This is a genomic window from Neisseria blantyrii (assembly GCF_962747855.1).
Lineage (GTDB): Bacteria > Pseudomonadota > Gammaproteobacteria > Burkholderiales > Neisseriaceae > Neisseria > Neisseria viridiae.
In genome coordinates this window covers 114094-170642 of the sequence record NZ_CAUIZY010000001.1, presented here as the reverse complement: position 1 = coordinate 170642, position 56549 = coordinate 114094, and the positions used below count along the sequence as shown (strand labels likewise).

Annotated in this window: 59 protein-coding genes, 3 tRNA genes and 4 pseudogenes (2 of these 66 only partly in view); 35 read left to right on the top strand and 31 right to left on the bottom strand. The window is 50.2% G+C overall.

Going from position 1 to position 56549, the window contains the following annotated elements:
* Together lepA and lepB are read left to right on the top strand one after the other, a co-directional pair.
* Positions 1-1676: the 3' portion of a translation elongation factor 4 gene (gene lepA, locus Q9J80_RS00950; protein ID WP_036490455.1), read on the top strand. 118 nt of this gene lie to the left of the window's left edge; the window shows 1676 of its 1794 coding nt (coding positions 119-1794); the start codon falls outside the window, past its left edge; it ends in the stop codon at positions 1674-1676.
* A 144-nt stretch (positions 1677-1820) separates the two neighbouring features.
* Positions 1821-2840 (top strand): signal peptidase I, encoded by a 1020-nt coding sequence (gene lepB, locus Q9J80_RS00945; protein WP_301673575.1) that lies wholly within the window; start codon positions 1821-1823, stop codon positions 2838-2840.
* Positions 2841-3098: 258 nt separating this feature from the next.
* Here the strand turns inward: lepB and Q9J80_RS00935 are convergent, their stop codons facing one another.
* The 4 genes from Q9J80_RS00935 to dapF form a co-directional block, all read right to left on the bottom strand.
* Positions 3099-4004, bottom strand: coding sequence for a DMT family transporter (locus Q9J80_RS00935; RefSeq protein ID WP_301673574.1), 906 nt, complete (start codon positions 4002-4004; stop codon positions 3099-3101).
* A 317-nt stretch (positions 4005-4321) separates the two neighbouring features.
* A complete protein-coding gene (cysK, locus tag Q9J80_RS00930; RefSeq protein WP_301673573.1) occupies positions 4322-5254 on the bottom strand; it encodes a cysteine synthase A in 933 nt (310 codons plus the stop codon).
* A 196-nt stretch (positions 5255-5450) separates the two neighbouring features.
* Entirely contained in the window at positions 5451-6056 is a 606-nt protein-coding gene (locus Q9J80_RS00925) for a hypothetical protein (RefSeq protein ID WP_301673572.1), read from the bottom strand.
* The gene (gene dapF / locus Q9J80_RS00920) at positions 6053-6904 is read right to left on the bottom strand and encodes a diaminopimelate epimerase (protein WP_301670090.1); all 852 of its coding nucleotides are present in this window, start codon (positions 6902-6904) and stop codon (positions 6053-6055) included. The genes Q9J80_RS00925 and dapF overlap by 4 nt, the downstream gene beginning before the upstream one ends.
* Before the next feature lie 114 nt (positions 6905-7018).
* On the opposite strand from dapF, the gene Q9J80_RS00915 reads away from it, so the two are divergent.
* The 3 genes from Q9J80_RS00915 to Q9J80_RS00905 all read left to right on the top strand — a co-directional run bounded on the left by Q9J80_RS00915 (position 7019) and on the right by Q9J80_RS00905 (position 8483).
* Positions 7019-7306, top strand: coding sequence for a barstar family protein (locus tag Q9J80_RS00915; protein ID WP_301673571.1), 288 nt, complete (start codon positions 7019-7021; stop codon positions 7304-7306).
* 197 nt (positions 7307-7503) lie between these two features.
* Entirely contained in the window at positions 7504-7818 is a 315-nt protein-coding gene (locus Q9J80_RS00910; protein ID WP_301673570.1) for a hypothetical protein, read from the top strand.
* Entirely contained in the window at positions 7815-8483 is a 669-nt protein-coding gene (locus Q9J80_RS00905; RefSeq protein WP_301673569.1) for a sulfite exporter TauE/SafE family protein, read from the top strand. The genes Q9J80_RS00910 and Q9J80_RS00905 overlap by 4 nt, the downstream gene beginning before the upstream one ends.
* Positions 8484-8555: 72 nt before the next feature.
* Here the strand turns inward: Q9J80_RS00905 and pnp are convergent, their stop codons facing one another.
* Positions 8556-10679: a polyribonucleotide nucleotidyltransferase gene (pnp, locus tag Q9J80_RS00900; protein WP_301673568.1), complete on the bottom strand. Its 2124-nt coding sequence runs from the start codon at positions 10677-10679 to the stop codon at positions 8556-8558.
* 234 nt (positions 10680-10913) lie between these two features.
* Positions 10914-11777 (bottom strand): phosphoribosylaminoimidazolesuccinocarboxamide synthase, encoded by an 864-nt coding sequence (locus tag Q9J80_RS00895; RefSeq protein WP_301673567.1) that lies wholly within the window; start codon positions 11775-11777, stop codon positions 10914-10916.
* Between the two features lie 205 nt (positions 11778-11982).
* On the opposite strand from Q9J80_RS00895, the gene rfbD reads away from it, so the two are divergent.
* A complete protein-coding gene (gene rfbD, locus Q9J80_RS00890) occupies positions 11983-12846 on the top strand; it encodes a dTDP-4-dehydrorhamnose reductase (protein WP_301673566.1) in 864 nt (287 codons plus the stop codon).
* Positions 12847-13219: 373 nt separating this feature from the next.
* Here rfbD and Q9J80_RS00885 read toward each other — a convergent pair whose 3' ends face one another.
* The 5 genes from Q9J80_RS00885 to Q9J80_RS00865 all read right to left on the bottom strand — a co-directional run bounded on the left by Q9J80_RS00885 (position 13220) and on the right by Q9J80_RS00865 (position 15367).
* The gene (locus tag Q9J80_RS00885) at positions 13220-13453 is read right to left on the bottom strand and encodes a glutaredoxin family protein (RefSeq protein ID WP_301673565.1); all 234 of its coding nucleotides are present in this window, start codon (positions 13451-13453) and stop codon (positions 13220-13222) included.
* A 17-nt stretch (positions 13454-13470) separates the two neighbouring features.
* Entirely contained in the window at positions 13471-13605 is a 135-nt protein-coding gene (locus tag Q9J80_RS00880) for a hypothetical protein (RefSeq protein WP_301673564.1), read from the bottom strand.
* 13 nt (positions 13606-13618) lie between these two features.
* Positions 13619-13819, bottom strand: a complete 201-nt coding sequence (locus Q9J80_RS00875) for a (2Fe-2S)-binding protein (RefSeq protein ID WP_003677538.1) — start codon at positions 13817-13819, stop codon at positions 13619-13621.
* 181 nt (positions 13820-14000) lie between these two features.
* A complete protein-coding gene (gene xerD, locus Q9J80_RS00870; RefSeq protein ID WP_301673746.1) occupies positions 14001-14876 on the bottom strand; it encodes a site-specific tyrosine recombinase XerD in 876 nt (291 codons plus the stop codon).
* Positions 14877-14929: 53 nt separating this feature from the next.
* Positions 14930-15367, bottom strand: a complete 438-nt coding sequence (locus Q9J80_RS00865) for a peroxiredoxin (protein ID WP_301673563.1) — start codon at positions 15365-15367, stop codon at positions 14930-14932.
* A gap of 304 nt (positions 15368-15671) precedes the next feature.
* On the opposite strand from Q9J80_RS00865, the gene Q9J80_RS00860 reads away from it, so the two are divergent.
* From Q9J80_RS00860 to folK, 5 genes are all read left to right on the top strand, one after another.
* Positions 15672-16610, top strand: coding sequence for a serine hydrolase (locus Q9J80_RS00860; protein ID WP_196428642.1), 939 nt, complete (start codon positions 15672-15674; stop codon positions 16608-16610).
* A 134-nt stretch (positions 16611-16744) separates the two neighbouring features.
* On the top strand, positions 16745-17038 hold the full coding sequence (gene hfq / locus Q9J80_RS00855) for an RNA chaperone Hfq (RefSeq protein ID WP_118820057.1): 294 nt from the start codon (positions 16745-16747) through the stop codon (positions 17036-17038).
* A gap of 74 nt (positions 17039-17112) precedes the next feature.
* Complete coding sequence (gene mnmM / locus Q9J80_RS00850; protein WP_301673562.1) at positions 17113-17679, top strand: tRNA 5-(aminomethyl)-2-thiouridylate-methyltransferase MnmM; 567 nt, start codon at positions 17113-17115, stop codon at positions 17677-17679.
* A gap of 53 nt (positions 17680-17732) precedes the next feature.
* Positions 17733-18107 carry a SirB2 family protein gene (locus Q9J80_RS00845; protein WP_101131416.1) on the top strand — a complete coding sequence of 125 codons (375 nt, stop codon included), beginning with the start codon at positions 17733-17735 and terminating at the stop codon, positions 18105-18107.
* Positions 18108-18116: 9 nt separating this feature from the next.
* A complete protein-coding gene (gene folK / locus Q9J80_RS00840; RefSeq protein WP_101131417.1) occupies positions 18117-18611 on the top strand; it encodes a 2-amino-4-hydroxy-6-hydroxymethyldihydropteridine diphosphokinase in 495 nt (164 codons plus the stop codon).
* 124 nt (positions 18612-18735) lie between these two features.
* Here the strand turns inward: folK and Q9J80_RS00835 are convergent, their stop codons facing one another.
* The 3 genes from Q9J80_RS00835 to Q9J80_RS00825 all read right to left on the bottom strand — a co-directional run bounded on the left by Q9J80_RS00835 (position 18736) and on the right by Q9J80_RS00825 (position 20583).
* Positions 18736-19215: an NGO0322 family iron-responsive protein gene (locus Q9J80_RS00835; RefSeq protein ID WP_301673561.1), complete on the bottom strand. Its 480-nt coding sequence runs from the start codon at positions 19213-19215 to the stop codon at positions 18736-18738.
* A 219-nt stretch (positions 19216-19434) separates the two neighbouring features.
* A complete protein-coding gene (gene ubiE, locus Q9J80_RS00830) occupies positions 19435-20172 on the bottom strand; it encodes a bifunctional demethylmenaquinone methyltransferase/2-methoxy-6-polyprenyl-1,4-benzoquinol methylase UbiE (RefSeq protein WP_301673560.1) in 738 nt (245 codons plus the stop codon).
* A gap of 42 nt (positions 20173-20214) precedes the next feature.
* Positions 20215-20583, bottom strand: a complete 369-nt coding sequence (locus tag Q9J80_RS00825) for a gamma-butyrobetaine hydroxylase family protein (protein WP_301673559.1) — start codon at positions 20581-20583, stop codon at positions 20215-20217.
* Between the two features lie 119 nt (positions 20584-20702).
* Between Q9J80_RS00825 and mnmC1 the strand changes: the two genes are divergently transcribed.
* From mnmC1 to Q9J80_RS00740, 17 genes and pseudogenes are all read left to right on the top strand, one after another.
* Positions 20703-22322 (top strand): FAD-dependent 5-carboxymethylaminomethyl-2-thiouridine(34) oxidoreductase MnmC1, encoded by a 1620-nt coding sequence (gene mnmC1, locus Q9J80_RS00820; RefSeq protein ID WP_301673558.1) that lies wholly within the window; start codon positions 20703-20705, stop codon positions 22320-22322.
* 761 nt (positions 22323-23083) lie between these two features.
* Positions 23084-23750: pseudogene (locus tag Q9J80_RS00815) on the top strand (IS1595 family transposase).
* 143 nt (positions 23751-23893) lie between these two features.
* Positions 23894-24379: an FxsA family protein gene (locus Q9J80_RS00810; protein WP_301668969.1), complete on the top strand. Its 486-nt coding sequence runs from the start codon at positions 23894-23896 to the stop codon at positions 24377-24379.
* Positions 24380-24765: 386 nt separating this feature from the next.
* A complete protein-coding gene (gene bioA, locus Q9J80_RS00805; RefSeq protein WP_301673557.1) occupies positions 24766-26067 on the top strand; it encodes an adenosylmethionine--8-amino-7-oxononanoate transaminase in 1302 nt (433 codons plus the stop codon).
* Positions 26064-26711 (top strand): dethiobiotin synthase, encoded by a 648-nt coding sequence (gene bioD, locus Q9J80_RS00800; RefSeq protein ID WP_301673556.1) that lies wholly within the window; start codon positions 26064-26066, stop codon positions 26709-26711. The genes bioA and bioD overlap by 4 nt, the downstream gene beginning before the upstream one ends.
* Positions 26712-26725: 14 nt before the next feature.
* Positions 26726-27202 (top strand): chorismate--pyruvate lyase family protein, encoded by a 477-nt coding sequence (locus Q9J80_RS00795; RefSeq protein WP_301673555.1) that lies wholly within the window; start codon positions 26726-26728, stop codon positions 27200-27202.
* A 29-nt stretch (positions 27203-27231) separates the two neighbouring features.
* A complete protein-coding gene (gene ubiA, locus Q9J80_RS00790; RefSeq protein ID WP_301673554.1) occupies positions 27232-28122 on the top strand; it encodes a 4-hydroxybenzoate octaprenyltransferase in 891 nt (296 codons plus the stop codon).
* A 184-nt stretch (positions 28123-28306) separates the two neighbouring features.
* Positions 28307-28756 (top strand): PTS IIA-like nitrogen regulatory protein PtsN, encoded by a 450-nt coding sequence (gene ptsN, locus Q9J80_RS00785; RefSeq protein WP_301673553.1) that lies wholly within the window; start codon positions 28307-28309, stop codon positions 28754-28756.
* A 1-nt stretch (position 28757) separates the two neighbouring features.
* Positions 28758-29720: an HPr(Ser) kinase/phosphatase gene (gene hprK / locus Q9J80_RS00780; protein ID WP_118820066.1), complete on the top strand. Its 963-nt coding sequence runs from the start codon at positions 28758-28760 to the stop codon at positions 29718-29720.
* Complete coding sequence (rapZ, locus tag Q9J80_RS00775; RefSeq protein WP_107819676.1) at positions 29701-30555, top strand: RNase adapter RapZ; 855 nt, start codon at positions 29701-29703, stop codon at positions 30553-30555. Before hprK ends, rapZ begins: the two co-directional genes overlap by 20 nt.
* A gap of 80 nt (positions 30556-30635) precedes the next feature.
* Positions 30636-31577, top strand: coding sequence for a ribosome biogenesis GTPase YlqF (gene ylqF, locus Q9J80_RS00770; RefSeq protein WP_301673552.1), 942 nt, complete (start codon positions 30636-30638; stop codon positions 31575-31577).
* A gap of 3 nt (positions 31578-31580) precedes the next feature.
* Complete coding sequence (locus Q9J80_RS00765; RefSeq protein ID WP_300905493.1) at positions 31581-31712, top strand: hypothetical protein; 132 nt, start codon at positions 31581-31583, stop codon at positions 31710-31712.
* A complete protein-coding gene (gene scpB, locus Q9J80_RS00760) occupies positions 31678-32280 on the top strand; it encodes an SMC-Scp complex subunit ScpB (RefSeq protein WP_301673551.1) in 603 nt (200 codons plus the stop codon). Before Q9J80_RS00765 ends, scpB begins: the two co-directional genes overlap by 35 nt.
* 183 nt (positions 32281-32463) lie before the next feature.
* Positions 32464-34137, top strand: a complete 1674-nt coding sequence (recN, locus tag Q9J80_RS00755) for a DNA repair protein RecN (RefSeq protein WP_304672660.1) — start codon at positions 32464-32466, stop codon at positions 34135-34137.
* A gap of 109 nt (positions 34138-34246) precedes the next feature.
* Positions 34247-34323: transfer RNA gene (locus tag Q9J80_RS00750), tRNA-Arg, on the top strand.
* A gap of 16 nt (positions 34324-34339) precedes the next feature.
* A tRNA-Glu gene (locus tag Q9J80_RS00745) sits at positions 34340-34414 on the top strand.
* A 540-nt stretch (positions 34415-34954) separates the two neighbouring features.
* Positions 34955-35660: pseudogene (locus Q9J80_RS00740) on the top strand (IS1595 family transposase).
* Positions 35661-35731: 71 nt separating this feature from the next.
* On the opposite strand, the gene Q9J80_RS00735 reads toward Q9J80_RS00740, so the two are convergent.
* The 12 genes and pseudogenes from Q9J80_RS00735 to Q9J80_RS00680 form a co-directional block, all read right to left on the bottom strand.
* Entirely contained in the window at positions 35732-36040 is a 309-nt protein-coding gene (locus tag Q9J80_RS00735) for a hypothetical protein (RefSeq protein WP_301673549.1), read from the bottom strand.
* Positions 36024-36326 carry an integration host factor subunit alpha gene (locus Q9J80_RS00730; protein WP_003675494.1) on the bottom strand — a complete coding sequence of 101 codons (303 nt, stop codon included), beginning with the start codon at positions 36324-36326 and terminating at the stop codon, positions 36024-36026. The genes Q9J80_RS00735 and Q9J80_RS00730 overlap by 17 nt, the downstream gene beginning before the upstream one ends.
* 73 nt (positions 36327-36399) lie before the next feature.
* Positions 36400-38763, bottom strand: coding sequence for a phenylalanine--tRNA ligase subunit beta (pheT, locus tag Q9J80_RS00725; RefSeq protein WP_301673548.1), 2364 nt, complete (start codon positions 38761-38763; stop codon positions 36400-36402).
* A gap of 54 nt (positions 38764-38817) precedes the next feature.
* Entirely contained in the window at positions 38818-39873 is a 1056-nt protein-coding gene (locus tag Q9J80_RS00720; RefSeq protein ID WP_500796401.1) for a type II restriction enzyme NmeDI, read from the bottom strand.
* Entirely contained in the window at positions 39845-40939 is a 1095-nt protein-coding gene (locus tag Q9J80_RS00715; protein ID WP_039404921.1) for a DNA cytosine methyltransferase, read from the bottom strand. The genes Q9J80_RS00720 and Q9J80_RS00715 overlap by 29 nt, the downstream gene beginning before the upstream one ends.
* 70 nt (positions 40940-41009) lie before the next feature.
* Positions 41010-41456: pseudogene (locus tag Q9J80_RS00710) on the bottom strand (very short patch repair endonuclease).
* A gap of 56 nt (positions 41457-41512) precedes the next feature.
* Positions 41513-42505: a phenylalanine--tRNA ligase subunit alpha gene (gene pheS, locus Q9J80_RS00705; protein ID WP_301668982.1), complete on the bottom strand. Its 993-nt coding sequence runs from the start codon at positions 42503-42505 to the stop codon at positions 41513-41515.
* Between the two features lie 240 nt (positions 42506-42745).
* Positions 42746-43105 carry a 50S ribosomal protein L20 gene (gene rplT, locus Q9J80_RS00700; RefSeq protein ID WP_002214103.1) on the bottom strand — a complete coding sequence of 120 codons (360 nt, stop codon included), beginning with the start codon at positions 43103-43105 and terminating at the stop codon, positions 42746-42748.
* Between the two features lie 12 nt (positions 43106-43117).
* Complete coding sequence (gene rpmI / locus Q9J80_RS00695; RefSeq protein WP_003675505.1) at positions 43118-43315, bottom strand: 50S ribosomal protein L35; 198 nt, start codon at positions 43313-43315, stop codon at positions 43118-43120.
* A 146-nt stretch (positions 43316-43461) separates the two neighbouring features.
* The gene (gene infC, locus Q9J80_RS00690) at positions 43462-43980 is read right to left on the bottom strand and encodes a translation initiation factor IF-3 (protein WP_256388734.1); all 519 of its coding nucleotides are present in this window, start codon (positions 43978-43980) and stop codon (positions 43462-43464) included.
* A gap of 20 nt (positions 43981-44000) precedes the next feature.
* Positions 44001-45914 (bottom strand): threonine--tRNA ligase, encoded by a 1914-nt coding sequence (gene thrS, locus Q9J80_RS00685; RefSeq protein ID WP_301673546.1) that lies wholly within the window; start codon positions 45912-45914, stop codon positions 44001-44003.
* 53 nt (positions 45915-45967) lie between these two features.
* Positions 45968-46044: transfer RNA gene (locus Q9J80_RS00680), tRNA-Val, on the bottom strand.
* Positions 46045-46222: 178 nt separating this feature from the next.
* On the opposite strand from Q9J80_RS00680, the gene tgt reads away from it, so the two are divergent.
* The 3 genes from tgt to Q9J80_RS00660 all read left to right on the top strand — a co-directional run bounded on the left by tgt (position 46223) and on the right by Q9J80_RS00660 (position 49127).
* Positions 46223-47338: a tRNA guanosine(34) transglycosylase Tgt gene (tgt, locus tag Q9J80_RS00675; protein ID WP_118791880.1), complete on the top strand. Its 1116-nt coding sequence runs from the start codon at positions 46223-46225 to the stop codon at positions 47336-47338.
* Between the two features lie 9 nt (positions 47339-47347).
* The gene (hemH, locus tag Q9J80_RS00670) at positions 47348-48430 is read left to right on the top strand and encodes a ferrochelatase (protein WP_301673544.1); all 1083 of its coding nucleotides are present in this window, start codon (positions 47348-47350) and stop codon (positions 48428-48430) included.
* A gap of 295 nt (positions 48431-48725) precedes the next feature.
* Positions 48726-49127 (top strand): c-type cytochrome, encoded by a 402-nt coding sequence (locus Q9J80_RS00660; RefSeq protein ID WP_308446906.1) that lies wholly within the window; start codon positions 48726-48728, stop codon positions 49125-49127.
* A 62-nt stretch (positions 49128-49189) separates the two neighbouring features.
* Here the strand turns inward: Q9J80_RS00660 and Q9J80_RS00655 are convergent, their stop codons facing one another.
* Positions 49190-50911, bottom strand: coding sequence for a potassium/proton antiporter (locus Q9J80_RS00655; protein ID WP_301668989.1), 1722 nt, complete (start codon positions 50909-50911; stop codon positions 49190-49192).
* 205 nt (positions 50912-51116) lie between these two features.
* Between Q9J80_RS00655 and Q9J80_RS00650 the strand changes: the two are divergent.
* The 3 genes and pseudogenes from Q9J80_RS00650 to rpoH all read left to right on the top strand — a co-directional run bounded on the left by Q9J80_RS00650 (position 51117) and on the right by rpoH (position 54707).
* A pseudogene (locus Q9J80_RS00650) lies at positions 51117-51979 on the top strand (DUF808 domain-containing protein).
* A 68-nt stretch (positions 51980-52047) separates the two neighbouring features.
* Positions 52048-53586 (top strand): apolipoprotein N-acyltransferase, encoded by a 1539-nt coding sequence (gene lnt, locus Q9J80_RS00645; protein WP_301673543.1) that lies wholly within the window; start codon positions 52048-52050, stop codon positions 53584-53586.
* Positions 53587-53843: 257 nt separating this feature from the next.
* Positions 53844-54707, top strand: coding sequence for an RNA polymerase sigma factor RpoH (rpoH, locus tag Q9J80_RS00640; protein WP_301673542.1), 864 nt, complete (start codon positions 53844-53846; stop codon positions 54705-54707).
* A 156-nt stretch (positions 54708-54863) separates the two neighbouring features.
* On the opposite strand, the gene Q9J80_RS00635 is transcribed toward rpoH, so the two are convergent.
* From Q9J80_RS00635 to Q9J80_RS00620, 4 genes are read right to left on the bottom strand one after another with little or no spacing between them, the layout of a single operon-like run.
* On the bottom strand, positions 54864-55304 hold the full coding sequence (locus Q9J80_RS00635) for a YqhA family protein (protein WP_301673541.1): 441 nt from the start codon (positions 55302-55304) through the stop codon (positions 54864-54866).
* Between the two features lie 55 nt (positions 55305-55359).
* Positions 55360-55578, bottom strand: a complete 219-nt coding sequence (locus tag Q9J80_RS00630) for a hemagglutinin repeat-containing protein (RefSeq protein ID WP_301673540.1) — start codon at positions 55576-55578, stop codon at positions 55360-55362.
* Positions 55579-55629: 51 nt separating this feature from the next.
* Positions 55630-56106, bottom strand: a complete 477-nt coding sequence (locus Q9J80_RS00625) for an immunity protein RhsI2 family protein (protein WP_301673539.1) — start codon at positions 56104-56106, stop codon at positions 55630-55632.
* Positions 56103-56387: a hypothetical protein gene (locus Q9J80_RS00620; RefSeq protein WP_304671323.1), complete on the bottom strand. Its 285-nt coding sequence runs from the start codon at positions 56385-56387 to the stop codon at positions 56103-56105. The genes Q9J80_RS00625 and Q9J80_RS00620 overlap by 4 nt, the downstream gene beginning before the upstream one ends.
* On the opposite strand from Q9J80_RS00620, the gene Q9J80_RS00615 reads away from it, so the two are divergent.
* A protein-coding gene (locus Q9J80_RS00615; protein WP_101122177.1) for a YicC/YloC family endoribonuclease crosses the window boundary here: on the top strand, positions 56361-56549 show its 5' portion. Its footprint extends 696 nt past the window's final position; 189 of the gene's 885 nt are visible here — the first part of the coding sequence; the start codon lies at positions 56361-56363; the stop codon falls past the right edge of the window. The genes Q9J80_RS00620 and Q9J80_RS00615 overlap by 27 nt on opposite strands.

The window sequence follows — 56549 nt, the reverse complement described above, 5'->3', positions numbered from 1 at the left end:
TGCTCGACTCTATGGACATCGAAAAAGAGCGCGGCATCACCATTAAAGCGCAAACCGCCGCGCTCAACTACAAAGCGCGCGACGGGCAGGTGTATCAGCTCAACCTGATTGACACGCCGGGACACGTCGACTTCTCTTACGAAGTCTCCCGTTCGCTGTCGGCTTGCGAAGGCGCGCTTTTGGTCGTCGATGCGTCGCAAGGCGTGGAAGCGCAAACCGTGGCGAACTGTTACACCGCGATTGATTTAGGCGTTGAAGTCGTGCCCGTTTTGAACAAAATCGACCTGCCAGCCGCCGACCCCGAACGCGTGGAGCAGGAAATTGAAGACATCATCGGCATTGATGCGGTCGGCGCGGTACAGTGTTCCGCCAAAAGCGGCATCGGCGTGGAAGATGTTTTGGAAGAAATCGTTGCCAAAATCCCCGCGCCGACCGGCGACGAAAACGCGCCGCTGCAAGCCGTTATCGTCGATTCGTGGTTTGACAATTACGTCGGCGTGGTTATGCTGATCCGTGTGAAAAACGGCACCATCAAGCTGAAAGACAAAGTGCGCTTTATGAGCACCAAGGCGGAAACGCAGGTCGAGCAGCTGGGCGTATTCACACCGAAATCGGTTCAGAAACAAGAACTAAAAGCCGGCGAAGTGGGCTTTTTGATTACCGGCGTAAAAGAATTGGGACAGGCGAAAGTCGGCGATACGGTTACTTTGGTTGCCAATCCTGCCTCCGAGCCGCTGCCCGGTTTCCAAGAAGTGCAAAGCCAGGTATTCGCCGGACTTTATCCCGTAGAAAGCCACGACTACGAAGCCTTGCGCGATGCTTTGGAAAAATTGCAGCTGAACGATGCTTCGTTGAAATTCGAGCCTGAAGTTTCCCAAGCATTGGGCTTCGGCTTCCGCTGCGGCTTCTTGGGCCTATTGCACTTGGAAATCGTGCAGGAACGCTTGGAGCGCGAGTTCGACATGGATTTGATTACCACCGCGCCAACGGTGGTTTACGAAGTCGTGTTGAAAAGCGGCGAAAAAATCGAAGTCGAAAATCCGTCCAAACTGCCCGACATCGGCAGCATCGAAACCATTCTCGAGCCGATTATCACCGCGACCATCCTCGTGCCGCAGGAATACGTCGGCAACGTCATGACTTTGTGTAATCAAAAGCGCGGCGTTCAGGTCAATATGCAGTACATGGGCCGTCAAGTTATGCTGACTTATGATTTGCCGATGAACGAAGTCGTAATGGATTTCTTCGACAAGCTTAAATCCACTTCGCGCGGCTATGCCTCGTTGGACTACCATTTCAAAGAGTTCCAACCTTCTGATTTGATTAAGCTTGACATTATGGTCAACGGCGAAAAAGTCGATGCCTTGAGCCTGATTGTGCACCGTCAAAGCGCGGTTCACCGAGGCCGCGAACTGGCAGCGAAAATGCGCGAACTGATACCGCGCCAAATGTTCGACATTGCCGTCCAAGCCGCCATCGGCAGCCAGATTATCGCCCGCGAAAACGTCAAAGCCCTGCGTAAAAACGTCTTGGCGAAATGTTACGGCGGCGATATTACCCGTAAGAAAAAACTGCTTGAAAAACAAAAAGCAGGCAAACGCCGTATGAAACAAGTGGGCAACGTGGAAATCCCGCAAAGCGCGTTCTTGGCGATTTTGCAGGTGAGCGACAAATAATATTTCGGCACACAGGGCGGCGCGTCGGGAACACCCCTCAAACCGCCCTGATTTCAGGGGCACGCGCCCGCAAACAAATTTTACAATTTGCCGCCTTAAAACGGTTGCACGGCCGGGCGGGTTTTTAACCGTTAAGGAACAACAATGAACACAATGCTAATGTCGGGTGCGGCTGCCGCGCTGCTTGCCGGCATCATCCTTTATTTCAAAAGCGACAAGAAGCGGCAGGAAAACGGAGAGTGGAGTTCCAGCCTCGAATACGCCTATATCCTGACGGCGGTCGGCGTGTTTGCCGCTTTGTCCCTGTTTATGAGCTTTACCGCCGTTTTCCTGATTTTCGTTGTATTGTGCGGTACGGCTTGGGGGGTATATAAATACCGCCTGAAGACTCATCCCGAAATCTCGGAAAGCAGCCACTTCGGCGACTATTTCGGCGGTTTCTTCCCTACCGTTTTGGTATTGTTCCTCATCCGGTCGTTTATTGCCGAACCGTTCCAAATCCCGTCCAGCTCCATGCGTCCGGGCCTGATCAAGGGCGATTTCATTTTGGTCAGCAAATTTTCCTACGGATTGCGCGTACCTGTTTTAAACAATGTATTTATCCCCACGGGCAAAATCGAACGGGGCGATGTCGTCGTTTTTAATTATCCTTTGCAGCCGGATATGACCTACATCAAGCGTATTGTCGGCATCCCGGGCGATGTGGTCGAATATCGGGATAAAGTTCTGACGGTAAATGGAAAACCAGCTTCCGATATTCCTGACGGCACATACCGTTATCCCGACGACACCGACCCTTCCGAAATCCACAACCCAGATATGTTCCGCAGCGGTTTGGACGGCAAATCCTTCAATATTCTGAAAAAAGAAGGACAGCCGGCCGTTTCCCTGCCCGTATTGGGCAAATATACCTCCGATATTATGTCTGAAAACGGATATTCCATAGAGCAAAGCGGTTTGGAACACTGCCAATATGCCGACGACGGCAGCGGTTTCGTGTGCAAAGTTCCCGAAGGACGCTATTTCGCTATGGGCGACAACCGCGACAACAGTGCCGATTCTCGCTACTGGGGCTTTGTAGATGACAAGCTGGTTGTCGGCAAGGCAATGTTCATTTTGATGAACTTCGGCGATTTCGGCAGGGCCGGCACGGCAATCCGCTAAACCGGGAAGCCAAGAATGCCGTCTGAAAATAGTTTCAGACGGCATTTGCTATTCCTTACCTTTGCAGGCAGGTCTAACGTTGTCGGATTTTCCTACCTATAGTGAATTAAATTTAAATTAGGACAAGGCGGCGAGCCGCAGACAGTACAAATAGTACGGCAAGGCGAGCCAACGCTGTACCGGTTTAAATTTAATTCACTATATCAGTCCGGTAACGCAGGTTCTGCACGGCGAACTGCCAATATTGCCCTGATGAAATCAATGTGAAGACTGCTGTTTCAACGAACCGAGGTAAATTGCCGAAAGCGTCAGCACCACCCCTGCCCACTGTATACCGTCAATCGGTTTGCCCAACCCAAAATAATCGATGAGCAAGGCGGCAACCGGTTCGGATAAAAGCAACAGCCCCGTCAGCGACAGCGAAAGCAGCGGAATCGCATAGGCAACCATCGCCCACGCGAAGCACTGCATCACCACGCCGTACACAAGCACCAAACCCGCATCTTTCCAAGTGGTCGGATAAAGCGCGCCGCCATCCATCAGCAATGCCGGAACAACCAGCGATACCGCGCCGCCCAAACTCAAAATCATCATTGAAGGGAAAAGTGCCACCTGTTCGACTTCATGAGTCTTGCGGACGAACACCATAGACAGAGCAAGCATCAGTCCCGATACCAAACCGCTGACGAATCCCCAAACCGCATTACCGTTGTAGCCGAATTCCACACCGGCAATCATCGCCACGCCAGCAACTGCCGATATTAAGCCCGCCTTTTTCAGCCCGCTCAAACGTTCGTTAAAAAAGAAAACACCGATTGCGGACAAGAAAAAGATTTGCAGGCTGTTGAGCAGGGTGGAAATACCCGGCCCGACCGCGTGTATGCTTTCGTGCCACAACGCCAAATCGAAAGCAAGAAACACGCCCGCCGTCAGGGCATAGCAGACGGTTTTCCTGTTTTTTGGGAATTTTTGCCCGAAAAACCGTGCCAAAAACCAAAATACGAACACCGAAATCAGCAACCGCCAAAATGCGATTGCATACGGGCCGACGGGGACGGACCTGACAATCAGACTGCCCAGACCGAACACCACGCAACCCAGCACCAGCAATGGTGCGGCATATTTTTTGCCGTTACCGACCACAATATCCCCTCCCTTCCCCATACGGCTGCCGCGCCGCCGGCAAAAATGCCGCCATTCCGAAAATCCGAAAATATGCCGTCTGAAGCCCAAAGCCCCGGCTGCGCCCGGACAAACGGCTGATTTTACGGGCAGACAGGCTATTTTCCGTTGGGGCAAAAAACCGTCCTGCCGGATAAAACCCGAATAAAAAATATTTCCCTCAAGCAATGCGGCGGCACCAAAACCTGATTAAAACACAACCGGCGTTTTCGGCATATATGCAAAAACGCATTTTCCGGCACGGCGTTACACCGATACCGAAAAATGCGTCTGAATGTTTCGACAATCCGATTAAAGCATTATGCCAAATCTGCAAAAAGTGGCGTAGAGAGATAGCGTTCTCCATAAGAAGGCAGCAGCACGACTATCAGCTTGCCTTCGTTTTCAGGCTGTTTGGCAAGCTGCAACGCGCTCCAAACCGCCGCACCGGAAGAAATACCCACCAAAATGCCTTCTTTTTCCGCCATTGCGCGGGCGGTTTCAAAAGCGGCTTCGTTCGGCACTTTGGCAATGCTGTCGTAGATTTTGGTATTCAAAACAGTCGGAATAAAGCCTGCGCCGATGCCTTGAATCGGGTGCGGGCCTTTTTCGCCGCCGCTCAATACGGGGGAAGCCTCAGGCTCGACGGCAACTACCTGAACCTCCGGTTTGTATTTTTTCAACACTTCGCCCACGCCGGTAATCGTACCGCCTGTGCCGACACCGGCAACGAAGACATCGACTTTGCCGTCCGTATCCCGCCAAATTTCCTCGGCGGTTGTTTTGCGGTGGACTTCGGGATTTGCCTCATTGTCGAACTGGCGCGGCATAAAATAAGTGTCTGGATGAGCGTCCACCAAGGATTGCGCTTTGGCAATCGCGCCCGCCATACCTTCGGCGGCGGGGGTCAGAATCAGCTCCGCACCAAACGCGCGCAACAGCATTTTGCGCTCCTTACTCATGCTTTCCGGCATGGTAATCGCCAGTTTGTAGCCGCGTGCGGCACATACCATTGCCAAACCGATACCGGTATTACCGCTGGTTGCTTCGACAATGACGGTATTTTGATTAATCTTACCCGCTTTCTCGGCAGCCTCAATCATTGCTTCGGCAATACGGTCTTTCACACTGCTGCCCGGATTGAAGAATTCAAGCTTCACGGCAACTTCTGCCTTCAGACCTTCGGTCAGACGGTTCAACTTGACCAATGGGGTGTTGCCGATCAATTTGGTGATGTTGTTTGCAATTTTCATCTTTTGCTCCTGAATAATAAGATTTCGATAGTACGGCACGCAATCCCCTGTCAACATCCTGTCCAATTACAGAGTATTCACGCCGAACCATAAACAAATTTCAGATATGGCCGTATCCTAAACCTATGCCGTCTGAAAAACCAATACCCAAAATTTCTTTCTTTATAACTTTTTGTTCCAATACGGCCGCACCGTATTATCTTCCAATTTCTGAAAGCAGCAGCACCAGTACCGAGACCTGCATCAACGCCGCCGTCAACACGCCGAGGCGCAACTGCGAACCACTGAACAGAAAGGAAGGCCGCCCGTCTATACCCCTGCCATGCACATAAGCAACCGCCATCAGCACAAACTGCAACACGAACCAATAAACCGGCTTCAGTGCATAAAGTTTGAGCAGTGCCGCAAACACAAACACTTGAACCGTTCCCGAAAAGCAATAATGCACCAACACGCACACGCCTGCGAAGGCAAGCGTCATCGATACATTACTGACGGCAAAAAGCCCGAGCAGCGGATGCCTGGCATCTGCCTGCCACCCCTCTCCGTTTGCCTTCCTCCGCCAATGCCCGATAAAGAAAAATATACTGCCCAGTGTCAGATAAAAGTGGGGAATGAACAAAGGTGCGGCATGGGTCAATCCCCACATCCCCGGCATCAGCTTCGCCCCCAAAACCGATATTCCCAACCACAGCACGATACTCGCCCAAAACCATTGCAACATTCCTGCGCGGAATATCAGAAACAGAAAAACCGCCGCATACAGTAAGGCAGACAAAAAATCCAAATGCAGCAAAATCATGAATACGCCAACTCGCCTTCAAACACCGTTTCCGCAGGGCCTGTCATCATCACATCGCCGCCGCAGGCCCATTCGATATATAAAGTTCCGCCCGGCAAAACCACCTCTACCGTTTTCCCTTCATCTAACAGCCCCAGACGTATACCCGCCACCACAGCCGCACACGCGCCCGTACCGCAAGCTTGGGTTTCGCCCACGCCGCGCTCGAACACGCGCAAACGGATTGCCGTCCGACCGACAATCTGCATAAAGCCGACGTTGACGCGTTCGGGAAACTGCCTGTGCGCTTCGATACACGAACCGGTTTCGCGCACCGGCGCGCATTCCACGTCATCCACTACAATCACCGCATGGGGATTGCCCATATTGACACAGCTGACCGGCTGAATGCCGGATTCGAGATGCACCCCGTAAATACAGGCATCATCCCCCTCGTCCGATACGGGAACAAACGGTATTTCAGACGGCATGAACTTCGGTTTGCCCATATTGACCGTAACCATGCCGTTATCGGACAATTTCGGAAAAATAATGCCCTTGGCCGTTTCAACACAAATTTCTTTCTTATCGGTCAAACCCTTGTCTGCAACAAAACGGGCAAAACAACGCGCCCCGTTGCCGCATTGCCCGACCTCGCCGCCGTCGGCATTGAAAATACGGTAACGGAAATCCACGCCTTCGGTTTCCGAACGCCCGACCACCAAAAGCTGGTCGAAGCCCACGCCCCGGAAGCGGTCCGCCCATTCCGCAATCGGCGCGTCCTCGGGGGTAAAATCCTGACTGACCGCGTCAATCACCATAAAATCGTTGCCCAAACCGTGCATTTTGGTAAATTTCAAAGTTTTCATATCGAACCAGACTGGTACTAGATTGTTATATTCTAACGATGGATTGCTATATATAACAACTGATCATTATATCTCTGCAACACAAATTGGAACTTGGAAATAGGAGTATAACTTATGCAATTAGAGATTATCGGTAGTAAAATTTATACGGAACAAGATTTTCATAATCAAATTTCAAAAATATTTTCTATACAAGATTATTATGGGAACAATCTTGATGCTTTGTGGGATTTATTGAGCACAAATGTAGAACGACCGATTACTTTGGTATGGAAAGATGCTATGTTCTCAAAAAATCAATTAAAAAGTATATTTATTGAAATAGTAAAGATTCTAGAAAGAGTTAAGAAACAAGATGAGGATTATGGATTCGAAGAAAAATTTAATTATATTTTAGAGTAAGCAAACCCTAATTACATTACTTACACAGGCTTAAAACTCCCTGGAGCCAATTAAGATTGTTCCGAAATCCCGTATTGTCTGTTGCTTCCGAATTCCGAAATCCGAAATCCCCGTGCCGAAGGGAAATGCTTCCATCTCCCGCCGTCGGGAGATTAAAATAAGCATTATACTGTTTGTTACCCATTACAATAAACACCATGTTCCGCATATTACTGTTGCTTTTCCCTTGTGCAATCCTCGCTGCCTGCACCCGAAACATACCTGCAAACCCGGCCGTTTCAAATTGCGCGCATCTTCAAAACCGCACCGTCCTGCATTTCGATGCACACGGCAAACCCGCCGACGACGCGGTAAAAGGCGGATTTTACAAAATTATCGAAACACAGGGCGCAAACCGCATCCTTATTCAAGACTTTAACAGCACGGGGAATGCCCTCGCCAAACCCTATTGGTCGGACTGCCGGAAATTATCCGTTTTCCCCGATAAACATCTGACCATGAGCCGTCCATGAGCCACGACATCACTTTCCTAACCCTGTTCCTGCTCGGTTTCTTCGGAGGAACGCACTGCATCGGCATGTGCGGCGGATTAAGCAGCGCGTTTGCACTCCAACTCCCCCCGCATATCAACCGCTTTTGGCTGATCCTGCTGCTTAACACAGGACGGATAAGCAGCTATACGGCAATCGGTCTGATGCTAGGATTAATCGGACAGGTCGGCGTTTCACTCGACCAAACCCGTGTCCTGCAGAATATTTTATACACAGCCGCCAACCTCCTGCTGCTCTTTTTAGGCTTATACTTGAGCGGTATTTCTTCCTTGGCGGCAAAAATCGAGAAAATCGGCAAACCGATATGGCGGAATCTGAACCCGATACTCAACCGGCTGTTACCCATAAAATCCATACCCGCCTGCCTTGCGGTCGGAATATTATGGGGCTGGCTGCCGTGCGGACTGGTTTACAGCGCGTCGCTTTACGCCTTGGGCAGCGGCAGTGCGACAACCGGCGGACTGTATATGCTTACCTTTGCACTGGGTACGCTGCCCAATCTTTTGGCAATCGGCATTTTTTCCCTGCAACTGAAAAAAATCATGCAAAACCGATATATCCGCCTGTGTACGGGATTATCCGTATCATTATGGGCATTATGGAAACTTGCCGTCCTTTGGCTGTAACCCCCATTCATTCCCGATACCCGTAAAAAATGCCGTCTGAAACCTGTTCAGACGGCATTTTCACCCTAAGCATTACTCGGCGGCATTTTCCTCACGGGCAGGCGCATCCAGCAGGGCTTTGATGGACAGGCGCACACGGCCTCTGTCGTCCACTTCCAATGCTTTCACATTCACCACCTGACCGACTTGCAGGTAATCGCCGACATTGCGTACGCGCTCGTGGGCGATTTGACTGATGTGTACCAAACCGTCTTTGCCCGGCATCACGCTAACAATCGCGCCGACGTTGTTGTCGAGGATTTTCACCACAGTGCCTTCATACACTTTGCCCACTTCCACTTCGGCAGTAATCTGCTCGATGCGTTTTTTCGCCGCATCGCCGGCTTCTTGAGTCGTCGCGGCAATGGTAATCGTACCGTCTTCGGCAATATTGATTTCCGTACCGGTTTCAGCGGTAATCGAACGGATGGTTTCGCCGCCTTTACCGATAACTTCGCGGATTTTGTCTTGGTTGATTTTCATCGTAAACAAACGCGGCGCGTGTGCGGACAACTCTTGCGGGCCCGCAACGGCGGCTTTCATCTGATCCAAGATGTGCAGACGCGCTTCTTTGGCCTGTGCCAAAGCGATCTGCATAATTTCTTTGGTAATGCCTTGGATTTTGATGTCCATTTGCAGTGCGGTAACGCCTTCGGTCGTACCGGCCACTTTAAAGTCCATATCGCCCAAGTGGTCTTCGTCGCCCAAAATGTCGGTCAGAACGGCAAATTTGTTGCCTTCCAGAATCAGACCCATCGCGATACCGGCAACGTGTGCTTTCAAAGGCACGCCGGCAGACAGCAGGCTCAGGCAGCCGCCGCAGACGGAAGCCATAGAGGAAGAGCCGTTGGATTCGGTAATTTCGGAGACCACGCGCATGGTGTAGCTGAAATCTTCAGGTTTCGGCAATACGGCCAACAACGCACGTTTAGCCAAACGGCCGTGACCGATTTCACGGCGTTTCGGCGCACCCATGCGTCCGACTTCGCCGGTAGAGTACGGCGGAAAGTTGTAGTGCAGCATAAAGCGGTCGGTGTATTCGCCGGACAGCGCGTCGATGATTTGCTCGTCGCGCGAAGTACCCAAAGTCGCTACGGCAAGGGCTTGGGTTTCTCCACGGGTAAACAGTGCGGAACCGTGCGTGCGCGGCAATACGCCGGTTTGGATGTTCAGCGGACGGACGGTGCGGGTGTCGCGGCCGTCGATGCGCGGTTGGCCGTCCAAAATTTGGCTGCGGACGACATCGGCTTCCAAGTGTTTGAAAATGCCTTTGATTTCGTTGGCTGCCAGCGTGTCGGTTTCTTCGGTAATCAAGGCTTCTTTTACCGCATTCCAAGCCTCGTCCAATTTTGCGGAACGCGCCTGCTTTTGACGGATTTTGAACGCTTCTTTAATGGTTTCGCCGGCAATCCCGCGTACTTTGGCAACCAGTTCCTCATTGGTTTCAGGTGCTTTCCAATCCCAAACTTCCGGGTTGACTTCGTCGGCAAACTCATTGATGGCGTTAATGGCCACTTGCATTTGATCGTGACCGTAAACAACCGCACCCAGCATCACTTCTTCAGACAAGATGTCGGCTTCGGATTCCACCATCAACACGGCTTTGGAAGTACCGGCAACCACCAAGTCTAATTGTGATTTAGCCAATTCGGCTTTAGTCGGGTTCAAAACGTATACGCCGTTTACATAACCCACGCGTGCAGCACCAATCGGACCGGCAAACGGTACACCGCTCAACACCAGCGCGGCAGATGCGCCCAACATTGCAGGAATGTCGGAATCAATTTCAGGGTCAACAGACACCACCATCGCTACGATTTGGATGTCGTGGTAGAAACCTTCAGGGAAGAGAGGACGAATCGGACGGTCGATCAGACGGCTGGTCAGGATTTCTTTTTCGCTTTGTTTGCCTTCGCGTTTGAAGAAACCGCCAGGGATTTTACCTGCTGCGTAAGTACGCTCGAGGTAATCGACAGTCAGAGGGAAGAAGTCTTGGCCTTCTTTCACTTCTTTGTTGGTGGTAACGGCAACCAAAACAACGGTATCGCCCATGGATACTTTAACGGCAGCGGCGGCTTGGCGGGCAATTTCGCCGGTTTCCAAAGTAACGGTTTGATTACCGTATTGGAAGGTCTTAACGTGTTTATTGAACATCATTGTTCCTTTCAAAATACCGCACTGCTAAAACACTAATAATGCACACTAAAATCCGAATGTGCATAGTTAGGGTTTCAGACCGTGCGGCAGGTTATAAACAAGCTTTCAGACGGCCTTTTCGGACGCTGAAAACAATTGCGGATTATAAAGGCAACCATCCTTAAAATCCAGTATTGATACAATAAAAAGGCCGTCTGAAACATATCTCTTTCAGACGGCCTTCAAACTTAAAAATCAATCCTGAGTCAGCAAAGTCAATGCTTCCCGATACTTCTCGACCGTTTTCCGAATCACATCGGCAGGCACTTTAGGCGCAGGGGCTTTTTTGTTCCAACCGCTTTGTTCCAGCCAGTCGCGGACGAACTGTTTGTCAAAAGACGGCGGATTAGTGCCGACTTTATATTGATCCGCCGGCCAAAAACGGCTTGAATCAGGAGTCAATACCTCATCCATCAGCGTCAGCGTACCGTTTTCATCCAAACCGAATTCAAATTTGGTATCGCAAATGATGATGCCGCGCGATTTGGCATATTCCGCCGCTTCGGTGTAAAGCCGAACCGCCTTGGCGCGCACTTCCGCCGCCAGCTCTTTGCCGATAATGCGTCCGCATTCTTCAAAGCTGATGTTTTCATCGTGATCGCCGACTGCGGCTTTAGTTGAGGGCGTAAAAATCACTTCGGGCAGTTGTTGCGCTTCCCGCATACCTTCGGGCAGCCGAATACCGCAAACCGAGCCGGTTTTCTGATAATCCTTCCAACCGCTGCCTGCCAGATAGCCGCGCACAATCGCCTCAACTTTCACCGGAGTGAGCTTTTTAGCCACGACAGCGCGTTTTTCTAAAACTTTGGCCTCGCCTTCGGGCAAAACATCGTAAACCGTCTGACCAGTAAAGTGGTTAGGCATAATGTGTGCCAGTTTTTTAAACCAAAAATTGGAAATCTGCGTCAGGATTTCGCCCTTACCCGGAATCGGGTCGTCCAAAATCACATCAAACGCGGACAAGCGGTCGGAAGCGACCATCAGCATACGTTTATCGTCAATTTCGTACAAATCGCGGACTTTGCCGGAATAAATTTTTACCAAGCCGGTTACACTCATTTCACATCACCCTGAAAATGCCTTAAAAAATACCGAAACGACACTCGACAATCGGAATCGGAACCGAATCGCGCTATTTTAGCCGAAGTCGGTATAAAACAATACTCTTAACACAAAATACCGGCGCATCGGACACCGGCAAAATTTTGGCACTATAATATCGGCAACAAACCTTACAATACATTTTTATCAAGGAAATTGCCTTATGAGGATTCTACTGACCGGCTCAAAAAGCCAACTTGCCCGCTGCCTGCGCGACCGCATTCCGGAAAGCTGGGAAACCATCGCGACGGATTCCGCATCTTTAAACATTACCGATGCCGATGCCGTCTTCAATATGATAAAGAATTTCCAGCCTGATGCCGTTGTGAATACCGCCGCCTACACCGCCGTCGATAAAGCAGAAGGCGATGCGGCGGCGGCATTTGCCGTCAATGCTTCCGCCGTGTACAACCTCGCTTCGGCGGCGCACCGCGCCCACGCCCGATTCGTCCACATTTCGACCGACTATGTCTTTGACGGCCAAAGCAAAAAACCTTACTTGGAAAGCGACTTTACCAACCCGCTCAATATATATGGGAAATCCAAGGCCGCCGGCGAACTTCTCGCACTGTCCGCCAATCCCGACAGCCTTATCCTGCGGACTTCTTGGCTGTTTAGCGAATACGGGGACAACTTTGTCCGCACCATGCTGAACCTTGCGCGGGAACGTTCTCCGCTGTCCGCCGTACACAACCAAACCGGCTGCCCGACCTACGCTGGCGACCTGGCTGCCGCCATCATCCGCCTTTTTCAGCAAACGTCGCCCGTGCGCGGCATTTACCACTATGCCGGCAAGCAATCCGCTTCTTGGTACGAATTTGCCCGGCACATCTTTCAGACGGCATTGCAGCAGGATGCCTCTTTTCCCGTTCCCGAACTGAAAGCCGTTTCGGATGAAGGTTCTGCGTCCGCCGCCCCAAGGCCCGCATACAGCATTTTGGACTGCCGCAAAATCGAAAGCGGCTTCGGCATCAAACCGTCGGACTGGCAAAAAGCCCTTGCACAGGTCGTTTCCAAGCTGCTCTGATGCCGCCCTCCCCTCCGTTTCCGCCGCCAAGCCCCGACTTGGCGGTTTTTTATAAAATCAGAAAGTAACGCAACCCGCCATCATCTTTACATTGCCATACCCCCGCCCCGTTCAAAAAATGGTATGATTGCCGGCAATAACATCTCACAATGAATTTCATAACCTTTATTGGGAAAATCAATAAATCAAAATCTCCCGACCGGCAAATAAAACGAAAGAAAGGGCCGATATGCAACATCGAAGAAGACTGGCAATTTACCAAGCATTTAAACGCGCCGCCTTTAATGGCAAGTCCTCTGTTCCACAAAAACGCGAAGAACGTTGATTCAAGCTGAAAATGCCGTCTGAAGTCCTGCTTCAGACGGCATTTTTTTTACCGTTCGAGAAACTGTTTCAACCTGTCCTCATCCAAAAACCAGTGGCAGATTTCCTCATCTCCCGCCAACAAAACGGGCACCAGTTCATTGTATTTTTCTTCCAAAGCGGGATCGTCGTCCACATCGAACACAACCAAGCCAAACCCGTATTCATCCTGAAAAGGTTTGAGTTCGTCGCGCATTTTGTGGCACAAGCTGCAATATTCGCGAAACATCAAGGTCAATTTCATCCGCGTTTCCTTATCTGTCAATTTACACACGCCAAAGCCTTAGACGCAGCAGAATCATGGTCTATTTGGGAAAAAACAATGTTTTCGAGGAAGATGATACCCAAGTCCTGCCAAAAACAGCAAAAATGCCGTCTGAACTGTTCAGACGGCATTTTTAAAACCGTTTTACGCTTGAACGCTAATACCTGCCGTAACCGTCGGTTGCGCATTGTGCGCCGTCAAAAACGAAGCAGCAAGCTCCCCGCAACAGCCGCAACAGGTTGCCACGCCCAACTGCGATTGCAAATCACCCATTGTGGTCGCGCCTGCGGCAATAGTTTCTTTGATTTGATGGTCGGTAACGGCATTGCAGATACAGACAAACATTTTATACTCCGTGTGTTCTCAAACTATCATACTGATAGCAGCTTTTATTATCGTACGCAAATATAAATAAAAACAGTTCGTATTGCAAGGTTAAGATACTCGGTTCTCTTGGTATTTTTTTATCGCATTTCTATTTTCGATTGGTTTTTTATTAATATGAAGCAGATGAGGGAACAGAGCCTCAATTTCGGGAATGATGTTCCTTAACCACGCTATGCAGCCGCACATTGGCAACATGGGTATAAATCTGAGTCGTGTTCAAATCGGCATGTCCCAACATATCCTGAACCACGCGCAAATCCAATCCGTGCTGCACCAAGTGTGTGGCGAAAGCATGGCGCAGGCTGTGCGGGCTGATGTGTTCGATACCTGCCTGACTTGCATATTCTTTCACTATCATCCATGCCAGCTGTCGGGAAATGCCTGTTTTTTTCTGACTGACGAACAATGCATCGCAAGACCTGCCCTTTAACAGCAACGGGCGCGCCTCCTTGTAGTAACGTTCCACCCAATATACGGACTCCCGCCCCATCGGCACTATCCTTTGCTTGTTACCCTTGCCCAAGGTAGTGATACACCCCCTGTCCAAATCCAGGTTGCCAAAACTCAGCCTGACCGCTTCGCTAACACGCAAGCCGGTTGCATACATTAATTCAAGCAATGCCTTATCCCGTAAACCGTGCGGAGTATCCGTATCCGGTGCGGAAAGCAGTCGGGAAATCTGCTGCTCGGTAATCAGGGTCGGAATATTCTTGTCGATTTTGGGCGGTTTCAGCAAACGGGTGGGATTGTCCGTCCTCATGCCTTCACGCTCCATCCATATATACAGGCGTTTGCATGCTGATAATGCACGGGCCTGAGAGCTTCGTTTCTCACTGGCAACATAAACCGCCGCTGCCAAATCCGATTCGTCCGCATCCCTCAGGGTTTGACCGCACAAAGACAACCGGCGGGCAATTTTTTCCAAATCCCGCCGGTAGCTGTCCAAGGTATTCCGACTAAGCCGCCGATCCAGCCACAAGGTTTCAAGCAGCCTGTCAATCAAATCTTCTTCCATATTATTCCAAACAAATGCCGTCTGAAACAGGTTAGGAAGCGAAACCCGCATAATCAGGAAAGCGTTTCCAGCACTTCCTGCGCATGACCCGCCACCTTGACCTTCCTCCATTCATGGACGATTTCACCGCTCTTATTCAGAACAAACGTACTGCGCTCGATACCGAACGACTCTTTCCCATACAGTTTCTTCAATTTGATGACATCAAACAGGCGGCACACTGTTTCATCCTTGTCACTCAACAGTTCAAACCGGAAACCCTGTTTCTCGCAAAAGTTCTGATGCGCCTTCACCCCGTCTCGCGAAATGCCGACCACGGTATAACCCAAGTCGCCGAACTGCTCCAATCTCGCATTAAAATCCAGCCCCTCCGTCGTACAGCCGGGCGTACTGTCTTTCGGATAAAAATACACAACCAAAGGCAGATGTTCTGCCGAATGGAAATCCGCACCGCTGCTTGAAGGCAGGGTAAATTCATATTTCAAACCCATTAATCCGTACTCCCAATATTTCAACGATTAAAACAATGCATCAGCACACACCTGTGCATTAGTTTGATATCTAAGCAAACCCCGATTCTACCGCCTCGAGGCGCATAGATTCAACCGACGGCCTCTGTTTCAAATCAAACCGCCGAAATTAAATCACAATAAATGTTTTTAATAAAAACAATATGTTATTAATAAAAACAATCTTACATTACGGATACAAGCAACCTATCTCCCTGACAACATACTTTACATATATCTGTTTTTTCAACAAAATAACGTCAACATTCAATCAATGGAATCAAAAATGTCCGTCCGCACCTTAAAACATCTGCCTTCGTCTCTGCTACTCGGTTTATGCCTGTCCCTGCCTTCGGCATATCTCTTTGCTGAAGACGATATTTTAGGACAATTTTTGGAACATAACCTGTTCACATCCTCCGACCCGATAGAAATATTCGCCGAAAGCACAATACACCCCACCAACACTCAAGCCATTACAGGCGGGCTGATTCTTTCCTCCCAATCCGCACTGGTTGTCAATAATAAAACGGGACAAATACTGTATCAGAAAAACGCCGACAGAATCATGCCTATCGCCTCCATCTCCAAACTCATGAGCGCAATGGTCGTTTTAGATGCAAATTTAAACATGGATGAAACCGTTACCATTACGCCAGACGAAATCGACCGCATCAAAGGAACAGGCAGCCGCCTTGCCATCGGCACGTCCCTTACTCGGAAAGAGCTGCTTCACTTAAGCCTGATGAGCAGCGAAAACCGAGCCACCCACGCGCTTGGGAGGACCTACCCCGGCGGCATGGGCGCATTTGTCGCCGCAATGAACCGTAAAGCACAAAGCCTGGGTATGTACAGCAGCCGATTTTACGAACCGACCGGCCTCAACTACCAAAACGTTTCCACAGCCAAAGACCTAAGCCTTATGGTCAACGCAGCCGTACAATATCCCCAGATACGTATCAACTCGACCTCCAACCATGCCGCCGTACAAACGAAAAATGGACAGCAAAACTATAAAAATTCCAATGCCTTGGTTAGGGAAGGCATGTGGAACATCGAGCTGCAGAAAACAGGCTATATACGCGAGGCGGGCAGGTCTATGGTCGTCAGGGCCAATATTCAAAACCAACCGGTTACCATCATATTGTTAAATTCGCCTACATCCGCCACGCGGGTCAACGACGCACGCAAAATCGAATCATGGATGCTGCAGCAACGTTCTTAATGTATGCAAACAATTAGCGTAGAAATCCGTTTCAAGCACAAAAAAAATTGGTAATTTTTCCTATTAAAGGCTACAATTCTACAAATACAGGGCATTTGCCCGATTTCACAATCATAATAGCGGAGTTAAAAAATATGACAGCTAAAGGACAAATGTTGCAAGATCCCTTCCTGAACGCATTGCGTAAAGAGCATGTTCCGGTTTCGATTTACTTAGTTAACGGTATCAAATTGCAAGGTCAGGTTGAGTCTTTCGATCAATACGTTGTTCTCCTGAGAAACACTTCCGTAACCCAAATGGTTTACAAACACGCCATTTCCACCATCGTACCGGCACGCTCTGTCAACCTTCAACACGAAAACAGACCCCAAACCGCACCTGCATCAACCCTCGTCCAAGTGGAAACCGTCCAACAATCTGCTGAATAATCCGCACAAATCAATATATTCCAATACCTTACCGGCATCGGTAAGGTATTTTTATTTTCTGACAGCATTTAAAAATGTTATTGCAAAACATCATTCCATTCGCCCATTACCTTTTACAGCAAACACTGCCCGAAGGCGGGAACGCCTTGGACGGCACAGCCGGCAACGGACATGACACCCTTTTTCTTGCACAAACAGCAGGCATTCTGGGGAAAGTGTGGGCATTCGATATCCAACCGCAAGCCCTGAGCCGCACCCGATGCCGTCTGAAAGAGGCGAGATACGAGAATGTGCAACTCATCTTAGACGGACACGAAAACCTGAAACAATATGTTTCAGAACCGCTAAATGCCGCCATTTTCAACTTTGGCTGGCTGCCCGGCGGAGACAAAAGCCTTACCACCCATACGGAAACCAGCATTCCCGCCCTTTCTGCCGCCTTATCCCTACTGAAAGAAAACGGTATGCTTATTGCCGTCCTCTACCCCGGGCACGAAAACGGAAAACAGGAAGCGGAAGCAGTCGGACAATGGGCAAAAAACCTGCCTCAAGAACAGTTTGCCGTTTTGCGTTACGGCTTTACCAACCGGAAAAACAACCCGCCCTATCTGTTGGCATTTGAAAAGTTACGTCAAAAATAAATGTTTGCGGTAAAATAAGCCGATTCCAACCCTTATTTTGATAAGAGCCGACCATGCAGTATCTGATTGTCAAATACAGCCATCAAATCTTCGTTACCATCACCATTTTGGTATTCAACATCCGTTTTTTCCTACTTTGGAAAAATCCAGAAAAGCCCTTGGCGGGCTTTTGGAAGGCACTGCCCCACCTCAACGACACGATGCTGCTGTTTACAGGATTGTGGCTGATGAAGATCACCCATTTCTCCCCGTTCAACGCGCCTTGGCTCGGCACAAAAATCCTGCTCCTGCTCGCCTATATCGCATTGGGTATGATGATGATGCGCGCCCGTCCGCGTTCGACCAAGTTCTACACCGTTTACCTGTTCGCTATGTGTTGCGTCGCCTGCATCGTTTACCTTGCCAAAACCAAAGTCCTGCCTTTCTGAAACACTGCCATGAACAACAGACATTTTGCCGTCATCGCCTTGGGCAGCAATCTTGAAAACCCTGCCCAACAGGTACGCGGCGCATTGGACGCACTCTCTTCCCATCCCGACATCCGGCTTGAACAGGCTTCCTCACTGTATATGACCGCGCCCGTCGGTTACGACAATCAGCCCGATTTCGTCAATGCCGTCTGCACCGTTTCCACCACTTTGGACGGCATTGCCCTGCTTGCCGAACTCAACCGTATCGAGGCTGATTTCGGACGCGAACGCAGCTTCCGCAACGCGCCGCGCACATTGGATTTGGACATCATCGACTTTGACGGCATCTCCAGCGACGACCCCCGACTCACCCTGCCGCATCCGCGCGCGCACGAACGCAGTTTCGTCATCCGCCCTTTGGCAGAAATCCTCCCTGATTTTGTTTTAGGAAAACACGGAAAGGTTGCCGAATTGTCAAAACGGCTGGGCAATCAAGGTATCCGTCTTTTACCGGACAGGTAATTCCGCACGCGGATGCCGTCTGAAAGCCTTTCAGACGGCATTTTTCCTTTGCTGCCAACACGCGTGCAAAAAAATCGCCCCTTGGGAAAGGGGCGCAAAAGGAACACAAACCACTACCAAAACTTTAAATCTGCAACACTGCCTGCCGCATACTGTATCCGACAGGATATAAAGCTCTCACTAAATCGTTTTGAGAAACCCAAACCTCTTCATCACCGACAGAAAACCTGCCTTTCTCCGGCACCAGCTCCAACAAAAACGGTTGAACCGCCGTATGCAGCTTGTCTTTACACCGCTCCATCTTTCTGGATAGCGCAGACAAGGCACGCTTATAGACACTATCCTTGCGGTCAAGTTCCCGAGCACTGCCAACCCAGCTCAAACGAAGGTTGCGGCTTTCATCCTCAATCAGCAAAATACCTGTTTTAACTTCCCCTACCTCAGGCTCACACGAAAGCGAAATATAATATTTGCCGTCGATGTTGACATACGCCGCCTCATGCACCTGACAATTGCAGCCGGAAGTGGCAAGCAGGGAATAAACAGAATCACGGTGCAGCCTCAAAATATCGGAGGAAATCTGTTTGAAAATACTTTCCGGCATTTTTCCCTCCTTTCGTCTGCTGCGTTGTTTACTGGATTGGCTGCATTATACAGACATCTCCCAATCTTGCAAATGATAATTGTTCCTATTTTTTAGGAAGTTTATAAATTATTGATATGTATGTGAATTAATTTTTAAGATTTAAAACCTTTGTCTCAAAAAACACAAAAATGCCGTCTGAAACGTGTTCAGACGGCATTGGCTGCACAGGCAATCCGTTTAAAATTTCACGCCTTTATGCAGGGCCACAATCCCCGCACTCATATTGTGATAATCCACGCTGTCGAAGCCCGCATCCAGCATCATCTGTTTCAAAGTTTCCTGATCGGGGTGCATACGGATGGATTCGGCGAGATACTGGTAGCTGTCCGCATCTTTGGCAATCAGCCTGCCCATGACCGGCAGCAGCTTGAACGAATAGAAATCGTATGCGCCTTCGAGCGGCTTGTAGATTTTGGAAAACTCCAACACCAGCAACGTGCCGCCGGGTTTCAAAACACGGTACATCTCTTTCAGCGCGGCATCTTTATGCGTCATATTCCGCAAACCGAACGCCACGGAAACCAAATTGAAATAATTGTCGGGGAAAGGCAGTTTTTCCGCATCGGCAAGCGACACGGGCAAAATCATGCCTTCGTTCAACAGACGGTCGCGCCCGACGGTCAGCATAGAGGAATTAATATCGGTCAGCCAAACCTCGCCTTCCTTGCCAACGCGTTTCGCCCAACCGCGCGACAAATCGCCCGTACCGCCCGCAATGTCCAACACTTTATCGCCTTTTTTCAGGTGTGCCGTGTTGATGGTGAAATGCTTCCACACCCTGTGCAGCCCTGCCGACATCACATCGTTCATAATGTCGTAGTTTTTGGCGACGGAGTGGAATACTTCCGCCACTTTTCCGGCTTTCTCATCTTCGTTGACCGTGCTGAACCCGAAATGCGTTTTTTGTCCGCCCATATTCTAACCACCTCCCTGATGCCGCCCTACGGCATCCCAAACTTAACAATCTGATTGCTTTTCAAAACGCGACGCACCCGCCGCCGCCAATTTGTCCAAATATTCCTGCCACATCGCATCGTATCCGTATGCCAGTCTGTGCAGATACGCCCAATCGTAAAGACCGCTGTCGTACCCGTCCGAAAAACTGATTTTCAGCGCGTACTGACCGACAGGCTGTAAATCCGTAATTTGCACATCCGCCTTACCGGTCTGCAAAACATCCTGTCCCACGCCGTGTCCGCGCACTTCCGCACTCGGCGAATAGACGCGTAAAAATTCGGCAGGCAGATTTTTAGGTTCGTCCCCATAAGTCAAAACCAACACGGTACGGTTTTTCAACAAACGGATTTCAACAGGAATATTATTCAAAAAACACCTCGGTTCGGCATACAATATCCGGCAGGCGTACGCGTGCCTTCAAACGGCGCGTATTTTAACAGCTTTATCCCGATACCGATATTCAAACCCACACTTCAGACGGCATTGATATGGACAATCTCGTATGGGACGGCATTCCCGACATCCGCACACTCGACCAAACCATCCGCAAACACGCACACCCGCTCAACCTGATTGTCTGCCTTCCCGATAATCAGATTCCCGATTTTCAAACCGCACAAGATGCTTCGGACGCGGAATGCCGTCTGAAGCACCGTTTGGATCAGGCAACCCAGTGCCTCCAGTTCGACAGCATCAACCTCATCGAACACATCCTGCCCGATGTTCGTTTCTGGCTGGTTCCACCTTCACGCACCCACCACCTGCACGAACACTTCCACCACATTTCCTGGCAGACCGAAGCCATCCCACAAACCGAAAGCAAGCCCGACAAACCCTGGTTTGCACTTCCACAAACATCCGAACGGCAAAAACCGGAACACATCCTCGTCATCGGTGCAGGCATATCCGGGGCGGCAACCGCCCACGCCTTAGCATCATACGGCATTTCCGTTACCGTATTGGAAGCCCGAAAAGCCGCCCAAGCCGCCAGCGGCAACCGTCAAGGGCTGCTCTACGCCAAAATCTCACCGCACGACACCGAACAGACCGAACTTTTGCTTGCCGGCTACGGCTACACCAAACGCCTGCTCGAACACATCCTACCCGACTCCGACACATGGGGCGGAAACGGCATCATCCACCTCAATTACAGCCGCACCGAACAACAACGCAATCACGAATTGGGGTTACAAAAACACCATGCACACCTCTACCGCAGCATCACGTCTGCAGAAGCCGAAAAAATCGCCGGTATCCCCCTCAGCACCCCCTACACCGAACCATCATGCGGACTCTACTGGCAGCACGGCGTATGGCTCAATCCGCCCGCATTCGTCCACGCCCTCCTCAGCCATCCGCTGATCGGACTGCACGAAGACACACCGTTAACCGACATTTCCCACGACGGGGAAAAGTGGATTGCGACCACGCCAAATGGCATATTTTCCGCCACACACATCATCTATTGCACCGGCGCGCACAGCCCCCGCCTGCCCGAAACCAACCTCGCCGCCCTGCCCCTCAGGCAAATACGCGGACAAACCGGCCTCACACCGTCCACCCCGTTTTCCGAACAACTGCGTTGCGCCGTTTCAGGCGAAAGCTACATCAGCCCGTCGTGGCACGGACTGCACTGCTACGGCGCGAGTTTTATTCCCAACAGCAGCCATACCGGGTGGAACGAAGCCGAAGAAGCCTCAAACCGCCAAGCATTGGCACAACTTAACCCCGCCCTTGCCGAATCATTGTTTGCCGCCAACCCAAACCCCCAAAAACACCAAGGGCACGCCGCCATACGCTGCGACAGCCCCGACCACCTCCCCGTCGTCGGCGCACTCGGCAACATTGCCGCCATGCGGCAGACCTACGCCAAACTCGCGCTGGACAAAAACTACCGCATAGATTCCCCCTGCCCATACCTGCCAAATGCCTACGCCAACACCGCCCACGGCACACGCGGGCTTGCCACCGCACCCATCTGCGCCGCCGCCGTTGCCGCCGAAATCCTAGGCTTGCCCCACCCCTTTTCACAACGCCTGCGCCACGCCCTACACCCCAACCGCACCGTCATCCGCGCCATTGTCAGAAGGCAAAACCTGACTCCTTAAGCCTTTGCCGCATTCTCTTTGAAACTCTAAGCTAATATTCATATCTTAGATAAGGTCTCAATGCTGCGACACATACACAACCTAAAACTTTTATCACTTTCCCACACCGAAATTTCTATAACCATGTAAAAAGATTTTAAAAAATCAGTGAGTATGCGAAAAATCAGTCAATACAACATAATGATATACCCACTAAATTATTCTCTACTCCATTCTGTCCGACCGACCCTCAGATTTGCACGTCTATCGGCGTGCCGCCCACGGCCGCTCCCGTCAGTGATGCAATCACCCAGCTCTTTGATTTGATTTCTTCTTTGATATGTTCCGGCAGCAGGTTGGCATTGAACTCGCCTGTTGCGGATCGATTGCGGTTTTACCATCGTTATACTGTTGACCAAGATGTTCCGCTGCCTTTTCAGCTGCAACTGCTGCCAAGCCGCCGGCAGCAAAATTACCACCGTTGACGCGGGCGATAGCTGCTCCTAAAAGGAAATGTCCGATTGCCCGGGCGGTTTCGTTTTTGTTTTCTCCGTGGCCGAATGTTCTGCCTATTACTTCAGAGGCACAGGGCGCGGCGGCATTACTGACTTAGTGACGTTAAACAAAGGCCGTCTGAAACGTTTTTTCTGTTTTCAGACGGCCTCTTAGCTCAAACCTTGAGAACCGCATGCGTGCGTTCTGCACATATGCTACTTGTTGAGTTTAAGTTAGGGGCTGTCCTAGATAACTAGGGAAATTCAAATTAAGTTAGAATTATCCCTATGAGAAAAAGTCGTCTAAGCCGGTATAAACAAAATAAACTCATTGGGCTATTTGTTGCAGGTGTAACTGCAAGAACAGCAGCAGAGTTAGTAGGCGTTAATAAAAATACCGCAGCCTATTATTTTCATCGTTTACGATTACTTATTTATCAAAACAGTCTGCATTTGGAAATGTTTGATGGCGAAGCAGAAGCAGATGAAAGTTATTTTGGCGGGCAACGCAAAGGCAAACGCGGTGCTGCCGGTAAAGTCGCCGTATTCGGTCTTTTGAAGCGAAATGGTAAGGTTTATACGGTTACTGTACCGAATACTCAAACCGCTACTTTATTTCCTATTATCCGTGAACAGGTGAAACCTGACGGCATTGTTTATACGGATTGTTATCGTAGCTATGATGTATTGGATGTGGGCGAATTTAGCCATTTTAGCTTCGCTGAAACTTCGTTTTCGTATCAATCACAGCACATATTTTGCCGAACGACAAAACCATATCAATGGAATCGAGAACTTTTGGAACCAGGCAAAACGTCATTTACGCAAGTTTAACGGCATTCCCAAAGGGCATTTTGAGCTGTATTTAAAGGAGTGCGAATGGCGTTTTAACAACAGTGAGATAACAGTTCAAATTTCCATTTTAAAACAATTAGTAAAATCGGGTTTATCCTAGTCATCTAGGACAGCCACATAATTATTGCGTGATTTCACATTGTTTCGGCTTGAAGCACATGGTTTTGTAATCATTTACAGGCAGGTCACTTGGAGTCCTGTTCGGGCGGTTTGCTGTTTACTTAAATATAAGGATGACGGTCAATGAGATTTTTCGGTATCGGTTTTTTGGTGCTGCTGTTTTTGGAGATTATGTCGATTGTGTGGGTTGCCGATTGGCTGGGCGGCGGTTGGACGCTGTTTTTGATGGCGGCAGGTTTTGCCGCCGGTGTGCTGATGCTCAGGCATACGGGGCTGTCCGGTCTTTTATTGGCGGGCGCGGCGGTAAAAAGTGGTGGGAAGGTGTCTGTTTATCAGATGTTGTGGCCTATCCGTTATACGGTGGCGGCGGTCTGCCTGATGAGTCCGGGATTCGTATCCTCGGTGTTGGCGGTATTGCTGCTGCTGCCGTTTAAGGGAGGGGCGGTGTTGCAGGCAGGAGGTGCGGAAAATTTTTTCAACATGAACCAATCGGGCAGAAAAGAGGGCTTTTCCCACGATGACGATATTATCGAGGGGGAATATACGGTTGAAGAGCCTTACGGCGGCAATCTTTCCCGAAATGCCATCGAACACAAAAAAGACGAATAAATATGAATGGAATGCCGTCTGAAGGTTCAGACGGCATTTTTCCGGTTTGAAAATATAGTGGATTAACAAAAACCAGTACGGCGTTGCCTCGCCTTGCCGTACTATTTGTACTGTCTGTGGCTTCGTTGCCTTGTCCTGATTTTTGTTAATCCACTATATCTATGACTGATTGAAGCGTTGGGCGGAGGCTGTGTGAAACGGTATTGGACGTTGGGTCGTCTGATTCCAATCAGGCTTGAGGAATGCGAAACGGTGTGCGCTTATGCTGCGGAACGATTTGTTTCGCGGTTTTGCGCCCGAAACGGATGGAAAGGTGTGGGAAGCGGTCTGTCGGAGTAGAATACGCGTTTGCGTTTGAATACAGTAAGAAGAAAAGAGAGAAATTTATGCCGTCTGAACATCAACACACATCATCATTGCTTGATTTCGACCGTACCCATCTGCTTCATCCCTATACTTCCATGACCAATCCGCTTCCCGTTTATCCTGTCAAACGTGCAGAAAGTGTGTTTATTGAATTGGCGGACGGCACGCGGCTGATTGACGGGATGTCGTCTTGGTGGTGTGCGATACACGGGTACAATCATTCCGTTTTGAATCAAGCGGTTGAGAATCAGATGAAACAAATGGCACACGTGATGTTCGGCGGCCTGACGCACGGGCCGGCGGTGGAACTGGGCAAATTATTGGTCGGAATTTTGCCGCAGGGTTTGGACCGTATTTTTTATGCGGATTCGGGTTCGGTTTCGGTGGAAGTCGCGCTGAAAATGGCGGTGCAATATCAGCAGGCGCGGGGTTTGCGTGCAAAACAAAATATGGCGACGGTGCGGCGCGGCTATCACGGCGATACTTGGAACGCGATGTCCGTCTGCGATCCGGAAACGGGGATGCACCATATTTTCGGCAGCGCATTGCCGCAGCGTTATTTTGTCGGTAATCCGAAAAGCCGTTTCGACGATGAATGGGACGAGGCGGATTTGCAACCTGTCCGCGCCTTGTTTGAAGCGCATCATGCGGATATTGCCGCCTTTATTTTGGAGCCGGTCGTGCAGGGCGCGGGCGGCATGTATTTTTATCATCCGCAGTATCTTTGCGGATTGCGCGATTTGTGCGACGAATTTGACATCGTGTTGATTTTTGACGAAATCGCTACCGGATTCGGGCGCACGGGCAAGATGTTTGCCTGCGAACACGCGGAGGTCGTGCCGGATATTATGTGTATCGGCAAGGGCTTGAGCGGCGGTTATATGACGCTGGCGGCGGCGGTTACTTCGCAAAAAGTTACCGAAACGATTTCGCAGGGCGAAGCGGGCGTGTTTATGCACGGCCCGACATTTATGGCGAACCCGCTGGCGTGCGCCGTTGCCTGCGCTTCGGTCAAGCTGCTTTTGTCCCAAGATTGGCAGGCAAATATCCGCCGCATTGAAAGCATCTTAAAATGCCGTCTGAAAGCCGCGTGGGACATTCGCGGCGTGAAAGACGTACGCGTTTTGGGCGCCATCGGGGTGATTGAGTTGGAAAAAGGCGTGGATATGGCGCATTTTCAAGCGGATTGCGTGGCGCAGGGTATTTGGGTGCGCCCCTTCGGCAGGCTGGTGTACCTCATGCCGCCTTACATTATTTCAGACGGCCTCTTGACCGAACTTGCCGATAAAACCGTACACATTTTGAAGGAACACAACAAATGAAAGGCGTTTACTTCGTCAGCGGCATTGATACGGACATCGGCAAAACCGTCGCCACCGGCGTATTGGCAAAACAATTGTTGCAGCAAGGCAAAAGTGTGATCACGCAAAAGCTCGTGCAAACCGGTTGCCAAAATATCGCCGACGACATCGCCGTCCACCGCAAAATCATGGGCATACCCATGCAGGAAGCCGACAAACAAGGGCTGACCATGCCCGAAATCTTCAGCTATCCCGCCTCGCCCCATCTCGCCGCCCGTCTGGACGGCAGGGTTTTGGACTTGGACAAAATCCGCACCGCCACGCAAGAATTGGCGGCGCAATACGAAATCGTGTTGGTCGAAGGCGCAGGCGGATTAATGGTTCCTCTGACGGAAAACCTGTTAACTATTGATTATATTCAGCAACAGGCTTATCCCGTCATCCTCGTTACCAGCGGACGGCTCGGCAGCATCAATCACACCCTGCTCAGTTTCGCCGCGCTCAAACAATACGGCATTCGCTTGCACAGCCTCGTCTTCAACCATATTCATGACAGTTCTGACGAATGCGTTGCGCAAGACAGCCTGAACTATCTGCAATGCCGTCTGAAAGACAGTTTCCCTGAGGCGGAATGGTTGGAGTTGGATAAAACAGACGCGGTATAAAGATTGGGAAAAATATGGAACACCTATTTGGGAAATGGCTGCCAGATTTGCCTGCCTCCGTTTCAGACGGCATCAGCCTGCCGATGAGTCGGTTATTGAAAGCCCGGTCGCTGACCGCCGCATTGCGCGCCTTGCCGCATACATTTTCGGTGGAACTACTGAAACTGGGTGAATTGGAGACGGAATGCGGAGGGAGGCTGGTGCGTGAAGTTTTGTTGAAGCTGGACGGTATCCCTGTTGTCGCGGCAAGGAGCGAGTGCCGGATAGGTTCGGCGTTTTGGCAAAACATTTTGGACTGCGGCACGCGCCCTTTGGGCGAACGTCTGTTTCAAGCCGATTTGGAAGGGGCGCGTTCGGCGTTTGAGTTTGCTGTTTTCAGCGAAGGATGCGGACGGTACTTTGCCGCTCGGCGTTCTCGGTTTTCCCATCACGGTGAGGAAATGCTGCTGACCGAGTATTTTCTGCCCGAACTGAAACGCTTTATCGGATAAAATACCGGTTTTTTAAGCTGTGCGGCAATATGAATCCTAAATCCCCTTTATTTTTACGCCTGACCGACCGTTTGGATGTGTATCTGCGTCTGATGCGGACGGACAAGCCCATCGGGACGCTGCTTTTGCTGTGGCCGACCTACTGGGCGTTGTGGCTGGCTTCAGACGGCATTCCGGATTGGACGGTATTGGCGGCGTTTACAATCGGTACGTTTTTAATGCGCAGTGCCGGTTGCGTCATCAACGATTTTGCCGACCGCGATTTTGACGGTGCTGTCGAGCGCACCAAAAACCGACCGTTCGCACAGGGCAGGGTCAAGAAAAAAGAAGCGTTGCTGCTGACGGCATTTTTGTGCCTGCTTGCCGCATTGTGCCTGATTCCGCTGAATCATCTGACTTGGCTGATGAGCCTGCCTGCCTTGTTTCTTGCGCTGACTTACCCGTTTACCAAACGTTTTTTTCCGATTCCCCAACTCTATCTCGGGCTTGCCTTTTCCTTCGGTATCCCGATGGCGTTTGCCGCCGTCGCCGGAAACGTGCCGCCTCAAGCGTGGATACTCTTTGCCGCCAATGTGTTATGGACACTGGCGTATGACACGGTTTACGCCATGGCGGACAAAGAAGACGATTTGAAAATCGGCATCAAAACCTCCGCCATCACGTTCGGGCGTTACGATATCGCCGCCGTTATGCTGTGTCATGGCGGCTTTACCCTGCTGATGGCAGTATTGGGGGCGGTTATCGGTGCGACATGGGCATATTGGACGGCAATCCCCATCGTTCTGCTGCTGCAATACTGCCAATATGCCGCCATCAAAAGCCGCGTCCGGCAAATCTGTTTTGAAACGTTTTTGGCAAACAACAGAATCGGTTGGGTGTGGTTTACCGCCATTTTTGCCCATACGTTTTTCGCGAAATAAGGCAGGGCAATGCCGTCTGAAGAGCCGTAAACTGCTTTAGACGGCATTTCTATCTGTGCCGAAAAGCGTTAAAATATGTTTTTAAAACGCTGTGTTATGTCAGCCCGTACCGTATGTGGGATTGAGATTTGCCCCGGCAGTCGGTACAATCCTTCTGTTTTGCGATGTCTGAAAAGAGAAGCTTATGAGCCTTATCGGCGAAATTTTGCCTTTGTCCCATATTGTTTTGGATATGGAGGTGGGCAGTAAAAAAAGGCTGTTTGAGGAAGCGGGCCTGCTTTTGGAACGCGAGGCATCATTGCCTCATACTGATGTTTTCGAATGTCTTTTTGCCCGTGAAAAACTCGGTTCGACCGGTTTGGGGCAGGGTGTCGCCATCCCGCACGGCCGCCACGCAAGCGTGAAGCAGGCGACGGGCGCGTTCATCCGCACGCGCGAACCCGTCGTATTCGACGCGCCCGACGGCAAGCCGGTTTCACTGGTTTTTATCTTGCTGGTGCCGGAAAACGCAACGGGCGAGCATTTGGAGGTTTTATCCAAACTGGCCGGCAAGTTTTCCCAAAAAAGCATCCGCGAATCGCTGATGACGGTTTCTTCTGTGGAAGAAGCCCGCGCCATCCTGACTGAAGAATAATATGCCCAGTATCTCCGTCCGCCGGCTGTTTGACGACAACCAATACAAGTTGCAACTCGCCTGGGCCGCCGGCAATTCGGGGGCGGACAACCGTATCGGCGTAGAGGCAGACAAGCCCGTCCTCGCCTTGGTCGGACACCTGAATTTCATCCATCCCAACCAAATCCAAGTGGTCGGTTTGGCGGAGTCGGAATATCTGAACCGCCTCGAATCGGGTGAAATCGGTTACAAATTCGGCGACCTGTTTGATATTTCCATGTCTTTGGTCATTGTGGCAAACGGCTTGCCGGTTTCCCCGGGTCTGCGCGACTACTGCCACAAAAACGATATTCCACTGCTGACTTCCAAACTCGAAAGCCCCTATCTGATGGACGTGTTGCGGATTTACCTGCAACGCACCTTGGCGGCATCGTCCGTCAAACACGGCGTATTTCTCGATGTGTTTGAAATCGGCGTGTTGATTACCGGACATTCGGGGTTGGGTAAGAGCGAATTGGCATTAGAGTTGATTTCGCGCGGCCACAGCCTGATTGCCGACGATGCGGTCGAGCTGTTCCGCATCGGTCCGGAAACATTGGAAGGGCGTTGTCCGCCCATGTTGCGCGACTTTTTGGAAGTGCGCGGCTTGGGGATACTCAATATCCGCCATATTTTCGGCGAAACCTCTATCCGGCCGAAAAAAGTGTTGCAACTCATCATCAACCTGGTTGCCGCAGACGATGAGTACATGAAACAGCTCGACCGATTGAGCATACGTACGGAAACAGAATCCATCCTCAACGTCAACGTCCGTTCGGTAACGCTGCCCGTCGCCGTCGGACGTAACCTCGCCGTTTTGGTTGAGGCGGCGGTACGCAATTACATTTTGCAGTTGCGCGGCAAAGACAGTACGCGCGAATTTTTGGAACGCCATCAGACGCAACTTAAAGAAAACGAACAGAATCATGAAAATCGTCCTGATTAGCGGGCTTTCCGGCTCGGGCAAATCCGTTGCACTGCGCCAAATGGAAGATTTGGGCTATTTTTGCGTGGACAACCTGCCTTTGGAAATGCTGCCGTCGCTGGTGTCGTACCATATCGAACGTGCGGACGAAACCGAATTGGCGGTCAGCGTCGATGTGCGTTCCGGCATAGACATTGCCCAAGCGCGCGAGCAGATTGCCTATCTGCGCGGACTCGGACACAGGGTTGAAGTTTTGTTTGTCGAGGCGGAAGAGGCCGTGCTGGTCCGCCGCTTTTCCGAAACCCGACGCGGACATCCGCTGGCCGGTCAGGACATGACGCTGTTGGAAAGCCTGAAAAAAGAGCGCGAATGGCTGTTCCCGCTTAAGGAAATCGCCTACTGTATCGACACTTCCAAGATGAATGCCCAACAGCTCCGCCATGCAGTCCGGCAGTGGCTGAGGGTTGAGCGTACCGGACTGCTGGTGGTTTTGGAGTCCTTCGGATTCAAATACGGTGTGCCGAACAACGCCGATTTTATGTTTGATATGCGCAGCCTGCCCAACCCGTATTACGATCCCGAGTTGAGGCCTTACACCGGTATGGACAAGCCCGTTTGGGATTATTTGGACGGGCAGCCGCTTGTGCAGGAAATGGTTGACGACATCGAAAGGTTTGTTACGCGTTGGCTGCCGCGTTTGGAGGACGAAAGCCGCAGTTATGTTACTGTCGCCATCGGCTGTACCGGCGGGCAGCACCGTTCGGTCTATATTGTCGAAAAACTCGCCCGAAGGTTGAAAGGGCGTTACGAATTGCTGATACGGCACAGACAGGCACAAAACCTGTCGGGCCGCTAATCCCGTCAAACCATTATGCCGTCTGAAACCCCGTCCTCCGTTTCAGACGGCATTTCAAATATTGAGAAGAAAGAACAGACATGGCAATCCAATGGTTTCCCGGCCATATGAACAAGGCGAAAAAAGCCATCGCCGAGCGTGCAAAAAGCGTTGATATGGTGATTGAAATGCTGGACGCGCGTATGCCCGCCTCCAGCGAAAATCCACTGTTGGCGCAGCTTTCCAAAGGCAAGCCCAAACTCAAAATTTTAAATAAGCAAGACCTTGCCGACCCCGAACGCACCAAAATCTGGCTCGACCACTACAACAGCCGCCCCGACACCCGAGCCATCGCCCTTGATTCCTCTGAAACCGGCGCGCACGGCAAAATCACTCAAGCCTGCCGCGCCATGATTCCCCACCGCCAAGGCATAGACAAACCCCTGCGTGTCCTCATCTGCGGCATTCCCAACGTCGGCAAATCCACCCTCATCAACGGCATGATAGGCAAAAAATCCGCCAAAACCGGCAACGAACCCGGCATCACCAAAGCCGAACAACGCCTCTTCCTCACCGACGACTTCTGGCTCTACGACACCCCCGGAATGCTGTGGCCGAAAATCATCGTCGAAGAAGGCGGCTACAACCTCGCCGCCGGCGGCGCGGTCGGACGCAACGCGCTGGACGAAGAAGAAGTCGCCCTCGAACTCTTAGACTACCTCCGCCGCCACTACCTCCCCATGCTGCAAGAACGCTACCAAGCCGACAAAGACCCCAGCAGCCACTGGGATGACAACTCGTGGCTCGAATGGATAGCCAAAAAACGCGGCGCAGTCCTCAGCGGCGGACGGGTCAATTACCAAAAAGCTGCCGAAAACATCCTCACCGACTTCCGCGAAGGCAAAATCGGCAGAATCACCCTTGAAACGCCGAACCAATGGGAAATGTGGCTCAAAAAAGCCCGTCAGAAAGAAGCCGAACTCAAGGCATTGCGTGAGGCAAGAAAAGCAGAATGGAAAGGACAGAAACCCTCGGAAGCATAAAGAATGCCGTCTGAAAAATATTTTTCAGGCAGCTTCTCCCCATTCCAACCGATTTCAGACGGCATATCCAAACCCATGCCGTTTCAGCACGGATACCCGTATGACCGACAAAATTTCTCCCGACGCGCTGATTGAAGCCGCGCTTCTGACCCAAACCGAACCCCTGAACGAAAAATCCATGCGCGAACTGTGTGTGCCGCCGCTGTCGCAAGACAAACTGATTGATGTATTGGCGCAGTTGAAAACGCGTTGGCAGGATAGGGCGTTGCAACTGGTGCATACGCAAGAGGGCTGGCGTTTTCAGGTTGTTCAGACGGCATTCGAGCGGCTGGGCAGCCTTCAGGAACAGCGTGCGCCGCGCTATTCCCGCGCCGTGATGGAAACACTGGCGATTATCGCCTACCAGCAGCCCGTAACGCGCGGCGACATCGAAGGCATACGCGGCGTGGCGGTGTCGCAGAACGTGATGCAGACCTTGCAGGATCGGGGGTGGATTGAAGTCATCGGACATCGGGACACATTGGGAAAACCCGCATTGTGGGCAACAACGGCAACGTTTCTCAGCGATTTGCGCTTGGACGGTTTGGAAGAACTGCCACCGCTGACTGAACTGGGCGAACTGGTTTTGCCCGATTTGATAGAAATGCCGCCTGCGGATGAAGAAGAGCCGGAAACCGTACCGTCCGATACCCTGCCCAACTGAAATTCCAAATGCCGTCTGAAACGCACATTGCTTCAGACGGCATTGCAACAAATAAGCAGATAAAAACAAGCACTAAGCAAAATTAAGGAAAAACTTATTTTTAATTTAAAAAATCTTAGTTATAATTCGTATATCTAAAGTTGATATTGCTTTTGTCGGTAGAATTGCTAAGGAATCCTCACAATGCTTCTAACACTTTCTTTGCGTGATTTTGTCATTGTCGAAAATCTGAATCTGAATTTTCAAAGCGGTTTTACCGTCTTGACCGGCGAGACCGGCGCAGGCAAGTCCATTACTTTGGATGCGATTGGTCTGCTGTTGGGCGACAAGGCCGATTACAGCCAAGTCCGCAACGGTGCAAAAGAAGCCCAATTGTCGGCATTGTTTGATATTTCCCATTTGCCTGTTTTAAAAGCAGAATTGTATGAACAGGGGCTTTTAAACGACGGAGAAGAAGAACTCAGCATCCGCCGTATCATCGATGCCAAAGGCAAAAGCCGTAGCTTTATCAACAATCAGGCGGCTACCTTGGCGCAGCTTAAAGCCGTCGGCGGGCAGCTTATCGACATCCACGGGCAAAACGCCCATCATTCGCTTAATCAGGAAGCCGCCCAGCGCGAATTGTTGGACGCATTTGCGGGCAGCAAGGTGCAGGCGGAAACCGTCAGGCAGCTTTATCAAAATTGGGTCAATGCGAAAAAAGCCCTTCAAGAGGCGCAGGAACACGCCGAGACCATCATCATTGAGCGTGAGCGTTTGGAATGGCAGTTTAACGAACTGAATCAGTTGGGCATTAAACAAGGCGAATGGGAAACCCTCAGCCAAAGCCACGACAGCCTTGCCCATTCTGCCGAGCTGTTGCAGGCCGCCGAAGAAGTCGGAAGCAAGATTGACGGCGACAACGGCATCCAACGCCATATCTATCAATGTCAAAAACTATTGGTCAATCTGCAAAACATCGAGCCGCGCTTTGCCGAGAGCCTGAATATGTTGGCAAGCATCGAGGCCGAATTGGGCGAAATCAGTGCCAATATGCGCGATGTGGCAGGACGCAGCGACATCAACCCCAATGAATTGGCGGCACAGGAACAGCGTATGGGCGAACTGATGGGGATGGCGCGGAAATACCGTATCGAGCCCGAAGAGTTGCCTGCCAAGTTGGAAGAAATCGAAGAACGCCTGCAAAGCCTTCAAGCTGCCGCCGATTTGGAAGCATTGACGCAAACCGTTGCCCGCAACCTTGCCGAATATCAGGAAGCCGCCCACATCCTTTCCGCCATGCGGCATCAGGCTACCGGCAGGCTTGGCGAAGAGACAACGGAAAATATGCAGCATCTCGCTATGAAAGGCGCACGTTTCGACATCGTTCTGCTGCCGTCTTCCCCGACGGCACACGGTTTGGAGCAGGTACAGTTTCAAGTTGCCGCCAACAAGGGCAATCCGCCCCGCCCGCTGAACAAAGTCGCCTCCGGCGGCGAATTGGCGCGTATCAGCCTTGCCTTACAGGTTGTTGCCAGCCAATATACCCAAGTTCCCACCCTGATTTTTGATGAGGTCGATACCGGTATTGGAGGGGGGGTAGCCGAAATGGTCGGCAAAGCCTTGCGTGCGTTGGGCAGAAAACATCAGGTGCTTGCCGTTACCCATCTTCCGCAAGTCGCATCCTGCGGCGAAAACCACTGGCGGGTGCGCAAGCACAGCGAGGGAGAGCAAACCGTCAGCGAAATCAGTATATTGGATGAAATCCAACGGATCGAAGAGGTTGCCCGTATGTTGGGCGGGGAAATCATTACCGATACGACGCAGCAACATGCGGCAGAATTGCTGCAACTTGCGTCGAAAAATAGTTTATTTTAAAATCAATTATTTAAAAAATAACTGAAAATAAAAGTCTAAAACAATAGACAGAACTCAGATAAATCCGTATTATTACGCTTTCTTAATCACTTGAACAAGTGATTGTGCTGCACCCGTAGCTCAGTTGGATAGAGTATCTGGCTACGAACCAGAGGGTCGGGCGTTCGAATCGCTCCGGGTGCGCCAACAAGACACACAATATGCGCCCATCGTCTAGCGGTTAGGACATCGCCCTTTCACGGCGGTAACCGGGGTTCGATTCCCCGTGGGCGTGCCAATTCAAAATGTCTCCGATTATATCGGAGACATTTTCAATTTCCGTTTGTATACACGGATATATATTCCTGCATAGGTATATATTCTATTTTACCAATTGATTGCCTATTATCGTTGGGTTTTGGTATTGTATATGCTAAATGTATTGGCATAGATACTGGAATGAAAGTAGGTCTATGGTTGGGCATTTAATATGCCTGTCAGTTGAGAAGCAAATATTACTGGTAAAGTCTGCAATTTAAAAAGGATTCTAGCAACAAAGAAAGTTAAAAACATGAACACAAACTTAAATGACAAAGACAAAGCCATGGATACCGCAATCAGGTTTCAGAAAAGGATGAGGATTCCGAAATTTTTCTTTTTAATTTTCGGAATCACAATAGTTTTGGCCTTTATCCAAGACGTGATAACGGGTTCTAACTTTCTGCAAACAACGATTATGCAAATAATATTTGCGATATATTTAGGCTTTGGAGGTATCATAACTTTAGGGGCTGTCCTAGATAACTAGGGAAATTCAAATTAAGTTAGAATTATCCCTATGAGAAAAAGTCGTCTAAGCCGGTATAAACAAAATAAACTCATTGGGCTATTTGTTGCAGGTGTAACTGCAAGAACAGCAGCAGAGTTAGTAGGCGTTAATAAAAATACCGCAGCCTATTATTTTCATCGTGTACGATTACTTATTTATCAAAACAGTCCGCATTTGGAAATGTTTGATGGCGAAGCAGAAGCAGATGAAAGTTATTTTGGCGGGCAACGCAAAGGCAAACGCGGTGCTGCCGGTAAAGTCGCCGTATTCGGTCTTTTGAAGCGAAATGGTAAGAAAAGTAATGCGCCCCTCTGATAGGACGCAATATATAAGGTTTATACGGTTGCTGTACCGAATACTCAAACCGCTACTTTATTTCCTATTATCCGTGAACAGGTGAAACCTGACAGCATTGTTTATACGGATTGTTATCGTAGCTATGATGTATTGGATGTGGGCGAATTTAGCCATTTTAGCTTCGCTGAAACTTCGTTTTCGTATCAATCACAGCACACATTTTGCTGAACGACAAAACCATATCGATGGAATTGGGAACTTTGGGAACCGGGCAAAACGTCATTTACGCAAGTTTAACGGCATTCCCAAAGAGCATTTTGAGCTGTATTTAAAGGAGTGCGAACGGCGTTTTAACAACAGTGAGATAAAAGTTCAAATTTCCATTTTAAAACAATTAGTAAAATCGAGTTTATCCTAGTTATCTAGGACAGCCCCTTATTTTTTAGCGTGTAAAACAAAACCGGCTGCATACCTGCAACCGGCCTCAAATCAGCACAATTCCTTATCAAAATCAGCCAACAGGTCTTTCAGACCGTCTCCGATTTCCTGAAGCGTAACCGGACGGTTGCCGTCCGAACCCGATTCCGCACCTTCTGCATACGGCGCAAACGTACTCTTCAGTTTCAACAGTTTCACCACATCCAAACGGGTGTAGCGTTCGCCGCCGTAACCGACAACCACACCGTGATCATGCTGCCATTGCGCAAAACCATAGGGGCTGATTTGCAACAGTCCGCACAGCTCGTCCAGCGTGAAATAGCGTTTTGCGGGAAGCGTCAAATCAACGTTGTTTGTCATAGTAGTGTTCCACCATGCCTTTGAGTTTCTGGCTGGCATGGAAAGTTACCACGCGGCGGGCGGTAATCGGCACTTCCTCGCCGGTTTTCGGATTGCGGCCCGGGCGTTGCGGCTTGTCGCGCAACTGGAAATTACCGAAACCGGAAATTTTGATTTCCTCGCCGCGCGCCAGAGTGCTGCGGATTTCTTCAAAAAAGAGTTCGACGATTTCTTTGGCATCGTTTTTGGTGACGTTGCTGACTTTGTCTACCAAAATATCGGCCAATTCGGCTTTAGTGAGAGTCATATGATTACCTTCTGTTGTAACAGTTGTGGATTATTACCAATTTTTATTTAAAATTCAAGCGAATATTTATTTCTTAACTGCGAAGCCGCGCCCCTGCCGCCGTTGCCGCGCCAATCAGTTTCCCGATAAGCGGTTCAACCGCCTCATCCGTCAGCGTGTTTTCCATATCCTGCAAAATCACTTTGACCGCCACGCTCTTCATCCCTTCAGGCAGGCCCGTGCCGCGATACACGTCAAACACGCTGATTTCCTGTACCAACTTGTTTGCCGCGCCTTTCAAGACAAGCAGCAAATCATCATGGCTCATAGCTTCCGGCATCACAAACGCCAAATCGCGGCGCACCGGCTGGAATTTCGATACGGCCCGATAGCGCGTTTTCCCGCATTCCAACACAGCCTCCATATCAATTTCAAATACCAGCGGCGCTTGCGGCAGGTCGTATTTTTGCAGCCATTTCGGATGCAGTTCGCCGACAAAGCCGATAACTTTGCCGTCTGAAACGATATTGGCGGCGCGTCCGGGATGCAGGGCGGGATGTCCGGTTTTAACGAACTCGACTACTTTGTTTTTCAACAGATTTTCTACATCGGCCTTGATGTCGTAAAAATCCGCGTTGCGCGTTTTTTCACCCCATTGTTCCGGCATTGCCGCGCCGTACCACAGACCGCCGATGCGCTCGTTTTGGACAAACCGGCCGTCTGAACCTTTGCCGAACACGCGGGCGATTTCAAACACGCGCACGCGGTTTTGCTTGCGGTTCAGGTTGTTTTGCAAAATTTCCACCAAGCCGCCAATCAACGTAGAACGCATCACGGCATATTGCGCCGCCAGCGGGTTTTGCAGGCGGATGGGATCGGCATTGGCGGCAAAATCTTGTTCCCACTGCTCGTCAACGAAGGCATAGCTGACTACTTCGTGGTAGCCGCGCGCCGCCATTTCGTTGTAAACGGCAAAACGCGGACGGCGTGTTTCGGGCAGTTCCAGCATTTTCAGACGGCCTGACGTGTAATCGTCGGGGATGTTTTCATAGCCGTAAACGCGTCCGATTTCTTCAATCAAATCAGCCTCAATTTCGATATCGAAACGGAAGCTCGGCGCGGTAACGCGAAAGCCTTCCGCCGTTTTCTCAGGCTGCAGACCCAGGTGTTGCAAAATGGTTTCCACCTGTTCGGCAGGAATGTCCACGCCCAACACGGTTTTCAGACGGCCCAAACGCAATTCGACCTGCTTCGCTTCGGGCAATTCACCCTGCGCTTCCACCATTTCTCCTGCCGCACCGCCGCAGATTTGCAAAACCAATTCGGTAGCGCGTTCGATGGCATCGGCCTGCAAACGGTAATCCACGCCGCGCTCAAAGCGGAACGACGAATCCGAACCAAAACCATATTGGCGCGATTTCCCTGCGATGATTTCAGGCGCAAACCAAGCCGCTTCCAGCACGATATTTTGTGTGCCGTCTGAAACCGCGCTCGCCGCGCCGCCCATCAGGCCTGCCAAGCTCAACACGCCTTTTTCGTCGGCCACTACCAGCGTATTTTCAGACAGGGAAACGGTTTTCTCGTTCAGGCATTCCAGCGTTTCACCTTCACGCGCACGGCGGATGTGCAGGCTGCCTGAAAGTTTGTCGGCATCAAAAACATGCATCGGCTGACCGATTTCCAGCATTACATAGTTGCCAATGTCCACCGGCGCGGAAATACTGCGGATGCCGCTACGCTCCAAACGCTGCTTCATCCAATCCGGCGTAGCGGCGCGCGCGTTCACGTTTTCAATCACGCGGCTGATAAAGCGGCCACAATCGGCAGGCGCATCAATCTGCACGGGCTGTTTGCGGCTGCCCGTGATTGGCGCAACATGGATTGCAGGCTGCTTGAACGCGCAACCCGTCAATGCGGACACTTCGCGCGCGATGCCTTTGATGCTCAGGCAGTCGGCACGGTTCGGCGTGATTTTCAGCGTGAACACCGTATCGTCCAAATCCAGATATTCGCGGATATTTGCGCCGACGGGAGCGTCTTGCGGCAGAATGTGCAAGCCGTTCACGCCGTCATCAGACAGACCGAGTTCGTCGGTGGAACACAACATCCCGTTCGACACCACGCCGCGCATCTTGGTCGGCTTGATTTTGAAATTGCCCGGCAACACCGCACCCGGCAACGAACACGGCACTTTAATGCCTGGCTTGACATTCGGCGCACCGCACACAATCTGAACCAACTCGCCCGTACCGGCATCAACTTGGGTAACGTTCAAGCGGTCGGCATCAGGATGTTTCTCAACGGATTTCACTTCGGCAATTACCACGCCCGTAAACGCAGGCGCAGCAGTCTCGGCTTCTTCCACTTCCAAGCCGGACATGGTTAACAGATGTTCCAGCTTATCGGCGGAAAGTTCGGTATCGGCTTGGGTTTTCAGCCATGAGTAGGAGAATTGCATGTTTTTCCTAAAGATTAAATTTGATTGGACAACTTAAGGGTAACCGAGTGTAAATTACATTACACATTTTTCCATAAAGCAGTCTAAAAATTCTTCATTGACGGCTTTATTTGTCAATTTCCGGCGAATGCACAAGGAATACAACTCTTCAACTGCGGAATAAGGAAAATATTGGGTATCTAAATTTTTAAACATCGGAACATTCGCTTCTTTAAAAACTTTATCCCTATCTTCATCAGGAGCAACGATAACCCAGCGCGTATTAGCATATGGTGGCAACAGGTCTTTCAACTGCTTCATCCGTGCAAGGCCGGAACGTACACCCGTACTATGTTCCACCTCCATCACCGCCGGCATCAGTTTTCCATTCCTGAACCAGATGCAATCAATATGCATTGCGGCCTGAACCGCGCCGTCAAACGAACTGATAAGTTTCTCGCTTTCTATCTTTTGTACGATACCGTCCAAATCGGCAATTTTCTTATCCCCATAACTAATACCTTGGTCGTTTCTCGCAATCCACGTCCTGAAACCAAGTTGAAAACCTATTGCTGAAAGGGCAATCTGTATTTGCACGTGGCGGCGTTTTACATCTATATCTATTTCTGAATGGGTTGAAGGAAGGGATAAAGCATCGTAAACCACATTGTTGGAGGGGATTTCCGAAATAACGACATCTGTCTCATATTCCTTCATTACGCCTTTTTCATGCGGCCTATAGGGAAGCCAAATAATGTGCTTGTGCCCTTCCACCACCTCGCTTTTATTCAGACCCGGTTGTATCCGCTGCAATTTGCACCAGTAAATTTCGGGTGTATGGGCAAGCAATGCCTCCAGTGCGGAACGAAAGTTATAACTTGCGCCAAACACCCTGTCCACATTGACAGGCTCCCCCGTGGACAACGCATCTGCCAACCGCCAAATTGCTTGTTTCGATATCGAAGTTTCCGTATCTCCCCTTTTAATCTTAATCGGACCTTCCGGTTTTTCAACATGGACGATTTGTATGGTATGCGTATTTGAGCTGTTCACATAGTTATAATTGACATTCTTTTTCAAGCTATCAATCGCACTGACCAAATTAGCAGCCGTCAGTTTTTGTCCGCTCATAGTGATTCTCCAAATAAGATTTTAGTGTCATCGCTATCCCTTTTGCTGCCAAAAACGGTACACCGTTGCCTATGGTTTTGAACATATTGCTCAATGTCATGTTATCAGGCAGCTCAAACTCCTTCGGCAAAGACTGTATTGCCAATGCCTCCGCAGCGGAAATCCTTCTTGGCAGATAGGGATGAATGTGGACTTCGTTATTTCCGTATGCGGCAGTCGGGGAATAACGCCAGCGGTGTAGGCGTTTATAGGACTTCTTTTTATCATCCCCTTCGCTTATGGTTTGGAATTTTTCTAAACCCGCTCTTGGTTGGAAGTGTTTGCTCGCATTCGGGTGCGTATCCACACCATTGCGATCGAACCAATACTGAACGGTCAACTCGGGGTATATGTTTGCAGGCTGACTGACCACTCTTCCTACTTCTTCTGTCGTAGGCCAATCTTTTTCCAAGGCATCAGGGAATGAAATATGAGCATCCCAATCAAACTTCTGCAAAGCATCGACATGCTGACTCAAAAAACCCACTAGGATAATCCTTTCCCTGTCTTGCGGTACGCCGTATTCGATGGCATTGATGAGTTTTTCAGTACATACATATCCAAAATCAGAAAGTTGCCGTTTCAACGCATTGAAAAACTCCCTATGCTTGGCAGTCCTATATAGTCCTTTCACATTCTCAAATACAAAAAAATCAGGCTGGTTTTTACAAATTAAATCCACATAACTTTGTGATAACTTACCATTCTCCCCATCCCTACCTTTATTTTTCCCTGCAATAGAAAAATCCGGACATGGGGGACCTCCGATAAATCCGACAATAATGCCATTTTGTTTTTCCTTTTTAACCCAGCCAGCCAAATCTTTTGCTTTCTCAGCATAAAGACATTCGTCAATACTACCCTCAAAATATCCGTATTTAGGCTTCGGGATATCCATTCTGCTTCGAGAGTATTTATATGCTTCCAAAAATGGGGGATGGACTTCATTAACAAAGGCAATATCAAATCCTGACAACTCGAAGCCCAAATCCAAAAAGCCCGCACCGGAGAAAAAAGAAAAAATCAAAGTTTTTTTTCTTTCCTGCCGTATACTTATATCCAAATTGCAGCTTTTATCCGTCAACTGTAAGGGGAGATTATTTTTCTCCCGTTTGAAATTTTGACAATCCCTGTTTTTCGCGGACGGCTTGTCTGACTTTTTCGGCATGGCAGCCTGCATTTTTAACGACATCGTTACTCCAAAAACGTAAAACCGTCCAGCCCTCGGCTTTCAAACGGCCTGTTACTTCCACATCCCGCCGGATATTGCGTTCTATCTTGGCAATCCAAAACTCGCGGTTGACCTTTATTTCCGCTTTTTTCCGTTACCAATCCTTGCCGTGCCAAAACTCGCCATCGACAAACACGGCAACTTTGTATTTTTTAAATGAAAAATCAGGTTTTCCAAAAATGCTTCCGCTGTTTTTCCGATACCTGAGCCCCAAAGCCCACATCGCTTTTACCAACACAAGCTCGGGTTTCGTCCCTTTGCTTTTGTTGGACTGCATACATTTTTTGCGTTGCTCGGGGGTTAATCTGTCCATTTCGGGCTACCTGAAAATGTGCAGGCTGCTTTTTCATATTCAGGCAGCCTGCACAATCATTTCGCGAACTGCTTCAAAAAGTTCAAATCGTTATCAAAAAACAGTCGCAAATCATTCACGTTGTAACGCAACATGGCGAAACGGTCGAGGCCGATGCCGAAGGCGAAACCGGTGTATTTTTCGGGATCGATATTCACATTTTTCAACACGTTGGGATGCACCATACCGCAGCCGCCGACTTCCAGCCATTTGCCGTTTTCGCCCATAATGTCGATTTCGGCGGACGGTTCGGTGAACGGGAAGAAAGACGGGCGGAAACGCACCTGCAAATCATCGCGTTCAAAAAAGCGGCGGATAAAGTCGGTGAACACGGCTTTCAAATCGGCAAAAGTCACGCCCTCTTCCACCCACAAGCCTTCCGCCTGATGGAACATAGGCGAGTGCGTGGCATCGCTGTCCACACGGTAAACGCGGCCGGGGGCGATAATGCGGATGGGCGGCTCTTTTTTATCGAGCATATAGCGGATTTGAATCGGCGAAGTGTGCGTACGCAAAACATCGCCGTTTTCAACGTAAAACGTATCCTGCATCGCACGGGCAGGATGGTTTGCAGGGATGTTCAGGGCTTGGAAATTGTGGAAATCGTCTTCGATTTCAGGTCCATCCGCCACTTCAAAACCCATTCCGTGGAACAGCTCGACCACACGTTGCAAGGTCAGGGTTACGGGATGCAGGCTGCCGCCTTCCTGAGCGCGTCCGGGCAGGGTAATGTCAAGGGCTTCGGCATCAAGCCGGGATTGAAGTTTGGCTTCGTTGAGGGCATCGCGCTTATCGTTAAAGGCCGTCTGAAACCGGTTTTTGCACTCATTGATATGCGCGCCTATGGTTTTGCGCTCTTCAGGCGACATTTGACCCAAAGTTTTCAGAAGCCCGGTCAATTCGCCGGTTTTACCGAGATAGCGTGCTTTAATTTGTTCTAATGTATTGAAATCTTGCGCAGCTTCTACTGCGGCAATGCCTTCTGCAACGATACGGTTTACATTTTCCATAATATCAAGTCTGTCAATTAATGATATGCCACCTGAAACAATGAGGCCGCCTGTATAGCCTGACATATCAGACTCTTCAGACGACCTTATTTTCTTCACGGCCAATCCATTGGATAAATTTTCTGTATTTTAACGCAAATTTATTTAAAAAAATAGACTTTAAAGAAAGAAAATCAATCACATAGAATTTCTGCAAACAAAGAAAAAAGGAAGCCGCAGCTTCCTTTTCAATTTTTTGGCTTAAGCAGCCAAAGCAGCTTTGGCTTTTTCAACCAATTGTGCAAAAGCGGCTTTATCGAACACGGCCAAATCAGCCAATACTTTGCGGTCGATTTCGATAGAGGCGCGTTTCAGGCCGTTCATAAATTTGCTGTAAGACAAACCGTTTTCACGCGCACCTGCATTGATACGGACAATCCACAGTTGGCGGAATTGGCGTTTGCGTTGGCGACGGTCGCGGTATGCGTATTGACCGGCTTTCATTACCGCCTGTTTGGCAACGCGGTAGACATTTTTACGACGACCGCGGTAGCCTTTGGCTAACGCGAAGATTTTTTGGTGACGGGCACGGGCGGTTACACCGCGTTTTACGCGTGGCATATTCTAAACTCCTTAAGCGTAGGGCAACATTTTGGCAACAGAAGCCAAATCGCGTGAATCCACCATAGCGGTGCCGCGCAATTGGCGTTTGGTTTTAGTGGTTTTTTTGGTCAGGATGTGACTTTTGAACGCATGACCGCGTTTTACACCACCGTTACCCAGTACTTTGAAGCGTTTTTTCGCGCTAGACTTGGTTTTCATTTTAGGCATAGGAAAACTCCATTTGTTATTGGATAAGGCATCAGGGGGTTATAAACCGTCGGTTTCCAACACTTGGACCCAAAATGCCACGGTTTTTGCCGCCAATCAAAAACTTACTCCGAAGCGGCAATCGGAGTAAGCTGAAAATTATAACTTTATTTTTTCTTCGGTGCAATCATCATCACCATTTGCCGACCTTCCATTTTAGGGAAGGACTCGATTTGTGCCACTTCAGCCAACTCTTCTTTTACGCGTTCAAGCAGTTGGGCGCCCAATTGTTGGTGGGCCATCTCACGACCGCGGAAACGCAATGTCACTTTGACTTTGTCACCATCGGCAAGGAAGCGGTTGATGTTGCGCATCTTGATTTGATAGTCGCCTTCATCAGTACCCGGACGGAATTTAATTTCCTTGATTTGTACCTGCTTTTGGTTTTTCTTGGCTTCGTCGCGCTTCTTGGCTTGTTGGTATTTGTATTTACCGTAATCCATCAGTTTGCATACGGGCGGTTTGGCAGTCGGGGAAATTTCTACCAAATCGACATCTTGCTCTTCGGCCATAGCCAGAGCTTCACGAACTGAAACGACACCAAGCTGATCGCCTGACTCACTGATTAATCGCACTTCTTTGGCGGTAATTTCACCATTGATTCGTGCTTCGCGTTCTTGAGCGATGATGAATACTCCTATAAAAATTAATGATTGACGAGGGCGTCAGTGATTTCTTGCTGCAATTGAGCAATAAAATCATCTACATTCAAAGAACCCAAGTCTTCTGCTTTGCGGCGTACCGCAACTTTGTTTTCTTGTTTCTCTTTATCGCCGACGACAATTTGATAAGGGAAACGGTATTGGCTGTTGTCACGGATTTTGTAACCGATTTTTTCGTTACGCAAATCCAATTCGACACGGAAGCCTGCCGCCTGCAACTTGGCAGCCACTTCGCGACAATAATCTGCTTGGTTCTCGGTGATATTCATAATCACCATTTGAACCGGCGCAAGCCACAATGGGAATGAGCCTGCATGATTTTCAATCAGAATACCGATGAAGCGCTCCAATGAACCCAAAATAGCACGGTGCAACATTACAGGACGCGCACGGTCGTTGTTTTCTGTTACATATTCAGCATTCAAACGCTCTGGCAATACGAAGTCCAACTGCAGGGTACCACACTGCCAAGAGCGACCCAAGGCATCTTTAACATGGTACTCAATCTTAGGACCATAGAATGCACCCTCGCCAGGCAACTCTTCCCACTCTACGCCGCAAGCGGTCAATGCATCACGCAGGCCTTGTTCGGCTTTATCCCAAACTTCGTCAGAACCTGCACGTTGTTCAGGGCGGAGGGACAACTTCACGGCAACATCATGGAAGCCGAATTGTTTGTAAATGCGAACCAGCAATTCATTGAATGCGCGTGCTTCATCAACGATTTGATCTTCGGTACAGAAGATGTGCGCATCATCTTGTACAAAACCGCGAACACGCATCAGACCATGCAATGCACCGCTTGGTTCATTACGGTGGCAAGAACCGAACTCAGCTAAACGCATTGGCAAATCGCGATATGAGCGCAAGCCGTTATTGAAAATTTGCACATGACCCGGACAGTTCATCGGTTTAACCGCGTATTCACGTTTTTCAGAACTGGTCACGAACATATTGTCTTTATAGTTTTCCCAGTGGCCGGATTTTTCCCAGAAGGTTTTATCCATAATCTGAGGCGTTTTGACCTCTTTATAACCGGCAACATTCAGCTCTTTACGCATATGCTGTTCAATCACTTGCCACAAAGCCCAGCCTTTTGGATGCCAAAACACCATACCCGGTGCTTCGTCTTGCAGATGAAACAGATCCAATTGCTTGCCAAGTTTGCGGTGGTCGCGTTTTTCGGCTTCTTCGATACGTTGAATATAGGCTTTCAGCTCGTCTTTTGTCGCCCACGCCGTGCCGTAGATGCGTTGCAGCATTTCATTGTTGCTGTCGCCGCGCCAGTATGCGCCTGCCAGCTTGGTCAGCTTGAAGTTTTTCAGGAAACGGGTGTTCGGAACGTGCGGGCCGCGGCACATATCGACATATTCCTGATGATGATACATACCCATTGCTTCCACTTCGGGCATATCGTCAATCAGGCGCAGTTTGTATTCTTCGCCGCGATCTTGGAAGATTTTGATGGTTTCGGCACGCGGGGTCATGATTTTGATTACATCATAATCTTGTGCAATCAATTCTTTCATACGCGCTTCGATGGCGGCAACATCTTCGGGCGTAAACGGTTTTTCCGTAGCAATATCGTAATAAAAGCCCTCTTCGATGACGGGGCCGATAACCATTTTTGCATTCGGATAAAGCTGCTTGACTGCGTGACCGACAAGGTGGGCGCAAGAGTGGCGGATGATTTCAACGCCTTCGCGATCTTTCGGGGTAATGATTTGGACACTTGAATCTTCGGTAATCGGATCGCACACATCGATCAATTTGCCGTTTACCTTACCTGCCACTGCCGCCTTCGCCAAACCTGCTCCGATAGACGCGGCAATCTGTGCCACGGTAACGGGCGATTCGTACTGGCGGACTGAGCCGTCCGGCAAGGTAATGTTCAACATCAAAAAGCTCCAAAACATTAAAAAATAACGGCATAAATGCCGTTTGGGAAATTTGGTAGGCACGATTGGATTCGAACCAACGACCCCCACCATGTCAAGGTGGTGCTCTAACCAACTGAGCTACGTGCCTTCAAAGAATTTTTGCATTTTATCGGGTCGTTTTAATTTTTGCAAGAGGCATGTGCATTTCTTTATGCAACATTGCGGCAAGATTTGGGGATACCGTCTGAAAAACCGTGGGAAATCATTTATAATGCCGTCTTTTAAAATATATTTCGACCCCTGTCGCCCAACTGACATTCAATCTTATGCTTAAATTTACTTTACACAAAAAAGACGGTCTCGCCCGACGCGGCACGCTGGAGTTGAACCACGGCAAAATCGAAACGCCGGTTTTCATGCCGGTCGGCACATATGGTTCGGTCAAAGCGATGAACCCGCAAAACCTGCACGACATCAAGGCGCAAATTATTTTGGGCAACACTTATCATTTATGGCTGCGTCCGGGTTTGGAGGTCATCGAACGCTTTGGAGGGCTTCACGGTTTTATCGGCTGGGACAAACCGATTCTGACCGACTCGGGCGGTTTTCAGGTTTTTTCTTTGTCGGATATGCGCAAGCTGACAGAAGAAGGCTGTACGTTCAAAAGCCCGATCAACGGCGACAAGCTGTTTTTATCGCCTGAAATTTCTATGAAAATCCAAACGGTTTTGAACTCGGACATCGCGATGCAGTTGGACGAATGCACGCCGGGCGAGGCAACGCGCGAACAGGCGCGAAAATCGCTGCAAATGAGCCTGCGCTGGGCGGAACGGAGCAAAAAAGCCTTTGAAGATTTGAAAAACCCGAACGCGCTGTTCGGCATCGTGCAAGGCGCGATGTATGAAGATTTGCGTGAAGAGTCGCTGAAAGGTTTGGAAGAACTCGACTTTCCCGGCTTGGCCATCGGCGGCTTGTCTGTTGGCGAACCCAAGCCCGAAATGTACCGCATGTTGCGCGCCGTCGGTCCGATGCTGCCCGAACACAAACCACATTACCTGATGGGCGTAGGCACGCCGGAAGACCTCGTGTACGGCGTGGCGCACGGCATCGATATGTTCGACTGCGTGATGCCCACCCGCAATGCGCGCAACGGCTGGCTGTTTACCCGTTTCGGCGATTTGAAAATCAAAAACGCCAAACACAAGCTCGACAAGCGTCCGATAGACGAAAGCTGCACCTGCTACGCCTGCCAAAACTTCAGCCGCGCCTACCTACACCATCTGCACCGCGCCGGCGAAATCTTGGGCGCGCAATTGAACACCATCCACAACCTGCATTTCTACCAAGTTATCATGGCGGAAATGCGCGAAGCCGTCGAACGAGGCAAATTTGCCGACTGGCAGGCACAATTCCACGAAAACCGCGCTCGCGGCACAGACTGACTCTCGGCAATGCCGTCTGAAGCCGCTTCAGACGGCATTTTGTCGATTTACCCTACCCGCACTATTTTTCAGAAACCGATCATGCTTCCATTCCTTCCAGAACCCTCCCTTTCTTATACGCAACAAAACCGTACCGCCGTTTTGCTGTTGAACCTCGGCACGCCCGACGCGCCGACTGCCGGCGCCGTCCGCCCCTACCTCAAATCGTTTTTGTCGGACTTGCGCGTCGTCGAACTGTCCAAATGGCTGTGGCAGCCGGTTTTACGCGGCATCGTATTGCCTTTCCGCGCCAAAAAAAGCGCGCACGCCTATGAAAAAATCTGGTTTAAGGAAGGTTCGCCCCTAGAAGTTTACACAGCACGCCAAGCTGCCGCGCTTGCCGAGCGTATGCCCGACCTCATCGTCCGCCACGCCATGACTTACGGCAATCCTTCGATAGCGGATGTATTGGCGGAACTGAAATCCCAAGGTGTAGGCAGATTACTTGCGATTCCCCTGTATCCGCAATATGCCGCTTCCAGCAGCGGAGCGGCGGTAGATAAAGTATGCGAACAACTGCTGCGCCAACGGAACCAAATGAGCGTCCGCACCGTTTCGCGCTTTTATGACGACGCCGGCTACATTGATGCGATGAAAAACCACATCCTCCGATATTGGGCGGAACACGGGCGCGGGAAAAAACTGATGTTGAGTTTTCACGGCGTACCGCAGAAGCACTACGACCTCGGCGACCCCTATCCCGACGAGTGCCGCCACACCGCCAAACTGCTTGCCGAAGCACTGGAACTGACCGAAGACGAATATACCGTATCATTCCAAAGCCAATTCGGCAGGGCAAAATGGGTTACACCGAGCACGCAGGATTTGTTCGGCAAACTGCCCAAACAGGGGGTAACCGAGCTGGACGTATTCTGCCCGGGCTTTTTGGCAGACTGTTTGGAAACCATGGAAGAAATCGCCCTGATGGGGCGGGAACAGTTTTATGAAGCAGGTGGCAAAAGCTACCGCTACATCCCCTGCCTCAACGACAACCCCGACTGGATAGACGCACTCGTCGCACTTGCCGAAGAAAACCTTGGCGGCTGGCGTTGAAACTGTTTGACCCATGTCTAAAATGCCGTCTGAACGCCGTGTTCAGACGGCATTTTCCCGCTACTTTAGCGTATGATGGCATCTATGCCGGACAACACATCGAGTGCAACCTTATAGTGGATTAAATTTAAACCAGTACGGCGTTGCCTCGCCTTGCCGTACTATTTGTACTGTCTGCGGCTTCGTCGCCTTGTCCTGATTTAAATTTAATCCACTATACTACCGATTCGGCAAAAAAACCTTTCACCCGCTACGCAAAATCAACAACAAGGTTTCAAACATTAAGGAAATGCCAATGAACACAACCCGACTGCCGACCGCCCTCGTCTTGTACTTCCTCTGCGCCGCCGCTTCTGCCTCCGACAACAGCATCATGACAAAAGGGCAAAAAGTGTACGAATCCAACTGCGTCGCCTGCCACGGCAAAAAAGGCGAAGGCCGCGGAATCATGTTTCCGCCGCTCTACCGCTCCGACTTCATCATGAAAAAACCGCAGGTGCTGCTGCACAGCATGGTCAAAGGCATCAACGGTACAATCAAAGTCAACGGCAAAACCTACAACGGATTCATGCCCGCAACCGCCATCAGCGATGCGGACATTGCCGCCGTCGCCACTTATATCATGAACGCCTTTGACAACGGCGGCGGAAGCGTTACCGAAAAAGACGTAAAACAGGCAAAAGGCAAAAAAAACTAAACAGACAAAATGCCGTCTGAAACCGGCAATCCGGCTTCAGACGGCATTCAAACCAAACCTTTCTAACGCGGTACTTTCAGACCCATAGACCCGATATTGCCGTCCCCGTCAACCTCCTTCGCGGTCAGCATAAAGCCGCCGATGTCAATACGGTCGCCCTCGACCGGCTCCTGACTGTCGGAACGCTTATCGAAAAGCTCGGCAAGGCTCAAACCCTCTTCGCCCGCTTCCAGCTTCAAACCGTAAGCAAGTGCCAAATCGCCCGAACGTGCTGCCGGCGAAACGACAAACTCGCCGAAGAAATCAAAATTCTCACGGACGCCGATACCCGTCTCGGTAAAGTATTTCGCCATTTTATCGACCTTGCCGTCGGGCAGGATGTACCACGCCAAATCCTCCGCCTGAAGCACGGTGTCGGACTGCATTTCGATTCGGCTGCCGTTGCGTATCAATGCGAAACAGCGTGCGTCAAACGAATCGGAAATCGGTTCGACCGTATCGGGATGGTGTCCCTCCGCTTCAGATTCGGCAACCACTTTAAACGCCGACATTCTGACAATTTCCTTTTCCGCCAGCCAAATATCATGCGTATCTTTCGGTTCGGGCTTGTTGGGCATGGCAACCTTCAACAGCCGCGCCATCACAGGAATCGTCGTTCCCTGAATCAGCAGCGACAGCACCACCACGGCAAACGCCACATCAAACAGCAGGTGCGAATTGGGAACGCCCGTTACCAACGGCATCATCGCCAGCGAAATCGGTACGGCTCCGCGCAAGCCCAACCAACTGATATACGCCTTTTCACGCAGGCTGTAATTGAATTTCCACAAACCGCCGAACACTGCCAGCGGACGCGCGACCAGCATCAGGAACGCCGCAATCGCCAAGGCTTCCGCCGCCCTGTCCAACACGCTGGCGGGAGAAACCAGCAGACCGAGCATGACGAACAGGGTTGCCTGTGCCAGCCAAGCCAAACCGTCCATCACGCGCAAAACGTGTTCCGTCGCACGGTTGCGCTGGTTGCCGACAATGATGCCGGCAAGGTAAACCGCCAAAAAGCCGCTGCCGCCTATGGTATTGGTAAACGCAAACACAAGCAGCCCGCCCGACATAATCAGCAGCGCGTACAGACCTTCCGCAAGATTCAGACGGCGTACCAGCTTTGCCAATATCTTTCCGCCCGCCCAACCCGTCAGCAGACCGAAACCGATTTGCAGCGCAAGCATCCGGACAAACGCCGCCGCACCCGATTCCGCCGGCTGCATAATCATGGTAATCAGTGCCGTAACCAAAAAAACCGCCATCGGGTCGTTCGCACCCGATTCGATTTCCAAAGTCGCCTGCACCCGTTCGTTCAAACGCACGCCGCTGTTGCGCAAAAGGCTGAATACCGCGCCGGCATCGGTCGAACCGACAATCGCCGCCATCAGCACGCCGAACTTCCAATCCAAACCGAGGTAAAAAGTTGCAAACAGTCCCAGCGGAAGCACGGTGGCAAACACGCCCCACGAAGCGAGTACCGACGCGGGCTTCAACGCAATCCGAAAACTGGAAAGCTGCGTCCGCAAACCGCCGTCGAGCAGAATAACCGCCAAAGCAAGCTGGCTGATGAAATTCGCCATCACGACATTATTGAAGGCAATGCCGCCAACGCCTTCCTCGCCCGCCAGCATGCCGACGGCAAGAAACACCAGCAGCAAAGGCATTCCCAAACGTGCGGACAAAGTGGTCGAAACCACGCTCAGGAACAACAGTGCGCCACCCAGCAGAAACAGACTGTTCATCCAATCCACGCCAAAGATTCTCCCTTAAAATTCATGAAATTAAAATCGAAAGATTGTAACACGGCATTTTCTTTTCACGAAACTTTATTTCATGTCCGCCACCGCCTTCAGACGGCATTTTCCTGTTTCATGCCGCCTGAGACCGCCCAAACCCGCGTTCTCCTATTATAATGTCGGACTTTGCGCCGCATTTCAGGATTCTTTAATGGCATTTGCCTCACTATTTACCCTGCCGGACGACATCACCGCCGTTTTGGACGATGTTGCCCTGATGACCAAAGCCGCCGCAAAGGAAACCGCCGGCATGGTCGGCGACGATTTGGCATCCAATGCCAACCGGGTTACAGGCGTATCGGCAGAACGCGAGTTGCCGATTGTTTGGCCGGTGGCGAAAGGTTCTTTTGTCAACAAACTGTTTTTTGTGCCTGTGGCTCTGCTGCTTTCCGCCTTCCTGCCGCAACTCATTACGCCGCTTTTGACGGCAGGGGGGGGGATTTATTTGTGCTTTGAAGGCGTGGAAAAGCTGCCGTACAAGTTTCTGCACTGACATGACGTGCATGATGACGGCGGCGAAACGACGGTTGACGAGCAGGCTAAAATCAAAGGTGCCATCCGTACCGACTTTATCCTGTCCGCAGAAATCATCATCATCGCGCTGTGCGTGGTCGAGCAATACAGCCTGATAACGCGCTCGCTCGTGATGGCGGCAATCGGCATCGGCATGACTGTTTTGGTGTACGGAATCGTCGCCGTCATCGTCAAACTCGACGACTTGGGCATGCTGCTGATGCGCCGCCCACAAGCCTTTTCGCGCCGTTCGAGGCAAATGCTGACTGCCTTTATGCCTTGGTTTATGCGCGGTTTGAGCGTGATCGGCACGCTTGCCATGTTTCTTGCCGGCGGCGGACTGGTCGCCCACAACCTCGGCCTTCTGCACGATTTCCTGCACGCGCAACACTGGGACGCGGGCTGGGCGGAGTACTTCGCCAACCTCGTTGTCGGGCTGCTTTCCGGTTCGATTGCCTGCGCCCCGCCTTGCCTCTGATGAATCGTTTCGGCAGGCATTGATTCCTTTTTCAAATACCGATGCCGTCTGAAAGACGTTCAGGCGGCATCTTCCGAACAGACAGACGAATATGTTTTCCAAACTGGACAAATACTGGCGGCACCCCGCCCTCTACTGGCCTTTGCTCATCCTTTTTGCCGCCGCCACCCCCTTCACTTTCGCACCCTACTACCACTTTTGGCTGATGCCGTTGATTTTCGGTGCCTTTGTCCGCCTCATCGAACTGCGTCCGCGTTTTGCCGTTTCATCCGCCTACCTGTTTGCCCTGACTGCATATTCGACACAATTCTACTGGGTACACACCGCCCTCCACGACATTTCCGGACTCCCCAACCTCTATGCCGTACCACTGACCTTCCTGCTCCCGGCCTACCTTGCCCTCTATCCGGCACTCTGTTTCTGGTTATGGAAAAAATTTACCCTGCCGCGAAGCATAAAAACCGGCTTGGCATTGCCGGTTTTGTGGACACTGACCGAGTTTGCCCGCGAGCGTTTCCTGACCGGATTCGGCTGGGGCGCAATCGGCTACTCCCAAATCACCCCGGACAGCCCGCTGGCAGGTTTCGCCCCATTGGGCGGCATCCACATGGTTACACTGGCGACCGCCTTTCTCGGTGTCTGGCTGGTTTTGGCGACTGATAACACCGCACGTTCGGGCAAACGCCTGCTTCCAATTATCCTGATTGCCACCCTGCTTGTCGCAGGCTACACCGCCCGACAAACCGACTTCACCCGCCCCGACGGCAGCCGCAGCACCATCGCCCTGCTTCAAGGCAACATCGACCAAACCCTCAAATGGCGTGAAGACCAAGTTATCCCGACCATACAGAAATATTACGAACAGGTCGGCAAAACCACTGCCGACATCGTCATCCTGCCCGAAACCGCCATCCCCGTCATGCGTCAGAACCTGCCGGAAAACATACTGGCACAATTTGCCGAACAAGCACAAAACAACGGCAGCGCACTCGCCGTAGGCATCAGCCAATACACTTCAGACGGCAGCGGCTACGAGAATGCCGTCATCAACCTGACCGGCTATCAAGAAAACAATCCGAACGGCATACCCTATTATGCCAAAAACCACCTTGTCCCCTTTGGCGAATACAAACCTCTGCCCTTTCTGACCACGCCGCTCTACAAAATGATGGACATGCCCCTTTCCGACTTCCGCAAAGGCGGTGACAGCCAACCCACCCTTCAAATGAAAGACCAAAAAGTCGCCTTCAACATCTGCTACGAAGACGGTTTCGGCGACGAACTGATTACTACTGCAAAAGATTCCACCCTGCTTGCCAACATCAGCAACATGGCATGGTATGGAAAATCCAACGCCATGTACCAGCAACTACAGCAGTCCCAGGCACGCGCCATGGAACTCGGCCGTTATATGGTTCGCGCAACCAACACCGGAGCGACCGCCATCATCTCACCCAAAGGCAATATCATTGCCCAAGCACAACCCGATACCGAAACCATATTGGAAGGACACATCAAAGGCTATACCGGTGAAACGCCCTATATGAAAGTCGGCAACTCATGGCCGTTGATAGGAATATTGACCCTTATCACACTGATACTTTTCATATTCCGCAACAAAAAATCCTAATGCCGAAACTGTCCACAAAGCGGACAGTCTTTTCCATGATACTGTTTACATACAGAACCGAATGTAATATAATATTCAAATCGACCTAAAATATCAGCTTTAAAAAATCAATCAAAGTCAGATATAAAATTTCCCTATTTATCAACCCCTACCGCATATCTTTTATCAAACGTACAAAACACAATCCAAGCAGTGATATACTGTATCCGAACACCCAACCGCAAACCCGCGGTTCCAGCCGAAAGGAAATGCCTCAAATGAATAACGCTTTTGCATTACCTGCCATTCAAAGCGGCAACGGCAGCCTCGAACAATACATCCACACCGTCAACAGCATTCCCATGCTGACCCAAGAGGAAGAAACACGCCTTGCCGAACGCCAACACAAAGGCGACCTCAATGCTGCCAAACAGCTTATCCTGTCCCACCTGCGCGTCGTCGTTTCCATCGCGCGCGGCTATGACGGCTACGGACTGAATCAGGCCGACCTGATTCAGGAAGGAAATATCGGTCTGATGAAGGCGGTCAAACGCTACGAACCAGGTCGAGGTGCACGCCTGTTTTCATTTGCCGTGCATTGGATTAAAGCGGAAATTCACGAATTTATCCTGAAAAACTGGCGTTTGGTCCGCGTTGCCACCACCAAGCCGCAACGCAAGCTGTTTTTCAATTTACGCAGTATGCGTAAAAACCTCAACGCCCTGTCCCCCAAAGAAGCGCAAAGCATTGCCGACGACTTGGGTGTCAAACTTTCCGAAGTTCTGGAAATGGAACAGCGCATGACGGGACACGACATCGCCATCATGGCAGACAACAGCGACGACGAGGACAGCTTCGCCCCCATCGACTGGCTTGCCGACCACGATTCTGAACCGAGCCGGCAACTGTCGAAACAGGCACATTACGCGCTGCAAACAGAAGGTTTACAAAACGCTTTGGCGCAACTGGATGACAGGAGCCGCCGTATTGTGGAAAGCCGCTGGCTTCAAGATGACGGCGGTCTGACGCTGCACCAGCTTGCCGCCGAATACGGCGTATCTGCCGAACGCATCCGCCAAATCGAAGCAAAAGCCATGCAGAAACTGCGCGGTTTCCTGACCGAAGAAGCCGAAGCGGTTTGAAATATACACAATAAAATACCCGACAAAACAATTTGTCGGGTATTTTATTTGGTAAACATCAATGCGGTTTGTGCGTCGTGCCGTACACTATTTTATCCGTCCAAGCCATCGCAATCGCCGAAATCAAAAAGCAGACATGCACCAGACACTGCCACATCAGCTGCTTTTCCGACAGATTGGCGGAATTGATAAATGTTTGGAGCAAATGGATGGATGAATGCCGATAATCGACATCAACAGCCTCACCTTCAATACCGGTGCATTCACATGGCTCAACCATTCGGACCGGTCAGGATGGTCGTCGATGCGCAACCGGGATACGAACGTCTCATACCCGCCAATCAGCACCATGGTCAGCAGATTCGCAATCATAACCACATCAATCAGATTCAAAACAGCGAGCATGATGGCGTTTTCGTCCGACACACCCAAATTCATGTCCAGATACCTCAACGATTTCAAAAGCTCATAGGCATAAATTGCCCGTACAACAATCAGCCCCGCATAAATCGGCACTTGCAGCCAACGGCTTGCAAAAATTATTTTGGCAAAAAAAACCATAGCCTGTTCGGGTTTTGGAGATTTTGCTTGATGCATTTCCCTTCCTTGCAGCAACAAAAGCGCGTGATTCCAATCTACCGCTGCAAAACCTTCAATTTTTCACACCCGAAAACGCTTGCCGCCATACAACGGTAATGTCGCCCTCGCGGCTGCGGATATTGATGTCGCCGCCAGCTTTCAGGCTGCTTTCGCGGCTTTGGCGGTAGTTTTGGTTTTGTTCCTTGCTGGCGGTTTTAAAGCCGAAGCCGGCTTCGACGGACAAGAGGACGGCGCCTTGCTGTCCGGTTTGGTTTTTGACGGCATCGGCCACTTTGCCGACGCCATCGGCCAGTTGGTAGGCTTGGGCACCGGCGTCATCTGATTATTTTGAAATTGCCATTTCAATGACTTGCTCAACATAGTTGTTTTCCAAATCAATTACGTCTCCTTTTTTTTGTTTTGATATTTTTAATTCGTCATACGCGTAAAAAATAGCAATTTTTTTCCCTTCACAAAATAAATGTCTGTCGGATTTATTCATCATATACATACTTTCATTCCTTACGATGCCTTCACCATCTATAAAACTAAAACTATTCGGTATGTTTCTTCTTTCCATTCCTGCCTCATATATTGACGATATTACTCCGGAAACGCTTCTGGTGATAATCTGTCCGGAATCAATATTAGCCCACCATTCATCTGACGCAAACAATCCTTTGTCTTTTTTGATGCCAAAGATACTTTCGTCATTTAATGATAATAATCTTGTCTTTTCAATAAATTCTTTTTCTCTTTTCATGACTTTTTTAAAATCATAGATTAAATACATATCATCATCCAAAATCAAATAACTCATTTTACGTCTCCAATTTTTTCAAAATAAATAATCTGTTTCTCAAAAGTTTCTTTACCGCCAGCCCTACCCAGTCCTGTATTGACTACCCCTTTCCCTTTATTCACATATGGCTTCCCTTGACCTTCAAGTTTAAATTGTACTTGTGTTTTTTCAGTCCATCCCTTATTTGTGCGAGGTAAATCTGGAAAAAGTTTGCCTGTGGCTGAGTTGGATGTGATATATTGATTCCATTTTAACGGACTTCGGAAAACGACATGAGCAGCGGAAATATCCACATCCACAGCATGACCGGCTTTGCCAACGCGGCGGCAGAGTGCGGCAGCAAACGCATCAACCTCGATATCCGCGCCGTCAACCACCGCTTTTTGGACATTCAAATCAGGATGCCGGATGATTTGCGCCATTTGGAAAGCGGTATCCGCGAGAAAATTTCATCCCATATC

Excerpts from the sequence above, each read along its gene's own strand:
- lepB (WP_301673575.1), top strand. The coding sequence starts at position 1,821 with ATGAACACAATGCTAATGTCGGGTGCGGCTGCCGCGCTGCTTGCCGGC.
- Q9J80_RS00935 (WP_301673574.1), bottom strand. The coding sequence starts at position 4,004 with ATGGGGAAGGGAGGGGATATTGTGGTCGGTAACGGCAAAAAATATGCC.
- cysK (WP_301673573.1), bottom strand. The coding sequence starts at position 5,254 with ATGAAAATTGCAAACAACATCACCAAATTGATCGGCAACACCCCATTG.
- Q9J80_RS00925 (WP_301673572.1), bottom strand. The coding sequence starts at position 6,056 with ATGATTTTGCTGCATTTGGATTTTTTGTCTGCCTTACTGTATGCGGCG.
- dapF (WP_301670090.1), bottom strand. The coding sequence starts at position 6,904 with ATGAAAACTTTGAAATTTACCAAAATGCACGGTTTGGGCAACGATTTT.
- Q9J80_RS00915 (WP_301673571.1), top strand. The coding sequence starts at position 7,019 with ATGCAATTAGAGATTATCGGTAGTAAAATTTATACGGAACAAGATTTT.
- Q9J80_RS00910 (WP_301673570.1), top strand. The coding sequence starts at position 7,504 with ATGTTCCGCATATTACTGTTGCTTTTCCCTTGTGCAATCCTCGCTGCC.
- Q9J80_RS00905 (WP_301673569.1), top strand. The coding sequence starts at position 7,815 with ATGAGCCACGACATCACTTTCCTAACCCTGTTCCTGCTCGGTTTCTTC.
- pnp (WP_301673568.1), bottom strand. The coding sequence starts at position 10,679 with ATGATGTTCAATAAACACGTTAAGACCTTCCAATACGGTAATCAAACC.
- Q9J80_RS00895 (WP_301673567.1), bottom strand. The coding sequence starts at position 11,777 with ATGAGTGTAACCGGCTTGGTAAAAATTTATTCCGGCAAAGTCCGCGAT.
- rfbD (WP_301673566.1), top strand. The coding sequence starts at position 11,983 with ATGAGGATTCTACTGACCGGCTCAAAAAGCCAACTTGCCCGCTGCCTG.
- Q9J80_RS00885 (WP_301673565.1), bottom strand. The coding sequence starts at position 13,453 with ATGAAATTGACCTTGATGTTTCGCGAATATTGCAGCTTGTGCCACAAA.
- Q9J80_RS00880 (WP_301673564.1), bottom strand. The coding sequence starts at position 13,605 with ATGCCGTCTGAACAGTTCAGACGGCATTTTTGCTGTTTTTGGCAGGAC.
- Q9J80_RS00875 (WP_003677538.1), bottom strand. The coding sequence starts at position 13,819 with ATGTTTGTCTGTATCTGCAATGCCGTTACCGACCATCAAATCAAAGAA.
- xerD (WP_301673746.1), bottom strand. The coding sequence starts at position 14,876 with ATGGAAGAAGATTTGATTGACAGGCTGCTTGAAACCTTGTGGCTGGAT.
- Q9J80_RS00865 (WP_301673563.1), bottom strand. The coding sequence starts at position 15,367 with ATGGGTTTGAAATATGAATTTACCCTGCCTTCAAGCAGCGGTGCGGAT.
- Q9J80_RS00860 (WP_196428642.1), top strand. The coding sequence starts at position 15,672 with ATGTCCGTCCGCACCTTAAAACATCTGCCTTCGTCTCTGCTACTCGGT.
- hfq (WP_118820057.1), top strand. The coding sequence starts at position 16,745 with ATGACAGCTAAAGGACAAATGTTGCAAGATCCCTTCCTGAACGCATTG.
- mnmM (WP_301673562.1), top strand. The coding sequence starts at position 17,113 with ATGTTATTGCAAAACATCATTCCATTCGCCCATTACCTTTTACAGCAA.
- Q9J80_RS00845 (WP_101131416.1), top strand. The coding sequence starts at position 17,733 with ATGCAGTATCTGATTGTCAAATACAGCCATCAAATCTTCGTTACCATC.
- folK (WP_101131417.1), top strand. The coding sequence starts at position 18,117 with ATGAACAACAGACATTTTGCCGTCATCGCCTTGGGCAGCAATCTTGAA.
- Q9J80_RS00835 (WP_301673561.1), bottom strand. The coding sequence starts at position 19,215 with ATGCCGGAAAGTATTTTCAAACAGATTTCCTCCGATATTTTGAGGCTG.
- ubiE (WP_301673560.1), bottom strand. The coding sequence starts at position 20,172 with ATGGGCGGACAAAAAACGCATTTCGGGTTCAGCACGGTCAACGAAGAT.
- mnmC1 (WP_301673558.1), top strand. The coding sequence starts at position 20,703 with ATGGACAATCTCGTATGGGACGGCATTCCCGACATCCGCACACTCGAC.
- Q9J80_RS00810 (WP_301668969.1), top strand. The coding sequence starts at position 23,894 with ATGAGATTTTTCGGTATCGGTTTTTTGGTGCTGCTGTTTTTGGAGATT.
- bioA (WP_301673557.1), top strand. The coding sequence starts at position 24,766 with ATGCCGTCTGAACATCAACACACATCATCATTGCTTGATTTCGACCGT.
- bioD (WP_301673556.1), top strand. The coding sequence starts at position 26,064 with ATGAAAGGCGTTTACTTCGTCAGCGGCATTGATACGGACATCGGCAAA.
- Q9J80_RS00795 (WP_301673555.1), top strand. The coding sequence starts at position 26,726 with ATGGAACACCTATTTGGGAAATGGCTGCCAGATTTGCCTGCCTCCGTT.
- ubiA (WP_301673554.1), top strand. The coding sequence starts at position 27,232 with ATGAATCCTAAATCCCCTTTATTTTTACGCCTGACCGACCGTTTGGAT.
- ptsN (WP_301673553.1), top strand. The coding sequence starts at position 28,307 with ATGAGCCTTATCGGCGAAATTTTGCCTTTGTCCCATATTGTTTTGGAT.
- hprK (WP_118820066.1), top strand. The coding sequence starts at position 28,758 with ATGCCCAGTATCTCCGTCCGCCGGCTGTTTGACGACAACCAATACAAG.
- rapZ (WP_107819676.1), top strand. The coding sequence starts at position 29,701 with ATGAAAATCGTCCTGATTAGCGGGCTTTCCGGCTCGGGCAAATCCGTT.
- ylqF (WP_301673552.1), top strand. The coding sequence starts at position 30,636 with ATGGCAATCCAATGGTTTCCCGGCCATATGAACAAGGCGAAAAAAGCC.
- Q9J80_RS00765 (WP_300905493.1), top strand. The coding sequence starts at position 31,581 with ATGCCGTCTGAAAAATATTTTTCAGGCAGCTTCTCCCCATTCCAACCG.
- scpB (WP_301673551.1), top strand. The coding sequence starts at position 31,678 with ATGACCGACAAAATTTCTCCCGACGCGCTGATTGAAGCCGCGCTTCTG.
- recN (WP_304672660.1), top strand. The coding sequence starts at position 32,464 with ATGCTTCTAACACTTTCTTTGCGTGATTTTGTCATTGTCGAAAATCTG.
- Q9J80_RS00735 (WP_301673549.1), bottom strand. The coding sequence starts at position 36,040 with ATGACAAACAACGTTGATTTGACGCTTCCCGCAAAACGCTATTTCACG.
- Q9J80_RS00730 (WP_003675494.1), bottom strand. The coding sequence starts at position 36,326 with ATGACTCTCACTAAAGCCGAATTGGCCGATATTTTGGTAGACAAAGTC.
- pheT (WP_301673548.1), bottom strand. The coding sequence starts at position 38,763 with ATGCAATTCTCCTACTCATGGCTGAAAACCCAAGCCGATACCGAACTT.
- Q9J80_RS00720 (WP_500796401.1), bottom strand. The coding sequence starts at position 39,873 with ATGAGCGGACAAAAACTGACGGCTGCTAATTTGGTCAGTGCGATTGAT.
- pheS (WP_301668982.1), bottom strand. The coding sequence starts at position 42,505 with ATGGAAAATGTAAACCGTATCGTTGCAGAAGGCATTGCCGCAGTAGAA.
- rplT (WP_002214103.1), bottom strand. The coding sequence starts at position 43,105 with ATGCCACGCGTAAAACGCGGTGTAACCGCCCGTGCCCGTCACCAAAAA.
- rpmI (WP_003675505.1), bottom strand. The coding sequence starts at position 43,315 with ATGCCTAAAATGAAAACCAAGTCTAGCGCGAAAAAACGCTTCAAAGTA.
- thrS (WP_301673546.1), bottom strand. The coding sequence starts at position 45,914 with ATGTTGAACATTACCTTGCCGGACGGCTCAGTCCGCCAGTACGAATCG.
- tgt (WP_118791880.1), top strand. The coding sequence starts at position 46,223 with ATGCTTAAATTTACTTTACACAAAAAAGACGGTCTCGCCCGACGCGGC.
- hemH (WP_301673544.1), top strand. The coding sequence starts at position 47,348 with ATGCCGTCTGAAGCCGCTTCAGACGGCATTTTGTCGATTTACCCTACC.
- Q9J80_RS00660 (WP_308446906.1), top strand. The coding sequence starts at position 48,726 with ATGAACACAACCCGACTGCCGACCGCCCTCGTCTTGTACTTCCTCTGC.
- Q9J80_RS00655 (WP_301668989.1), bottom strand. The coding sequence starts at position 50,911 with ATGAACAGTCTGTTTCTGCTGGGTGGCGCACTGTTGTTCCTGAGCGTG.
- lnt (WP_301673543.1), top strand. The coding sequence starts at position 52,048 with ATGTTTTCCAAACTGGACAAATACTGGCGGCACCCCGCCCTCTACTGG.
- rpoH (WP_301673542.1), top strand. The coding sequence starts at position 53,844 with ATGAATAACGCTTTTGCATTACCTGCCATTCAAAGCGGCAACGGCAGC.
- Q9J80_RS00635 (WP_301673541.1), bottom strand. The coding sequence starts at position 55,304 with ATGCATCAAGCAAAATCTCCAAAACCCGAACAGGCTATGGTTTTTTTT.
- Q9J80_RS00625 (WP_301673539.1), bottom strand. The coding sequence starts at position 56,106 with ATGAGTTATTTGATTTTGGATGATGATATGTATTTAATCTATGATTTT.